Raw genomic sequence first — 54,479 nt, forward strand, 5'->3', positions numbered from 1 at the left:
CTCAGCGTGACCCAAGAACAGGCGTTCGGTAGCCCCACCGTTTTCTTCCATGTCTCTGAATCGATTTCTGCGGCTCGGTGGAGCGGCGGTGTCGTGTCCAGCGTGCCATTGGCATAGAGCACGAGACTAGAGTACACGAAGAGTCGGACAAGCAACCCGATTGACCATTCAGTTCTCGTCAAGAACGATCGGATGGGATCCCATCGCGGAAGGTTCGTCGCAAACTGATTGACGATGAGAATAAATTCATAGATGAGCAAGATGACTCCAACCACCGGTAGAAGGAGAAACAGCATGGAGCCTTGGAGTCGATACTGATAGTGCATCCAAATGCCAAGGCCGCAGGCGGCAGCGCCCATGCCATATTGCACGGTAAGGCGTCCCCACATGTTTCGGAACAACTGGATCAACCAGCTTAGCCAGCTCATGAGACGTCGTGTCCAAGGCCCTTCCTGACATAGGGATAGAGATGCTGAGCCCCCTTGTTATCTGGATCTCGTTTTAAGACCTGCTCTAGACATGTGGCCGCCTGGCGATATTGTCCTGTGTAGACGTATTGCTGGCACAGATAGGTTTTAAGGGTCAGATCGTTATCCCCCAATCTGATCGCGGTTTCATATTCGACGATTGATTCCTGCACACGTTTCTGGTTTGCGTACACATTTCCAAGACCCCGATGGGCATAGGATCGGGCCGGATCAATGGCGAGCGCCATTCGATAGGTCTGAGCCGCTTCATCGTAACGTTCTAGCGTTTCCAGGCTCATGCCGATCGCCTCGTAGAAGGCAGGATTTCTGGGTTGAAGAGTGAGTAACTGGCGGTAATAGCCGATCGCCTCCTCGGCACGACCAAGGTTGAAGTGGAGTTTGGCCGCTTGGGCCAGCAGCTCCTGGTTCTGCGGCGATTCGCTCAGACCTGCCTTGACGTACTCAAGAGCCTGGGGATAATCCCCAAACCGCTCAGTGAGAAACGCGATCAAATTTGCCCGGTGCAACTGGTCCTTGGGACTCGCCTCAACGGCTCCCTTCCACATCTGGTACTCATTGAGAAGATCGCTGCCTCGATGACGATAAATATTGGCCGCCCATCTAAAGGCTTCGGCATTGAGGGAATTCAGGTCGATCGCCTGCAGAAAGAAACTCAAGGCACGGTCATAATCGCCGCGTTTATCCTCGAGCACGCCCAGCGTGACATATGCATCGTCGGGGCGTCCACCTAACTCAATGGCCCGATACGCGGCCTTCGCGGCGAGAGGTGCATTCGAAGGATCATAGATTCGAAGGTTCCGGTAATAGTGTGCTAGGAGACACCACCGAAGTCCGTCTGGTGTGCCTTCTTGAAGCTCGTCGACAGCCTCCAGTGTCCAGAGAAAAGTTGTCAGGCGGGCCTCTACTCGGTTGCTCCGCAAAAGGCGATTCAAGGTATCGATGGCCTGATTAGGAGCCTGGGCGTAAGTATGCGCGACTGCTGTTAACAGCAGTGCGTCGGCATGGGTTTCGTCATGCTCGAGGATCTGGTCGAAATGAAGCAAGGCTGCGTGGAAGTCGCGTTGCGCTAATGCCACTTCACCACGTGTTAACAACGCCAATAAGTCATCATGCTGAGTCGCGAGTTGCTGATCCGCTGCGAGAGCGGCTGTGGCCACGTCGCCCTGCAGCAAAGCCCTGTACGCGTGGTCGCCGGTGTCCCATTGTCTCCATCCTCCATCGCGCAAGTGGGCACGGTAGGCCGTAGCAGCCTTCGCATAGTGACCAGTAAGGTAGTATGCGAGGCCTTGAGCACCATGAAAGGATGCTTGAAACAACCGTCCATCCATTTCCTCAATTCGTTCCCGGGCATACAAGAAGAGGATAGCAACAATGATCCCGAGCACCACCCGCCGGTAGGAGATCACCATGAGAAGCAATTCTTCCCAAGTTGGGAGAGACCACCACCGGTTTTCCGAAGGCACAGACGTTGCTATTTGACTCATCGCATTCCTCTCACTCGCATTGCAACGCTCGTTCTCAATCGAGGGCTGCACAGTTAGGTTGGCAAGTGTCGCGCTCGCATTACTCCAGGATGGTCAAGTTCGATCACTGCTGCCTTACTGATTCCGGTCAACCATGCCATTACAGAACGTTCTACTTACTGCTCCAAGATATGTCCTAAGCATTCCGTCACAAATATAGCAGACCCATGAACCCCTGGCATTTTGGCCTCCACTGGCCTATGAGAAGCTTATTTGACATGCCTGCGGAACGTTGCGACTAACAGAAACGGCAGATTGTGCGAGAGATGGAGGGGTGGTCTTGGTCCCCTTCTGGACAGCAAATGACATGGGGTCGGGCAAATGAAAGGAATGGGGTCGGGATGAGCTGGCCCGGGTTTGACGGACACCTTTGATCGGGGACAGCATGTCCAGAAGAGGCGGGTGGGGCGACTCCCGCTGTTTAACCAGCCGTCAGACGTGCCGCCTTCGAGAAGATTGACTCAAGCCGCCGCGGCGATGCAGGTCCGGATCGCCGCCTACTGTCTGATGCCCAATCACTGGCATCTGGTTGTGGCCCCGCCGCGATGGCGAACTCTCCGAGGTGCTGCGCTGGATCACGGTCACCCATACGCAACGCTGGCATGCGCATCACAAGACCTCTGGGACCGGCCGGTCTACCAAGGGCGCTTCAAGTCGTTTCCGGTGCAGACGGATGAGCATTTTCTCACGGTGGCTTCGCCGGGAATACAGATCCAGGATCGCGTGGGGACGAAGGTGAAATCGGTCGCCCAGACGCGATCCTTGGCGGCGACCGCAAAGTGCTGGTTCAAGCGATTCGGAATCGGGGCGAGATCTGGCTGGTGACGGGTCTGCACCGTCCGGATAATCAACAAAGGGGTCTGACCCCTTAAAGTCCGCTCAATTCCTCCATCGCTCCGAAAGGCTATCCTAGAAGCCGCATAGCATAGAAGTTCCATCCCCTAGCACGACGGCGTGTCCGGGCGGCGGTGTTCGAAGTCCATGACGCCTTTGCGGCCGTCGAGCTCGATGGCGCAGCAGTCTTCGAGTAATTTTCTGAGTTGCTTGCGTCCCCGCTGCACGCGCGACTTCATGCCGGGCACCGACAGCCCCAACCGCTCCGCCGCCTGCTGATTGGTGAGGCCTTCCAACTCCACCAGGCTGATCGCCTGGCGGTACTCCTCCGACAGCCGCTCGATCATTGGGCGGAGGCAGCCGGACAGTTCTGTCTTGGCCGTTGAATCCATATCGGCCGTGGGCTCCGGGGCTTCCACTTCCAACTCGTCCGCCAAGCCGACGGGCAATTCGCGCTGCCGGCCCGGCGAACGATAGTAATCGACGATGACGTGGCGCGTGATTTGGAACACCCAGGAGATCAGCCGTTCCGGCTCCTTGAGCTGATCGAGGTGCCGATGCACGCGCACGAAGACTTCTTGCAGAATGTCGTCCGTCTCCGCCTCGTTCCCCACCCGCTTGGCGATGAAGCCTCGCAGGCCTTCGTGGACCTGCTGCCAGATGTCCTCTACGCGCTCGTCCATCATTCCTCTCGCCGGATCGCTACGTTACGCCCGGCCATGTCTCGATGCAATGTCCGGCTGTGCCGGGATCGGTGCGGCCGGACGAGTTGAGCCTCACGCGCCGGCCTGGCACGTCTTGGCGCCCCGTCCATCGGCCTCCGGTACGCAGCAGCCGGTCTTCGTCAGCGGCCCGTCGACGGCCAGCTGCTCGTGGACCGTGAAGATCTCCCACGCATTGCCGTCCGGATCGGAGAACCAGACCTTGTCCTGGCGGGCAAAGCAGCAGGCGACGTTTTCTTCGACGTGATCCAGGATCCCCGCCGTTTGGAGGCGCGTCTTCCAGGCGGCCACCTCGGCGGCGGATTCCACCTCGATCCCGAGATGGTCGACCGTACTGACGCGGCCGGTCGAGGAGACGAGCGAGAAATTGAGCGGGGGGCTGGTCAAGTCGAACTTGGCGTAGTCCTTCGTTTGCTTCTGCGGTGCGACCCCGAAGATCTTCCGATAGAACTCCACCGAAGCGGGCACGTCGCGCACGTCGAGGGAAAGATGTGGTCTCATGGCGGTCTCCTTTCAAGCAGCTATGAGGGCATTATTGCCTTCACCCCCATAGACGGGGAATGCCGGAAAAGGATGCAGCCGGCCCCTCCCCTTGACGATTCTCCACCGATCCGGCATACCACCCGGCGAAACGCCTTCCAGCTTTGTGACGCGGGAGTGACTGTCATGACACCACTGCATATCGGCTTTGTCGGCGTGGGGCGCATGGGCGCCAATATGGCGCGGCGGTTGAAGGAGCAGGGGTATGCCCTCACCGCGTTCTATGACAGCCATCACCCGGCTGCGCTCTCGCTCGCTTCTGAATTACAGGCACAGGCGGCTCACACGCCAGCCGAGGTGGCGAAAGCGTCAGGCATCGTCATCACGGTCGTCTCGGACGATGCCGCCATGCGGAGCATCTTCGCGGAAAACGACGGTACGAGTCTGTTGGCCCATGCGCAGGACCGGCTGTTCATCAACTGCGCGACGCTCTCGCCCGAGATTCATGTGGATATCGAGCGGCTGGTGGCGGCGCGCGGAGGCGCGAGCCTGGAGGCCTGCATGGCGAGCAGCATCGCGCAGGCGCGGCAAGGGACGCTCTATCTGATGTGCGGCGGAAAGCCGGAGGTCTTCGAAAAGGCCAAGCCTCTCCTCGGCGCACTCGGTAAGACTGTTCGTTATATCGGCCCGGCCGGCGAAGCGGCCAAAGTGAAAGCGCTCGTCAATATGGTGATGAACAGCAACACCGCTGCGCTGGCGGAAGGCTTGGGACTCGGCGATGCTCTCGGTCTTGATCTGACCATGCTGCGCGAAGTCTTCAGCCAGACCGGCGCGGCTTCGCGCGTGCTGGAAACGGACGGCGAAGACATGCAGCAGCGGGCGCACGATTGTTACTTTTCCGCCGCCCACGCCGCCAAGGATTCCGCCATCGCCTTGGATCTCGCCGCCCACGCGGGCCTACATCTCCCCGTGGCCCAAGCCACTCTCACCCAATATCGCCGGCTTGTCGAGCTGGGAAAGGGCGAGCTGGACAAATCAGCCGTGGCCGAACTGACGTTTAAGGAGCGATCGGCCTGACTTCTGCACCTGGATCGCCCGCCTGGTGTTTGGTTTGCCGCACGGCACCGCGATCGGCAGACCGGGTGCGAGCCTTGTGACATGGCTACTTCGTGACGCAGCTTCTCCATCAGCCCACCGTGCCAGCGGGCCGTGGAATCGGCAGATGGGGCGCATGTTGAACGCCGCGCCATTCCGCATCCTTCAACAGCCCGCGGCCGTGGAAACGTTCGTGCATCGCATAGCAAAAGGGGCAGTTGAAGTCGCCGTAGGCCAGGAGCGGCTGCACGACTTGATCGTTGTCATGTCGCTAGCTTACCGATATTGTGCGGTCCTCGTCACCTGAGGGGTTCGTTTCGAGGGCGTCGAAACCAGCCACAACGTGACCGAACGGACAGCGCGCGCCAGTGCCTGTCCAAGCCCATTGCAGTCCTCCGCTTCGATTTCTGCCCACTGTGACGGATTGCTGCCACGGCCGCCCGCGCGCCGTGATCTCTGCTACACTCCAACCACATTGGCCGAGAAGCCTCTAGAAACGGGAGGTGTCGTATGATCTCCGCCATCCACACCGCGCTGTCGGGATTGAGCGCCTTCGCCAAACAGATCGAAGTCAGCGCGCATAACATTGCGAACGTCAATACGGACGGCTTCAAGAAATCCACGACCGAATTCGTCGAAGTCGAAATCGGCGGCGTGCTGCCGGTCGTCCAGAAGGACGCATCGGCCGGTCCGGCGGTGTTGAAAGACACCGGCTATGGGCCGGCGCAAGTGGAGCTGTCGAACGTGGATCTCGGCGAAGAGGCTGTCACCCAGATCATCGCCCAGCGCGGCTTCGAGGCGAATCTGCGCACGCTGAAGACGGCGGACGACATGCTGGGGAGCATCCTGGATACGAGGAAATGACGTCCCGCTGACCGCACATAGCATTGCGCGCAGGCGGTATGGTATCTCCCTGGCATGGCCCGGCCGCGCGTCCTCCTCCTGATTCCTCCTCTTACGCAACTGAATACCCCCTACCCTTCCACCGCCTACCTTACCGGCTTTCTCCGGTCACGAGGCGTCTCCTGCGAGCAGGCCGATATCGGTATCGAGATGGTGTTGCGCCTCTTCAGTCGTCCGGGACTCCGGACCCTGTTCGACGAAGTCGGCCGGCATGAAGAGCGCCTTCCGGTTGAAGCCCGCAGGATGCTGAACGCGCGGCAGGCTTACCTCGAGACCATCGACATGGTGATCGAGTTTCTGCAGGGCCGGAAACCCTCCCTGGCGGCAACGTTGGCACAGCGGGGAACATTGCCCCGCGGACCGCGGTTCAGCGGACGGACGCCGTTCCGGCGACCGGTATCGGCGGAAGATCGGGCCAAGCAGCTGGCGACCTTCTATCTGGAAGACCTCGCCGATCTGGTGCAGGCGGTCGTGTCCCCGCACTTCGCGCTCAGCCGTTACGCCGAGCATATCGCGCGGTCCGCGTCGTCCTTCGACGCTCTTGAGAAGGCGTTGGCCGAGCCGCTCTCCCTCCCAGATCGGCTGATGCTCGAGTCGCTATGGGAACACGTCGACCGGGTGAAACCGCAGTTGGTGGGGCTCTCGGTTCCTTTTCCCGGGAACCTGTACGGAGCCTTTCGGATCGCGCAGGCGATCAAGCGTCATCGAGCCGATATCGCCGTCGCGCTGGGCGGCGGCTACGCCAACACCGAGCTGCGGCGCGTCAATGACCCCCGCGTCTTCGAGTATGTCGACTTCATCACGCTGGACGACGGCGAGCGGCCGCTGCTGTCGTTGATCGAGCACCTGCAGGGGGAGCGCGCACGCGACAGGTTGTGCCGGACGTTCTACCGCGAGGATGGTCGCGCCCGCTTTGCGGACGATCCGACGGTGCGCAATTTTTCGATGGACGAGGTCGGTTGCCCCACCTACAGCGGCCTGGCGCTCCACCGCTACCTGACGATTCTCGACAGCACCAATCCCATGCATCGGCTCTGGAGCGAAGGCCACTGGAACAAACTCACCGTCGCGCACGGATGCTATTGGAAGCAATGCACCTTCTGCGACGTCGGCCTCGATTACATCGGCCGGTATGAGCTCACGCCGACCGATCGGCTGATCGGACAGATCCGGCAATTGATCGCCGAAACGGGCCGCCGGGATTTTCATTTCGTCGATGAAGCGGCGCCGCCCGCTGGTCTGAAGGCGCTGGCATTGGGATTGTTGGAGCGCGGCATTCGGATCCGCTGGTGGGGCAACATCCGTTTCGAAGAAGCCTTTACGCCGGACCTCTGCCGGCTGTTGGCCGCGTCGGGCTGCATCGCCGTCACTGCCGGACTTGAGGCGGCATCGGACCGCCTGTTGGAGAAGATGAAGAAAGGGATCACGGTCGATCAGACCGTCCTGGTCGCGGCCGCGTTTCGTGAGGCGGGTATCCTGATCCATGCTTATTTGATGTATGGGTTTCCGTCTGAGACGCTTCAGGAAACCGTGGACTCCTTGGAGCGTGTCCGCCAGCTCTTCGCCGCCGACCTCGTCCAGTCGGCGTTCTGGCATCGATTCACCGCGACGGCCCATAGTCCGATCGGCCTCCATCCGAACGCGAACGGCATCCGCATTCTCGGGCCGCGGTTCGGAGGATTCGCGGAGAACGATTTGCGCCATCGCGACGAAGCGGGCGACACGCCGGATTGGCTCGGCGAAGGCTTGCGCCGCTCGATGTTGAATTTTCTGGAAGGCCGAGGTCTTACGCTGGATGTCCGCGAGTGGTTCGAGCAGCACGTCCCCCGCCCGCGCGTTTCGCCCGCCTGGGTACAGACGCTACTGGAGCGGCGGCTCATCCGTGACGATCCGACCGTGGAGCGGCGGCTGGTGTGGTTAGGGGAAGCGCCTCTGAACCGAGAGATTTATCCAAAGCTTCCGCGCGAGGGGACTAATTGGCTTCAGGATCTCATTCGACAGGCGACTCCCACGGAGAGTCGAGCCGGCCACTATCCCCGCGTTCGCGATGTACTGGCCGGGTTTCCGGGCGGCGCAAGCCGGTTCAATTCCTTCCTCAACACTCCAGCCTGGAGACGACTTCGCCGTGCCGGCCTTCTGCTCGTGTAGATCGGCGTCCCACGAAAGCAAAGGCGGGAGCCCGTCATCCGGACTCCCGCCTCATCGGTTGCCGATCGCCGACTACTTGTTCGGCTGAGGCGTGTACCGCAAGTACGGCTTGATGGTCTTGAAGCCCTTGGGAAAGAGCGTCTTCGCTTCCGCATCATTGACGGCCGGCGTAATGATGCAATCTTCGCCGTCCTTCCAGTTGGCCGGAGTCGCGACCTTATACTTTGACGTGAGCTGCAACGAATCCACCACTCGCAGTAATTCATCGAAATTCCGACCGCATGATGCCGGATAGGTCAAGGTCAGCTTGATCTTCTTATCCGGCCCGATGACGAAGACCGACCGCACCGTCATGTTGTCGAGTGCGTTTGGGTGAATCATGTCGTAGAGATTCGCCACTTTCTTATCCGGATCGGCGATGATGGGATAGTTCATCGTCGTCTTCTGCGTTTCATTGATGTCGCTGATCCAGCCCTTGTGGGAATCCAGCGGATCCACGCTGACTGCGATGACCTTGACGCCCCGCTTCTGGAATTCCGGAGTGATCTTCGCCACGGTGCCCAACTCGGTCGTGCAGACCGGCGTGAAGTCCTTGGGGTGCGAAAACAGGATGCCCCAACTGTTGCCCAGCCACTCATGGAAATTGATCGTCCCTTCCGTGGTCTCCGCCGTAAAGTTCGGCGCTTCGTCTCCCAATCGTAGTGCCATGACGCCCTCCTTCTATCCGTTATGAATGATTGTCATCGAAGCACTGACTGCCGCTACGATACTGTGCCGCCCGCCGCCGGTGCAAGGGGTGCAGGGGCTCAAGATCCGGCCCTGTCCGACCGACAAGAGGGACGGAACCATAGCTCTCGGAGGCCGCCATGGACAGTACGCCGCGACCCAAGCTCCACATCTCCAACGATCCCATGTATCTCCTGCTGCGCGAAGGCTGCATCAAGGAGTTCAACGCCAAGAGAGCGGCCGGCGACAAGTGCGACCTGCGGGGCTGCGACCTGCGAGGGCTCGATCTGCGGGGGCTGGAAGCGGACGGCCTGGATTTCAGCGACTGTTATTTCCGCCAGAGCGACCTGCGCGGGGTCGACCTGAGCCGCGCCCTTCTCGACGGCGCCAGCATCAACGCCTGCAAGATCTCCGGGGTGCTGTTTCCCGCCGAACTGACGGCCTCCGAAATCGAGCTGTCGCTCCTGCACGGCACGCGGATGCGCTACAGCAAGAAATAGCCTCTTTCCTCCGCCGCGCACGTAGCGGTGCCTGCCTGGACTCCATCACAAGGTTGCGGTATAAGTGGCAGAGCCTCGTCGGGGCGTAGCGCAGCCCGGTAGCGCGCCTGCTTTGGGAGCAGGATGTCGGAGGTTCAAATCCTCTCGCCCCGACCAAACCAAGCTTACTCGTGCCGCGGACTCTTCATCGCCTTATTGTCATCATTGTCCGCGGGTAAAATCTCCAGTGTCGTCTTTTCTGGAGGATGCCGTGCACGCGGATAAACACACCGACTTTCTGCGCCCGTAGCTCAGTTGGATAGAGCATCAGCCTTCTAAGCTGAGGGTCGCTGGTTCGATTCCAGCCGGGCGCACCACTGGAACTTGCTCTCAGCCTGCCATCCTTCCTCGCTGCCTGTATCCGATTCCCGCTTGCATTCCATCTCAGCCTGGCTGGTATTTAGGGGTTTCCCTAAGACATTCACATAGACACGTTGTCTGACCCAGGACACCTTGTCCGTCCTTCCATCACAGGCGCACGGTGGATCCCCTAAAAAAATGCGCCTTTCCCCGTCTTTCTTCTTCATCCGGCCACCGGCGGAGACGGTCCGTCGTTTGCAGCCACCCAGCACAACGCTTCTCCGGGAGGTCATGGCCGATGGCGCGCAAGAAACGCGAAGACGTGCGTGACGCCGATCAGGTGATCCGCGACTACTATGAGGGCGGCACCGAGGACTCAAGCCGGGACGACGGAACCGAGCCCGTGTCGTCCATCGAAAACCCGCAGGGCCCCTACACCGCCCGTTCGCCCGTCTTATCCGGTGGTGATATGGATGCCGCATGGGAGCAGGCCGACGTTGGAACCGAGACGGTCGGCGGATCCAATCCCACGCCGGATCAGGATATTGTCGATGAAGTCGGCAAGGCCGTGGGCATTGAATATCAGGATAACGAACCGCTGAAGTTCGGCGACAAGATGGCCGAACGCGACGAGCGGCGTTGGGAGCTCAACCCGGCTTCGTCGGAAGATTACCAGACCCGCACAGACCGCGCGGAAGGCGAGGCGCCCCCGCAACCGGAACCAAGCCCGCGCCGCAACACGCGGAGCGGGTCGTCGAAGTCCGCGGCCGCCCGGGCATCGCGTGCGCGCCAGGCCGGGACGCGCCGACGCGCCCGCTGATCGGGACAGAAGCCGGCGCGCCGACGGACGCGGCCGGCGGATGCCGCGCCGGCAGACGTCTTACTCCTCCGGGCATCACGACGAAAGGACGATCCACAGTGCTTCATCCCACTGGCGAGACACGTTTGGGCCGGGCCGGGAGCATCGCCGTGCTGAGAGCCTTGCAGCTGGGCGATCTTCTCTGCACCGTCCCCGCGTGGCGCGCTTTGCGCACGGCTTACCCGGAAGCGCGCATCGCCTTGATCGGTCTTCCGTGGGCGCGGGAGTTCGTCGCGCGTTTCCATCGGTATCTCGACGAATTCATCGAATTCCCCGGCTTCCCCGGCTTGCCCGAGCGGGAACCGGCGATCGACCGCATCCCCGCGTTCTTCACGGCGATGCAGAACCGGCGGTTCGACTGTCTCCTTCAAATGCAGGGCAGCGGCCGCTACGCCAACGAGATCGTGACGTTGTGCGGAGGCGCGCGGAGCGCCGGGTATTACGCCCCGCCCGACTTTTGTCCCGACCCCACTCGGTTCATGGCCTATCCGGAAGGGCTGCCCGAAGTGACGCGCCACCTACGGCTCATGGCGTTCCTGGGCATTCCCGCCGAGGACGATGCACTGGAGTTCCCGCTCACCGCCGAGGACGAAGCCGAGCTGCGGCGCCTGGACGAAGCGACCGTGTTGGCCGCGACGCCCTACGCATGTCTCCATCCGGGCGGGCGCCGGCCGTCGAATCGGTGGGCCCCGGAGAATTTCGCCCGCGTCGCCGATCGGCTGGCAGCTGAGGGACTCACGGTCGTGTTGACTGGCACGGCCTCCGAGCAGGCTCTCGCCGAGGCCGTGATGCAGGGGATGCAGAGCCGGCCGGTGAATCTCGTCGGGCGCACCACGCTCGGCTCCTTGGGTGTGGTAATGAGCCGAGCGCGGCTCCTGATTTCCAACGATACCGGTGTCTCCCACATGGCGGCGGCGCTGCGCGTGCCGAGCGTGATCGTCTGCATCAACTCGGACCCGATCCGCTGGAGTCCGCTCGATCACCGGCTGCACCGCGTCTTGATCGGACGCCACACTGCGCCGCAGTCCGCGGTCGCGGAGGCGGGCAAGCTTTTGCGGCCGGGGTGCGCACCGGAGGCCATGGATCGGAACGCCTCGCACAGGGTATCCGCTCCGCAGTCGAGGTGGCGCAACACCGGCCGCCGCCGGTTGCGCGTGCTGACCTGGCATGTGCACGGCAACTATCTCTACTACCTGAGCCAAACGCCGCACGAGTTCGTGTTGCCCGTCGGCCGCACGGGACCCGGCTATGCCGGGTGCGCGCCCGGCTTTCCCTGGCCGCCGAACGTCAGCGACATCGCGCTCGACGATCTGCCCGGCGCCGACCTCGACTGCATCCTGTTTCAATCGCAGAGCCAGTACCTGGTGGATCAATACGAGCTGCTCACGCCGGCGCAGCGGGCGCTGCCCAAGATCTACCTCGAGCACGATCCGCCGCAGGACCATCCGACCGATACGTGCCATCCGGTGGACGATCCCGAGATGTTGCTCGTGCACGTCACTCACTTCAACCGCCTCATGTGGAACAGCCGCCGGACGCCGACCCGCGTCATCGAACACGGCGTGCTGGTGCCCAGCGGTCTGACCTATACCGGCGAGATCGCGAAAGGGCTGGTCGTCGTCAACCACCTGCACCGCCGCGGGCGGCGCCTCGGCGCCGATCTGTTCGACTATGTCCGCGCCCGGGTGCCGCTCGATCTGGTCGGCATGGATTCCGCCGCGGCCGGCGGGCTGGGCGACATCGGGCACGCCGAGCTCCCGGCGCTCATGTGCCGGTACCGCTTTGTGTTCCATCCCATCCGTTACACCAGCCTGGGCCTGGCCCTGTGCGAAGCCATGTCGCTGGGAGTGCCGCCCGTCGCGCTGGCGACCACGGAAGCGCCGACTGTGATCGAACAGGACGTCTCGGGGTACATCGACACGGATGTGGACGTCCTGATCCGCCGGATGCGGCACTTGCTGGACAACCCGGAGGACGCGCGCCGCCTCGGCGCCGGCGCCCGACGGGCCGCACAGGCCCGCTTCGGCATCGACCGGTTCACGCAGGGATGGGACCGGACGCTGACCGAGTTTGTGGCGAGCCGGAGCAGGCGAACCGCGGCGTCCGTCGGATGGGACGCCGCCCCGACGGAGGCGCGGTCATGAACCGGCAGATCGCGCTGATCAGCGAACACGCGTCCCCCTTGAGCGTGCTCGGCGGGGTGGATTGCGGCGGGCAAAACCTGTACGTCGGCCAGGTCGCGAAGGCGCTGGCCGCGCTCGGCTACGACGTCGACGTATTCACAAGGCGCGACAGCGACGTGCTGCCGGAGACGGCCGAGTGGGTCGACGGCGTCCGCATCGTGCATGTGCCGGCGGGGCCGCCGCGCTTCGTGCGCAAAGAAGAGTTGCTGCCCCACATGACGGAATTTACCGACTACATGGTCCGCTTTTGCCGCTGCCAGCGCAACGCGTACGACATGGTCCATGCCAACTTCTGGATGTCGGGACTGGTCGCCGCCGAGGTGAAGCGCCGGCTGGGGATTCCGTTCGTCATCACGTTCCATGCGTTGGGCCGGGTGCGCCGCCAGCACCAGCGGCAGGCGGACGAATTTCCCGACGAGCGGTTCGCGGTCGAGGATCGGATCATCGCCGAAGCGGATCATCTGGTCGCCGAGGCCCCGCAGGACGAAGAGGATCTGATCCGCCTGTACAACGCCGATCCCGCCAAAATCACCGTCGTGCCCTGCGGGTTCGATCCGGCCGAGCTCTGGCCGATTAGCAAGCCCATCGCCCGCATTTCGCTCGGACTGCGCCCCGACGAACGCGTGATCCTGCACGTGGGCCGCATGGTGCCGCGCAAAGGCATCGACACGGCCATTCGCGGGTTCGCCGGCCTCGTGCGCCGGCATCGCACGCCGGCGCGCTTGCTGATCGTGGGGGGCGAATCCGACGACCCCGATCCCGCCGTCACGCCAGAAATCGGGCGGCTGCGCCGGATCGCCGTCGACGAAGGCGTGGCCGACCACATCGCCTTCGTCGGCCGCCGAGGGCGCGATCAGCTCAAATACTATTACAGCGCCGCCGATATTTTCGTCACCACACCCTGGTACGAGCCCTTCGGAATCACCCCCCTCGAGGCGATGGCTTGCGGCACGCCGGTGATCGGCTCCAACGTGGGCGGCATCAAGTTCACCGTCCGCGACAGCGAAACCGGCTACCTTGTGCCTCCCAACGATCCCGACGCGCTGGCCGACAAGCTCGCGCATCTCTATTCCCATCCGAAACTGCTCGGCGTCTTCGGACGCCAAGCCGTCCAACGGGTGAACGATCTGTTTACGTGGAACAAGGTGGCCACAGGGCTGGCGGCGCTCTATGAGCAAGTGTTGAGCGCCCACCAGCCGGAGCGCGGGGCCGAGCTGGACCACCTGGCGCTCATCGACCGCACGTTCGACGACGCCGCGGAGGCGTTGCACGAAGCCAAGCGCCGCCTCCGGACGCCGCTCTTGGAAGCGGCCCGTCTGCTGAGCGATTGCTTCGCCGCCGGAGGCAAGGTGCTGACCTGCGGCGTCGGCGACGGCCGGCCGGGCGCCGAATATCTGGCCTGGTCCCTCGGACGGTCGGCGCGGACCGCCGAGTGTCCGGGCCTCCCCGCCCTCTACGTCAGCGCCGAGGAGGACTTCTCGGCCTCGGGATCGGACACGGACGGCGGGTTGGCCAGGCGCATTCACCTCTTCGGACAACCGGGCGACGTGCTCATGGCCGTGAGCGCCGACGAACCCTGCGCCCTGTTGGCTTCCGCCCTCGCGACGGCGCATGAGCGCGGACTCAGGTCCATCGTCCTGCTCGCGCGCAATGGCGCCAAGGGCGCCCGCGGCGCGGACGTCGTCCTGCATGTGCCGAGCGACCAGCGACCGGCGGTCGAGCACCTCCACATCTTCCTGATGCATGCCCTGAGTGCGATCGTGGAGCGCCGCCTCGAGGCGCCCAGCAACCGGTTGTTGCGCGTGTCCGGTACGCGCGGCATCTGGGAATTACCACGGCGCAGCAAGCCACGCGGCACCCGACGGATGGTGGTGACCCGCAGCGCCAGAAAGTAGGTCTCTATGCAGCAGCCACTCAACGGTTCAGTCGCGTTCGTCACCGGTGGAGCGCAGGGTCTGGGCGAAGCCATCTGCCGCTCGCTGGGAGAAGCCGGGGCCCGCATCGTGGTGGCGGATCTTCAGGCGGAGCGCGCCGAGGCGATGGCGGAGAAACTGCGCCATGAAGGCGTCGAGGCGGTGGCCGTCGCCGTCGACGTAACCGACGCCGGACAGGCCGACGCGGCGTTACGCCGGGCGGCCGAGCGGTTCGGCCGCGTCGACATCCTGGTCAACAACGCCGCGGTCGACCGCACCGTGCCGATCGAAGAATTGACACCCGAGCAATGGAACCGGATCATCGCCACCAATCTCACCGGCCCGTTTGTGCTGTCCAGGCTGGCGCTGCCGGCGATGAAGCAGCGGCGCTCCGGCCATATCGTGAATATCGTATCCACCGCCTCGAAACGCGCCTGGGCCAACGCCTCCGCGTACCATGCAAGCAAATGGGGCTTGCTGGGGTTCAGCCACGCGCTGCACGTGGAAGCGCGGCCGTTCGGAGTGAAAGTGCTCGCGGTCGTCAGCGGCGGGATGCGGACCCCGTTCCTGCTGGACCGTTTTCCCGACCTCGATCCGGGCCTGTTGCAGGACCCGCGGAACGTCGCCGACACGATCCGCTGTCTTCTGCAGTTGCCGGCCGAGACGGTGGTGCCGGAGGTGATGGTCATTCCGATGCGAGAGACAAGCTGGCCCTGAAAGCATCCCCTCACCTCTCCTCTCCCCCGCGACGGGGGAGAGGGAAGGGAGAGGGGGCCGACCAGATAGACCAGATAGACCAAAGAAACTAGATAGACCGTTCATCCATGCCTGTTAACACTGACAAACGTCCTGCCGTGTTTTTGGACAAGGACGGGACGCTGATCGAAAACGTGCCGGTCGTGGGAGACACCGTGACGGTGCATGTGCTGCCCGGTGTCGTGGATGGGCTGCGGTTGCTCCATCAGGCCGGTTATCTCCTCGTGGTGGTGACCAACCAGGGCGGCGTGGCTCAGGGGCTCTTTACCGAGGAATACGTCAAGCACATGGAACAAGGCCTTCGCCTGGCGCTGTCGGCGCGGCAGATTCCTCTCGCAGGATTCTATTATTGCCCGCACCATCCGGAGGGGATCGTGCCGTCCTATGCCGTGCAGTGTCTGTGCCGCAAACCGAAACCGGGGCTTCTCCTCCGCGCCGCGTCGGATCTGGGGATCGATCTGGACCGATCCTGGATGATCGGCGACATCTTGCATGACGTCGAAGCGGGACGATGGGCCGGATGCCGCACGGTGCTGCTCGACCACGGAAACGAAACGGAATGGGAGATGAACGAAACGCGCTGGCCCGATTACCTGGCGGACGGGATGGTGCACGCCGCCGCGCTGATCGTGAATGCGCCCTCCTCGGCTTCCTCCCGGCTCTCGACCTCACAGGAGGCGGACGATGACTGAAGGCTGGTCCGCAGCCCGGGAGGTGCTGTGCGTCCGCCTGGACCAGCTGGGCGACGTGTTGATGACCGGCCCGGCGATGCGGGCGCTGAAGGAATCGGCGGCCGCGCGCCGGATCACCCTGCTGACCTCGCCGTCGGGCGCCGAAGCGGGGCGGTTGCTGCCCGAGGTCGACGAGGTGCTCGTCTACGAAGCGCCCTGGATGAAAGCCAGTCTCCCCCGCGAACGAAGCGCCAAGGAGACGGCGCTCATCCGCTCGTTACGCGCCAGGCGGTTCGACGCCGCCGCCATTTTCACGGTCTATAGCCAGAGCCCGCTGCCGGCTTCGCTGCTCTGTTACCTGGCCGAGATCCCTCTGCGCCTCGCCCATTGCCGCGAGAATCCCTATCATCTCTTGACGCACTGGGTGAAGGAGACGGAGCCCGAGTTGGGTGTCCGCCACGAAGTGCAGCGGCAACTGGATCTGGCCGCGTCCGTCGGAGCCGAGACCGCCGAACGGCGCTTGTCCGTCAGCGTGCCGGAGGAGTGTGTCCACAGTATCGACGGGCTTCTGTCCGATCTCACGATAGGGGATGGCCCCTGGGTCGTGGTCCACCCGGGCGCCACCGCCGAGTCGCGCCGCTATCCGGCCGAGGGTTTCGCGGCCCTCTGCCGAAGCCTGGCGAGGGAAAGCGGCTGGCGAATCGTCTTGACGGGAACCGAGCCGGAGCGGGAACTGATCGGCTGGATTCAGTCGTCGATCGGCGCACCCTGCCATTCACTGGCCGGCGAGCTATCGCTCGGCGAGTTCGCCGCCCTGCTGTCGCGCGCGCCGCTGCTCATCTCGAACAATACGGGAGCCGTGCATCTCGCGGCGGCCGTCGGCACGCCCGTGGTCGATCTCTACGCCCTCACGAATCCGCAGCACCACCCGTGGATGGTTCCGCAGCGCGTGCTGTTCCACGACGTGCCGTGCAAGTTTTGCCATAAGAGCCTCTGCCCGGAAGGCCATCATCACTGTCTGCGACTGGTGACGCCGGAACAAGTCGTGCGCGCGGCGCGGGAGCTGATGGGCGAGACGGCGGGCACAGCCGCCACGAAGGAGTTGCCCCTTGTATACCCTGGGCATTAACGCCGCCTTCCACGATCCGGCGGCCTGTCTGGTCAAAGACGGCGTGGTCCTCGCGGCCGCCGAAGAGGAGCGCTTTACCCGCATCAAGCACGGCAAACGGCCGATCCCGTTCAGCGCGTACGAGCTGCCCTTTCACGCGATCGACTACTGCCTGAAAGCCGGCGGCATCGAGCTGCGCCAGGTCGATCATGTCGCTTATTCGTTCGATCCCTTCATCACGCTCGGCGGCCGACGCGACGCGACGGTGACGCTGCCGTTGGAGCCCAGCGCGCAGCCGCCCTCCGGCGAGTGGGAGTCGCCGTGGGAGCCGCTGTTTCTCTCCTACATCGTGAACGCCCCGCGCCATCTGGCCGACGGTGTGCCGCATCACCTGCGCGCGCGGTTTCGCGGCGCGACGCCGGAGGGACCGTACCGGTGGCACTTCGTGCCGCACCACCTCGCCCACGCGGCCAGCGCCTTTCTCCCCTCGCCGTTTTCCCGCGCCGCCGTGATGACGTTGGACGGCCGCGGCGAACGGGCCACGACGAGCTATTGGTCCGGCGCGGGCCATCGTGTGGCGCCGCTCGGCACGGTGGACATGCCGCACTCGCTGGGTCTCCTGTACGAACAGCTGACGCGCCACTTGGGTTTCTTGCATTCTTCCGACGAATACAAGGTCATGGCGTTGGCCTCCTATGGAAAGCCCGTCTACCTCGACGAGTTTCACGACGTGGTGCGGTATGAGGGCGAGGGCCGGTATCGAATCCAGCCGGTGGAGTGGGAGGAGCGCTTCGGCGCGCCCCGTGTGCCCGGCGGGCCGATCGAGCAGCGCCATTACGACCTCGCGCGCTCCCTGCAAGTGGTGCTCGAATATACCGTGCTCCGGCTCGCGCAGTGGCTGCACGAGACGACGAAGCTGCCGGATCTCTGCCTCGCCGGCGGCGTGGCGCTGAACTGTGTGATGAACGCCCGCCTGCGGGACCTGAGCCCGTTCGCCAACATGTGGGTGCAGCCCGCCGCCGGCGACGCGGGCACCGCCCTGGGTGCCGCCCTCTGGATCGACGGACGGATGCGCGATTTTCCCGAGGCGCGCAGCTACGTGATGGAGGATGTGCTGCTGGGCCCCTCGTATGACGACGAGACCATCGATGCCTTTTTGCGCCGCGCCAAACTGCGGTACCGGCGCCTGAGCGACGTGGCGGAGGAGACGGCCGCGCTCTTGGCGGACGGCCTGATCGTGGGCTGGTTCCAAGACCGGATGGAATGGGGCCCGCGCGCGCTCGGCGCCCGGTCGATCCTGGCGTCGCCGCTCACGCCCGACATGCAGGAGCGCATGAACGGGTTGAAGGACCGCGAGGATTTCCGGCCGGTGGCGCCGGTCGTGCCGGAGGAGTCGGCGGGCGACTGGTTTGTGAAGGGCGGCCGGTCGCCGTTCATGCTGTTCGTGTTCGACGTGCTCCCGGACCGGGCGCACCGGATTCCCGCCGTCCGCCATGTGGACGGCACCGCGCGCGTGCAGACCGTCACCCGGGATCGGCAACCGCGTTACTACGACCTCTTGCGCGCGTTTGAACGCCGCACCGGCGTCCCGGTGCTCATCAACACGTCGTTCAACACGCGCAGCGAGCCGATCGTCTGTACGCCGCGCGACGCCGTCGAGGCGTTTTACACGGCGCCGCTGGATGCGCTGGTGATCGGGTCTTTTTTGCTGGAAAAGGGACGTTGAAAATGTACCCCACCGGGGAAGAGCCGGCCTGGCCGGCGATAAATACGAAGCACCCGTCCGACATTCTCGTATCGGTCGTCGTGCCGACGTACCGGCGGCCCGAACTCCTGCGCCGCTGCCTCACCGAGCTGTGCGCGCAGACGTTGGACCGGACGCGGTACGAACTCGTGGTCGTGGATGATGGCCTGGACGACGCGACCAGGCGGGAGGTGCTCGGATGGGCCGAGGCGGGGACACGACCGATCATCCGTTATCTGACGAGCCCCGCGCCGCGATCCGGTCCGGCCGTCGCGCGCAACATCGGGTGGCGGGCCGCCCGCGGCGGGATCATCGCCTTCACCGACGACGATTGCCGTCCGCTGCCCGAGTGGTTGGAAGCCGGCTGCGCCGCGTTCGCCGATTCCGCCGTTTCGGGTGCCTGGGGCCGGATTGTAGTGCCGATTCCCGATGAGCCGACCGATTACGAACGGAACACCGCGGGCCTGGAGGACGCGCCCTGCGCCACGGCCAACTGCTTCTACCGGAAGACGGCGCTGCACGCCGTCGGCGGATTCGACGAGCGGTTCACGGCGGCCTGGCAAGAGGACAGCGATCTGCAATTCGCCTTGCTCGAAGCGCGGCACCAGCTCGTCGAAGTTCCCGACGCCGTGGTCGTGCATCCGGTGCGTCCCGCCTCGTGGGGCATCAGCATCCGGCAGCAGCGCAACAACCTGTTCAACGCGTTGCTCTTCAAGAAACACCCGGCGCTCTACCGCCTTTGGATTCAAGCGTCGCCGCCTTGGCACTACTATGCGAACGCCGCCGCCTTGCTGGGCGCCGCGGCCGGATGGACGGTGGAATCGCTCTGGCTGCTCGGGCCGTCGCTGATGGTCTGGACGGCGAGCGTCGGGCAGTTCTGCGCGAAGCGTTTGAAGAGCACGTCCCGCCGGGCGGCGCATGTGGCGGAGATGGTCGTCACGTCGGCGTTGATTCCGCCGGTGGCGGTCTATTGGCGCTTGCGGGGAGCGATTAAATACCGTGTCGCCTTCTTGTAAACAACCGGCACGAAGCCAGGGGCCGGAGGCCAACGGCGAGGAGGACGCGACTCTTAAAGCCTCTCACCTCGTGCCCCTCGCCCCCGCTAGGCTCCATGTCGGGTGCGGACGCTGCGCCGCGGCCGGATGGATCAATGTCGATCTGCACGAGGGTCCGGGCGTGGACGTGGCCTGCGATATCCGGCGGGGCATGCCGCTTCCGTCGGAAGCGTTTGATTGCCTCGTGGCCATCCACGTGCTGCAAGATATGGCCTATCCCGATCTGCTGCCGGCGCTGGTCGAGCTGCACCGTGTCTTAAGAACCGGCGGCGTCCTGCGCCTCGGGCTTCCGGATTTGGACAAGGCTCTGCTCGCCTACTTCACCGGCGACCACCGTTATTTCTACGTGCCGGACCGCGATGCGGAAGACATCGGCGCCAAGCTGATCACCCAGATTGTCTGGTACGGCTCCGTGCGCACGCCGATGACGTATGGCTTCATTGCGGAGATGCTGGCGCGCGCGGGATTCCACGATGTGCGCCGCTGTTCGTTCAGCCAGACGATGAGCCCCTATGCCGAGATCGTCTCACTCGACAACCGCGAACGGGAGAGCCTGTTCGTGGAGGCCGTCCGGTGAAAAGAGTGATGAGTGATCAGTGAAGAACGATGGGTGTCGGCTCATCACTCGTCACTCATCACTGATCACTTCTCTATGCTGCCTGCCCCGTTGAGCAACCTCTTGGTTCTGTCGCCGCATTGCGACGATGCCGTGCTGGCTTGCGGGGAAATGCTGGAGGCGCATCCCGGCTCGGTGGTCGCGACCGTGTTTGCCGGATGCCCGCCGGCCGGCGCCCCATTGACTGAATGGGACCGCGCCGCCGGCTTCCAGGCAGGCGACGATGTGATGGGTGCGCGACGGGCGGAGGATCTGGCCGCCTTGTCTCTCCTGGGCGCAACGCCGCAGTGGCTCGACTTCCTCGACGATCAATACCCTTCATCCCATGCCGACGCGGACGTGCGACGGGCGTTGGACGGATTGATCCGGGCTCGGCAACCAGCCGCGCTGGTCGTTCCGCTGGGCCTTTTCCATCGTGACCATCGCACGGTCCATGAGGCGGCGATGGAGGTGGCCCTTGACCACCGGGACCGGACGTGGGTCCTCTACGAGGACGTGAATTACCGCCGTATTCCGGGACTGACGGCACAACGACTGCACAGCTTGGAGGCCAAGGGGGCGGCGATCACGCCAGTCTCGTTCCCCGTTCGTTCTCCGTCGCCGCGCAAGATGCAGGCGGTGCAGTGCTACCGCTCTCAACTACGCGCGCTGCTCAGCCACGGACGTCCCGGCTATGCCGACGCCTTCGCCGCCGAACGTTATTGGCGGGTGGCGTGGAACCGCTGAAGGAAACCGTGAGCCCCTATCCATTCACAGACGCGACACCGCCGGATCCTCGCCCGGACCGTAGAGATACGCCCCTCATCGCGGTTCCCCGCAGTCCGCTCATCACCCATCACCCACCTCTGCATCAAGCCGGAGAACGCCCCGACGCGCGAGTCACCGCGGTGGTCTTGACGTACAACCGACGGGCGGAAGTACTGCGGACACTCGACCGGCTGTCGTCGCTTCCCGAACGCCCGCCGCTGATCGTCGTCGATAATGGTTCCACCGATGGTACGCCTTCCGCCGTCGCCTCGGAATTCCCGCAGGCCTGCACGATCCGCTTCGACCGGAACCTCGGCGCCGCGGCGCGGAATGCCGGCATTGCGGCAGCCTCGACTCCCTACGTCGCCCTCTGCGACGACGATACCTGGTGGCATCCCGGGTCGCTCGCGCGAGCCGGCGCTCTGCTGGACGGCGCGCCGCGTCTTGCGGTCCTGACCGGGACCGTGCTCGTGGGCTCCCGCGAGCAGATCGATCCGACGAGCCGGTCTATGGCGCAGAGCCCCTTACCGCCACGGGATGATGTGCCCGGCCTGCCGATCCTGGGGTTCCTAGCCGGCGCCTCGGTCGTTCGCCGCACGGCGTTTCTTCAGGTGGGCGGCTTCGAGCCGCGCTTTTTCATCGGCGGGGAAGAAACGCTCGTCGCCTGGGACTTGGCCGCAACCGGATGGGAAATGGCCTATCGAAGCGACCTTGTCGTCCACCATTGCCCCTCCACCCTGCGCGAGCCCGGAGGGCGCCGGAGCTGCCTCCTTCGTAATGCGGTGTGGAGCGCCTGGCTCAGGCTGACTGTTCCATCAGCCGTGCGCCGGACGCTGCGGCTCATGGGGCGCGAGTCCGACATGAGTTCCCGATCGTGGGCCTTGCGGGAAGCGCTGGCCGGGCTGCCCTGGATATTGCGCAGGCGCCACGTGATTCCGCCCACGGTCGAAGCTGAGTTGCAGCGACTGGGCTTGGCCTGAGCCTAGTCGAAGGACGTACAAGTTGCGCGGAGGAAGACAAGATGTCCCGAAACGGATCGTGATGATGTACGCCGGCCGGAAATCCATCCGCGAAAGTTATATTTCGTAACGGCGTGGGCTCGATCGTGGTCAATGTCCGATCGGTCCGCTCTTTGCACAAAAAACCCATATCGAACCACCGCTGGAGGAGCACCATGCATCAAAACAACCGAACCATGACCGAGCAATACAAGATGTGCATTTCGGCCTGCCAGAGCTGTGCGGGCATCTGCAACACCTGCAGCGACGACATGATCGGGATGGAGCCGCACGGAGACCGGGAACTGATGGCCCGGTGCATCCGCTTGTGCCGGGAATGCGCCGACATCTGTTCCCTGTCGGTCAATTGGATGAACCGCCTCTCGCCGCTGGCGGAATCTCTGTGCCGCCTGTGCGCGGACGTCTGCGATGCCTGCGCCGAAGCCTGCGAGCAGCATGCGCCCCATCATGAGCTGTGCGGACCCTGTGCGGAAGAATGCCGGCGTTGCGCGTCCATCTGCCGGGAAATGGCGGGTGCTGCGGCGTAAGGAAGAAGGGAGGAATCACGATGGCCGATGTCGCGATCAAACAGGGAGACAAGGAAAGCGGATCGCAAGGACACGGATCCGCGTCGAGCCGATGATGCGGCAAGGACGGCTGGTCCAGAGTCTCTGTGTGCTGTCGTTGCTCGGGTCCGCCATGTTCTCTGCGGACGTGACGGACCCACGGCCTGGCCAAGGCACCGGACCGACCGATCCCACGCCGAAGCCGACCAATCCCCGTCCGAACCCACCGAATCCCAACCCACCATCGGGCCCGATTCCTCCGCCCGCGCCCACTCCTCCGCCGCCGGGGATGCCGCCGTCGTGAGGAGCGGCGGGGAACTGGGGAGTCCCGCAGTGGCAGGCCTCCGTCCCGCATGGTTGGATGAATTCGAGACGCGTTGGCGCAAGCGGGCTGTAGGACAACGGTCCGAATCGGGGGGCTGTTCGGCGGCAGTTGAGCCGCCTGTATCGGAGAGGAGGCCGCCATGGGACGCACGACCTGGTTGTGGCTGACCGCACTGGTGCTCCTGCTCGGCGCACCGGCCGCCGACGCCGGCGCGCCGGCGGAAGGGACCGGAGCACAGTCGCAAGTTGTGACGGGCACCTTGACCAAGCTCGATTGGGCCAGCGGCAAGGGGCTGGTCACGACGGACTTGGGGAAACCCGTTTTCTTCGAAGTGACGAAACCGCATCTCTTTGAGAATTTGTCCGTCGGCGCGCGGGTGACGGTGGAAATCGACGGTTACGGTCGCGTGAACAAGATCACCGATGCGTCCGTCGTCGAGTTTCTTCCACCATCGGGAGAAACCGACATGGGATCGGTTCAGCCGGTCGGTCTGCCAGTCGTCGGTTTGGCGAAGTCAGTCGACCACGGCGCGGGCCGGCGCGGTTGACGCCGGCCTGCGTCCCTTCTTCCCCGCGGGAAAAGAGGATTGCCCTCCTCACGATCGTCGGATCCGCTTTCGGAACAGATGTCCGGCATGAGACACAATGTCCGGCGTAGCACCGGCCTATGTCGCCGCCTTTCGGGGCGATTCTCTCGGGCGATCAGGCAATGCCGACCAAAAATCAAACCCCACGGGCCGAATACCAGGCTTTTGGCAGAGCGGTTTCATTCAGTTCCCTCCCGGCCGGCTATCGGTCTATGTCTTGCAGCCTGTGTCGCACACACACTGACGTCCTACACCAGAGGAGGATCGCAATGTCCCACACGCGTATGTTGCCGAGCATCATCATCGCCGGCGCAGGCCTCGCGCTCGCCGGTGCAATCGGCGCCCAGCCGGCGTCCGCCCAGCGCGGCGTGACGGTTCTCGTCGCCGGCAGCGGCGGAGGACCGTCGGGATCGTCGGGAACAGGCCAAGGGTCCGGTGGAATGAGCGGTCAAAGCGGCGGCTCCCAGCCACAGGGATCCCTCGGATCGGGCGGCGGCGGGATGGCCGGCGGATCGGGCTCTACAACGCCGCCGCACCAGAGCGGCGGGACGAGCTCCGGAAGCATGGCACAGGCTCCCGGTGGAACCGGGTCCGGCATGCCGGGCGGCGGTCCCGGAGGGTCGGGCACCGGGTCCGGAGGGTCGAGTGGAGGCCGCTGAGACGACGGTATTGAAGAGGCCATGATTCAGACGAACAAGTGAGGGGCCATGCCGGAGAAGAAGCAGACCAAGCCGCCGCAACAGCAGGAACGGCAACCGGGAATCGAATCGGACATGACGCCGCGGCCCAAAGCCGCGGCGCGGCCCTATCGCGGCAGCTCCAAGCTGCAGGACAAGGTGGCGATCATCACCGGGGGGGACAGCGGCATCGGACGAGCCGTCGCCGTCTTGTTTGCCAAGGAAGGTGCCGACATCGCGCTGGTCTATCTCAACGAACATAAAGACGCGCAAGAAACCAAACGGATGGTGGAACAGGAAGGCCGCCGATGCCTGGCGCTGGCCGGAGACGTCGGGGACGAGCCGTTCTGCCGCGCGTCGGTGGAGCGGACCGTCCGGGAACTCGGCCGTCTCGACGTGTTGGTCAACAACGCGGCTGAGCAGCATCCCCAGGAAACGATCGAGAAGATCACCGCCGATCAGTTGGAACGGACGTTCCGCACGAACATGTTCTCGTACTTTTTTATGACCAAGGCGGCCCTCCCCCATTTGGGCGAAGGGGCCGCCATCATCAACAGCACGTCGGTCACCGCGTACAAAGGCAGCCCGCATCTGCTGGATTACTCGTCGACCAAAGGCGCCATCGTCTCCTTTACGCGGTCGCTCTCCCAGTCGTTGGCCGGCAAGCAAATCCGGGTGAACGCGGTCGCGCCGGGACCGATCTGGACGCCGCTGATCCCTTCCACGTTTCCCGAGGAGAAAGTCACATCGTTCGGCGCCGACGTCCCGCTCGGGCGGCCGGGAGAGCCGGAGGAAGTGGCGCCCAGTTACGTGTTTCTGGCGTCGGACGACGCCTCGTACATGACCGGCCAGGTGTTGCATCCGAACGGCGGCACCGTCGTCAACGGGTGACGCCGCCGGGCGTCGCATTTCGGCCGATATTCTGAAGGAGGACAGGCATGCCTAGACAATCGTCACACAAAGCATCCGGCGGCGGCTCCCGGAAAAAGAGCTCGGCCCCGAAGGAGCAGGATGCCGTCGAGATCCTGAAGGCCGATCACGAGAAGGTGATGGCGTTGTTCAAACAGTATCAATCGGCCTCCGGCGGGGATCAGGTGTCTCTCGCCAAACAGATTTTCAACGAGCTCGACATCCATACCGCCATCGAAGAGGAGCTCTTCTACCCGGCTCTCCGCGAGCAAGCCGATCTCAAGGAGATCGCCGAGCTGGAGGCGGACGACAGCGAGGCGCTGGACGCCGAAGACCTCTCCGAGGAGGAAGATGAAGACGAAGAGACCGCAGCCGGAGCGGTCGAGCTCGACCAGGACACCGAAGAAGAAGGCGAAGACATCATTACGCTGGCGTACGAGGATCACAAAGCCATGAAGGAGCTGATCCAGGAATTGCGCAGGCTGGAACCCTCCAGCGATCAATACCGCGATCGGCTCATGGAGCTGCGCGAGGCGGTGATCGACCACGTCGGCGAGGAAGAAGACGTGCTGTTCCCCGAGGCGAAGCTGAAACTGGACACGAAGAAACTCGGCGCTGAAATCGTCAAGCGGCGGAGCGATCTGGCCTCCTCAATGGCGGCGTGACCGGCAGAGGGAATATGCCGCCCAAACGGAAAGGCGCGACCGGCATCACGAACGCCCCTCTGGAGCGTGAGCAGCGGGAACAGGAGCGCGTGCCGCCGCGGGGGGAATCCGTGATTGGAAAAGGGCGGAATCGCAAACCCAAGTCTCCGGGGACCCGCCGGAAAACCGCCGGCCGGTGAGACGAACGGGGCGCATCGCCGCCGAGTGGTGCAGCCAAGGAGCATGATCATGCGATCTCAGCCCGCGGATAAACGGGCCGGTGCACCCGAGGTCGAATCGGGCCGACGCTTGAGCGCGAGAAATCAATTTTCCGGGCGGGTATCCGAGGTGAAACACGGGACCGTCATGGCGGAAGTCACGGTGGACGTCCAGGGGCTCGACATCGTGGCGGCGATCACCGCTGCCTCGGCCCGTAACCTGAGCCTGCAAGTGGATGATTCCGTGCTGGTCGCGATCAAGGCGACCGAAGTGATGATTCTCAAATAGGCGCGGCAAAGACGGTATGAGCCGGACGGCCGACGATCAGCGTACGGAAGGATTGCGCCGCATGCTCCTGGAGCGGCGGCAGGCGGTGCAGCAGGAGATCGACCGGTCGCTGGCCGCCTATCGGGAGGGACAAAGCCGGCTGCGCGACGAATCGGTTCCCGACAGCGAAGACATGTCCCTCCGAAGCAGCACCGCCGACCAGCGCATCTCCCTCCTGGAGTCGCGCAACCGGGTCAGGGACCAGATCGATGAAGCGCTGCGCCGCCTGGACGAGGGCCTCTACGGAATCTGTGAAAACTGCGGGACTCCGATCGGCGAAGCCCGGCTGCAAGCCCTGCCCTTCGCGCGCCGCTGCGTCGCCTGCCAGGAGCAGGCCGAGCTGCTGGAACAGATCGAGCGGAGGGAAGTGCGGAAAGAAATCTGACCGCGGATGAGGATGGTCGAGCCCGCGTGCCTGCCCGCAGCCTCCTCTCCGCGAGGGGCGCTGCATCATGGCATCCGGACTCAAACGCATCGGCGATCTGGACATCGACCAGGACCTCGCGTTTCAACGATGGACATGGGCGGTGCAACGCATCGCCTGGGCGACCATGGGACTCCTCGTCGTCGCCGCCGGGCTTGGTCTCTTCGGCCACGGCCCGTTGAGCCGCACCGTTGCTCAGGACCCCTCCATCCCGCTCACCTTGGAGTACGAGCGTTTCGGCCGTTATCAGAGCCCGCTCACTCTTCGCGTGCGCCTCGACCGGGAAGCCGCGCGGGACGACCGTGCGTCCTTGTGGGTGTCGCACGACTTCCTGACTCAGGTCCAGCTGCAGAACATCACGCCTGAACCGGACACGCAACTCTTGTCACCGACCGGTGTGACCTACGAATTCCGCTTCGGCGCGGCCGGTTCGGGCGGACAGGTGACGCTCGATGTCGAACCCCAAGTCATCGGCGCCTTGAGGGGGCGAGTCGGACTGACCGCTTCTCAAGCTCTGCCGTTTACCCAGTGGATCTACCCTTAGCCGGGCTTCCTTTCGAGAGAGGAGGATTCGTATGGACGTCGTCTTACGGGCGCTGGCGGTATATGTGTTCTTGATGATCGTGTTCCGGATGGCGGGCCGCCGAACCTTGACGGAGATGACCAGTTTCGACCTTATTCTCCTCCTGATCTTGAGCGAAGCGACGCAAAACGCCATGATCGGCAACAGCTACTCGGTGACCAATGCGTGTCTGGTGATCGTCACCCTCGTCGGCCTCGACATCCTGTTCTCGCAGCTGAAACATCGATCCTCGCTGATCGAGCGGTGGCTCGACGGCGTACCGATGATCATCGTGGAAAACGGTCTGCCGCTGAAAGAGCTGATGGACAAAGCCCGCGTCGATGAGGACGACATCATGATGGCCGCCCGGACTTCGCATGGGCTCGAACGGATGGAGCAGATCAAGTACGCGGTGCTGGAAAGCAGCGGAGGGATCTCGATTATTCCGAAGTGACGCGGGGCCGTTCGCAGAACTGCGATCAGAGACCCCGCAAAATCTCTTTCATCTTTCGGAAGGCCGCCGCCCGATGGCTGATCGCGTTCTTTTCCGCCGGTGACAGTTCCGCCAGCGTGCGGCCGAGGGCCGGCACGAAGAAGACCGGATCGTATCCGAAGCCCTCTCCGCCCCGGGGCTGCTCCGTGATCACCCCATCCAGCGCGCCCTGCGTCACCCGCACCGTGCCGTCGGGGCCGGCGAGCGCCGCCACGGTGAGGAAACGCGCCGTCCGTTGCTTCCGGGGAACGCCGCTCAATTCCTGAAGGAGCTTGCGGCAATTGTCGGCGTAGGTCGCCTGTTCGCCGGCATACCGCGCCGCATACACGCCGGGCCGGCCGTCCAAGGCATCCACTTCAAGCCCCGTGTCGTCCGCCACGGCGGGCAAGCCGGTGGCGCGGGCGATCTCCGTCGCCTTCTTGATGGCGTTGGCTTCGCAGGTCGTCCCGTCTTCGACCACTTCGGGAGCGTGAGGAAAATCGGCGAGGGTCCGAATGCGGATAGGAAGATCGCCCAGCAGTGCGGCGAGTTCTTCTCCTTTGTGCCGGTTTCGGGTGGCGAGCACGAGGTCCGTCAACGGCAGCCTCAGTCCAGGGCGCCGATCAGCTCTTTTTGAATGGCCGTCAATCGCTGGATCGCCTGCCAGCCGAGCGCGAGAAATTCGTCCATATCCTGCTTAGCGAAGGGCGTGCGCTCGGCGGTGCCCTGCACCTCGACGTAGCGGCCGCGCCCCGTCATCACCACATTCATGTCCACTTCGGCCATCGAGTCTTCGGTATAGGCCAGGTCCACCATGACCTCGCCGCCCACCTTCCCCACGCTGACGGCCGCCAGATAATCCGTGAGCGGCAGCTTCTTGATGAGTTCCTTCTTCTTGAGCACGGCGAAAGCGTCCGCCAAGGCGATAAACGCGCCGGTGATCGAGGCCGTTCGCGTGCCGCCGTCCGCCTGGATCACGTCGCAGTCGATCCAGATCGACCGCTCCCCCATTTGCGTCATGTCGGTGACGGCCCGCAGCGCGCGCCCCACCAGGCGCTGGATTTCCAGGGTCCGCCCCCCCTGTTTGCCCTTCACGGCTTCCCGCGGGGACCGTTCGTGCGTCGAACGGGGCAGCATGGAATACTCGGCGGTGACCCATCCGGTCCCTTTCCCCTTCAGAAACGGCGGGACCTTCTCCTCGACCGAGGCCGTGCAAATCACCTTGGTGTCCCCCATCTCGATGAGCACCGCCCCTTCGGCATGCTTGATGAAATTCCGCGTGACCTTGACCGGGCGCACCTGGTCTCTCCGCCGCCCGTCGAACCGCACCAGTCCCGAGATTCCGCTCATCCGTTCGTCCCTTCTGCTGAGGTCAGACGGGGATTATAGTGAAGCACCGGCGAAAGCGCAAACGAACCGCCGGCGACGGGTGTACAAAACAGCGCCTGCGCCCGGACGAAATCTGTACAGCCGTTCATCAGCGCGGAGCCGCGTCGCTCACACGACTCGTCACCACTCCGCCCGCATGAAATGCAGGAAAGCCTCGCTGGGAGACGCGACTCGTGGCATGATCGCCTTCTGTGATTCACCGGCTTCCGGAACCGCCATCAGCCGGTTTTGAGACGCGGGATGGCATAGAAGGTGCACCGGCAGTCGCTGTTGTTTTGGTTCTTAAGCAGACAACGGCGGCGACCGATAAGACTCTAAGGGCCCCAACCTTCCCGTTCAGAGAACTACCCGACGCGCATGCAGACACTTCTGGATCGCAACGCCCACCAGGCCCTGCTCGATAACCGCAGCATTTTGGTCGTCGACGACGAGGAGCCGATCCGTCGCCTCTTGGGCTACTTGCTCCAATCGCACGGCTACACCGTGGCCCTCGCCGCCGATGCCCGGGAAGCCCGGCAGAAACTCGACGAACAACCCTATGCCCTCCTGCTGTGCGATGTGAACATGCCCGGCGAATCCGGCATGGACCTCGTGCGCAACATTTTGGGAGAGCGCCCGGACACGGCGGCCATCATGGTGACCGGTCTGGACAGCTCCGTGCTGGCCAACGCGGCGCTCGACATGGGCGCCTTCGGCTACATCGTCAAGCCGTTCGAATCCAACGAAGTCTTGATCGACGTCGCCAACGCCCTCCGGCGCCGCCGCCTGGAGATGGAGAATCGCCGCCACCGGGAAAATCTCGAAGATATCGTGCGCACCAGGACGATGGCGCTGCAGCAGGCGCTGGAATGGTTGGAGCGGAGCGAAAAAGAGCTGCGCCTCTCGCGCGAGGAGACGATCCAGCGACTGGCGATCGCCGCCGAGTTCCGCGACAGCTCCACCGCACAGCACATCCAGCGCATGAGCCACTATTGCGAGTTGCTGGCCCGGAAGGCGGGCCTGTCGCCCGAACGCTGCGACATCATCCGCACCGCCAGCCCGATGCACGACATCGGCAAGATCGGCACCCCCGACCACGTGCTGCTGAAGCCCGGCAAGTTCACGCAGGAAGAATTCGGGGTCATCGCGCAGCACGCGGAAATCGGCTACCGCATCCTGAGCGGATCGGACGCCGAGTTGCTGAACGTGGCCGCTGTCATCGCCTATACGCACCATGAACGGTTCGACGGCACGGGTTATCCGCGGGGGTTGAAGGGCGAAACCATTCCGATCGAGGGCCGCATCGCCTCCATCGCCGACGCCTTCGACGCGCTGACCACCCAGCGGGTCTACAAGCCGGCCTTCGAACTAAGCCACGCCATCGAGCTGATGGTGAAGCACCGCGGCCAGCACTTCGACCCGGAACTGCTCGACACCTTCGTCGCCTCCGTCGACGACATCACCCGTATCCACGCGCAGTACGCCGACAAGCCCTACCGAAAAATTTAGCAGGCTGTTAGAAAAGTCCGCTATTTCACCGTCGGCCTTTTTGAACAGCCTGTGCACTGAGATATTTCCGTACCGACTCGTTAAAACTTGCCGTTTCGTTGACCGTCCGCCGCCGCGCCGATATACTTTTTCCCAACCTACCGGTAGAGCCCCGCTGCAGACATCGGCTCCTCGATCACCGGCTACCCGAAGAAAGGGCTGTTCGTCATGGCGAAGAAACTTCCTGCGATCCGCAAGCGCGCCGCCAGCCGCAACTGGATCGCCTATCTCTGTGAGGCGCTCGTCACGTCCGGCGTCATGCCGACGTGGGAAGCCGCCACCTATCTGACTGAAAACCTCTTCGGCGAAAAGCCGAACCCGCGGCTGCTCGGCCCCGCCAATCCCTACGAAGTCACCGCGCAGTTGCTGCACCGGCTCTATCAGCCGATCGTGGAAGCCGCCTCCCGCGAGGTGCATCTCCCGTCGCCGTCCATGCTGCACATCTTCACCGACATCAGCCTGACCGGCAACTCGGCCGTGCTCGTCGTCTTCTTCCCCGGACAGGATAAATCCCAGCAACTGCTCATGCTGGACGCGGCGAAAGCCTGGGATCTCGTCTTCCCGGACGCGGAATCGTTCAATATCTGGGCGGAAGAACGCTATCGCCGGGTGGTGAACGCCCTGCGCGGCGCGATCGTGGACCTCCACGACGATCTGCTGACCTCCGCGGTGTAGCCGACCGCGCCCTATCGATCAGCTTCGTAATTGAGATTCGGCGAGAGCCAGCGCTCGACCGTGCGCAGGTCCATCCCCTTGCGGCGGGCGTAGTCTTCGACCTGATCCTTGCCGATCTTGCCGACGGCAAAGTATTTCGCGTCCGGATGGGCGAAGTAGAAGCCGCTCACGGCGGCGGCGGGCAGCATGGCGAAGCTTTCTGTCAGAGTGATGCCGGCGGTCGCTTCGACCGACAAGAGATCGAACAGCACCCGCTTTTCGGTATGGTCCGGGCAGGCCGGATAGCCGGGCGCCGGCCTGATGCCGCGGTATCGTTCGCGGATCAGGTCCTCGTTCGATAGCTGCTCGCTCTTGCCGTAGCCCCACTCTTCTCTGACCCGCTTATGGAGGAACTCCGCAAAAGCCTCAGCCAAGCGGTCGGCCAGCGCTTTGGCCATGATCGAATTATAGTCGTCATGGTCTCGGTCGAAGCGTGTGCAGAGCTCGTCCAACCCGACGCCCGCCGTGACGGCAAAGGCACCGATATGATCCGACCTGCCCGAATCTTTCGGAGCGACATAGTCCGCCAGGGCCAGATTCGGTTGTCCCGCCGGCTTTTCCGACTGCTGCCGCAGGGTGTGAATGGTCGTCACCACGGCGGCCCGGGAAGCATCCCGATAGAGCTCGATGTCATCTCCGGCGCTCGCTGCGGGAAACAATCCGTAGACACCCCGGGCTCTGAGCAGTTTCTTCCGGACGATCTCATCGAGCAACCGTCGGGCGTCGTCGAACAGTTCCTTCGCCTTGGCTCCGACGGTGGCATCGTCGAAGATCGCCGGGTAACGCCCCCTGAGCTCCCAGGTATGAAAGAAGGGGGACCAATCGATATAGGGCACCAGCTCGCCCAGCGGCTGGTCGGCGACGACCCGCACGCCGAGAAACGACGGCGGGGGCATCTCGAGGGTCGCCCAATCCGACGTGAACCGATTGGCCCGCGCCTGTGAGATCGGCAACAACGGCTTCGCGCCCCGATCCTGATGCGCCTGCCGCAACCGTTCGTAGTCGTCGCGTACCTGGTTCACAAAACCCGGCTTCTGAGCCTGACTCACCAGATTTCCCACCACGCCCACGGCGCGCGAGGCATCCAGCACGTGCACCACTCCCGCCTCATAGGACGGCGCGATCTTCACCGCCGTGTGGGCCTTGCTCGTGGTGGCGCCGCCGATCAGCAGCGGCACATCAAAGCCTTCGCGCGTCATCTCCTTGGCGACATGGACCATTTCGTCGAGCGACGGGGTGATCAAGCCGCTCAGGCCGATGATGTCCGCCTTCTGTTCTCTTGCGGCGGCGAGGATCTTTTCACACGGCACCATCACGCCGAGGTCGATCACGTCGTAGTTGTTGCAGCCTAACACCACACCGACGATATTCTTGCCGATGTCGTGCACGTCGCCCTTGACGGTCGCGAGCAAGATCTTGCCTTGCGAGTGGAAATTACCCAGCCGTTTCTTTTCTTCCTCCATGAACGGCATCAAATAGGCCACGGCCTTCTTCATCACGCGGGCGCTCTTCACCACTTGCGGGAGGAACATCTTCCCGGCCCCGAAGAGATCGCCGACGACGTTCATACCCGCCATGAGCGGCCCCTCGATCACCGCCAAGGGCTTGGGATACTTCCGTCGCGCCTCCTCCGTATCCTGATCGATGTAATCCGTGATGCCCTTGACCAGCGCGTGGGACAGACGTTCTTCGACGGTTCCTTTGCGCCACTCGTCGTCCTTGGCCGCCGCCTTCCCCTTTTGCTTCACCGTTTCCGCAAAAGCGACCAGGCGTTCTGTCGCATCGGGTCTCCTGTTGAGCAGCACATCCTCGACAAGCTCAAGCAAGTCTTTAGGAATTTGCTCATATACCGCCAGTTGCCCGGCATTCACAATCCCCATGTCGAGCCCGGCTTGGATGGCGTGGTAGAGAAACGCCGCGTGCATCGCCTCGCGCACCACATTGTTCCCGCGGAACGAGAAGGAGATGTTGCTGATGCCGCCGCTGACTTTCGCCAGCGGCAAATGCCGCTTGATCCAGCGGGTCGCCTCGATAAAGTTGACGGCGTAGTGGTTGTGGTCCTCGATCCCCGTGGCGACCGTCAGGATGTTCGGATCGAAGATGATGTCCTGCGGCGGAACGCCGACCTGCTCCGTCAGAATCTTGTACGATCGCGCGCAGATCTCCTGTTTCCGCTCCAGCGTATCCGCCTGGCCTTTTTCATCGAACGCCATGACGACCACGGCGGCTCCGTACCAGCGGATCAGCCGCGCCTGCTCGACGAACTTCGTTTCGCCTTCCTTGAGGCTGATGCTGTTGACGACGGCCTTGCCCTGAATGTTCTTGAGACCGGCCTCCAGCACCTCCCACTTGGAGCTGTCGACCATGATCGGCACTTTGCAGATGTCCGGTTCCGAGGCAATGAGGCGGAGGAACTTCTCCATCGCCGCCTTGGAGTCCAACATCCCCTCGTCCATGTTGATGTCGATGATCTGCGCGCCGCCTTCCACTTGTTGGCGGGCGACCGACAGGGCCGCCTCGTAGTCGCCGGCCAAAATCAGCTTGGCGAAGGCGGGCGAACCGGTTACGTTGGTCCGTTCGCCGATGTTGATGAAATTCGAATCGGGGCGGATGGTCAAGGCTTCCAGGCCGCTCAGGCGGGTGTAGGGTTCGACCGTCGGAATCGCTCTCGGAGTGAGCCCGCGCACCGCTTCGGCGATCAGCTTGATATGAGCCGGCGTCGTGCCGCAGCAGCCGCCGACGATGTTGAGCCACCCGTTCTGCGCCCATTCCCGCAATTGCGGCGCCAGGCTGTCCGGAGTCTCCGGAAAGCCGGTCGGCAGCAGCGGATTGGGCAGACCGGCGTTGGGATGCGCGCTCACGTAGACCGGCGCGATCGCAGACAGCTCTTCGATCAGCGGCCGCATTTCCTTCGGTCCCAGTGCGCAGTTCATCCCCACACTGAGCAGCGGCACATGCGAAATGGAATTCCAGAAAGCTTCAACCGTTTGGCCGGTCACGCCGCGGTTGCTGCCGGCTTGAATGAACGTCACCGAGGCCATGACGGGCACGCGCCGGGCTCCGGCGGCGAACAGTTGTTGGATCGCGAAAAAGGCCGCCTTCGCATTGAGCGTATCGAAGATGGTTTCGACCAGGAGGAGGTCCGCCCCTCCGTCCAGCAGGCCGCGGACCTGTTCGCCGTAGGCCTGCACCAGCTCATCATAGGTGGTGCCCCGGGCGGCCGGATTGTTCACGTCCGTCGAGATCGAGGATGTCTTCGTCGTGGGCCCGATGGCCCCGGCGACGAAGCAGCGCCGGCCCGGCTGCGCCGCCTGCACCCGTTCGACGGCCCGCCGGGCGCATTCGGCTCCGGCCTTGGACAGCTCGTAGCCCAAGGCCTGCATGCCGTAGTCCGCCAGCGAGATCGCCTGAGAGTTGAACGTATTGGTTTCAATGATATCCGCACCGGCTTCGAGATACTGCCAGTGGATGTCCTCGATGACGGCAGGTTGGGTGACGTTCAACAGATCGTTGTGGCCCTTGAGGTCTTTCTTCCAATCCTTGAACCGCTCGCCGCGAAACGAGGCTTCGTCCAGCTTGCGCTGCTGGATCATCGTCCCCATCGCGCCGTCGAGGATCAGGATGCGCTCGCGCAGCAATCGATCGATTTCAAACGTCCGGCTCATCTGCATGGTGACCTGTAACGAACTGGGGTTCTCCCTCACTCACTGTGTGCGATCATACTGGAAGCCGTTCCGGAGCGGCAAGCGCGCACCGTTTCCTTGACATGGCTTCGAGGGCCTGGATACGATGCGAAAAAGAGAAGGAGGGCTGATGCGGCTTCCGAGGACCTCCCGATTCATTCTCTTGATCCTGTCCGTGTCCGTCTGCACCGCTTTGATTGCGCTTCGTCCCGCTCATGCAGCTCCCTATTTCGAAGACGGATTCCTAGGCCTCACGCAGCAAGAGCTTCACGAGAAACTCGGCATGCCGCAGGCCGTGTGTGACCGCAAGTCGGCGCTGCGGGTGTTCACCTATTATCCCATCAGCGATTGGTTGAACTATTTCAGCAAGCTCGTCTCGCCGGAGAACGGCGAAGACGTCTACATCTTCAAGCGAGACGGCGTGGAGGTCCGCTATTCGTTTGGTTATGCGGTGGACCCGAACGATCAGAGCGAGACGCGACCCCTGTTCGTCAAGCTGGTCGATATCGAATTTTCGCCGCCGGTGCCGCTCTCGCAGATCCCGTCCTTGGTGCCGGAGTTCCGGCCGCCGACGGAGGCGGCCAGTCCCGTGTTTCGCTCGAACATCTGGCTGTTGCTGTTCAAAGGGAATCCGTCTCCGGCCGCGCGCTTCATCATCAAAGAAAAGGGCAAGGAGCAGTTGGATTGGTCGCTGGCCTACCAGCTGTTCTCGCTGCAAGGGCTGCCGGATCGGCTCACCACGAAAGCGACGATCGATCGGCTGGAAATCGGCGCCCAAAGCCTCCAACTCGTCAGACAACGGCAACGCCACACCCATGAAGCGATCCTGAACCCCTACTCGCCGGAGTTCGCACAGCAGGCCGCCGCGCCTGTGGCGCCGCCGAAGCCGATTCCGGTCCCCAAATATGCGGAGTAGCCCTTCGACAAGCTCGGGACGAGCGGTGTGATAAGAACTCAAGGACTGCCGGCCGAGCAGGCGGAGAGGATCTTACCGGGGCACTTGCTGGAGTCGATCCTGTTGGGCCTGCCCCGCGGCCGTCGCTTTCTGCTTCAGGACGTCCATCGGACCGCCGTCGCTCACGTACATGAGGACCGGCGTACCGATGCCGATTACGATCAACAGGCAAAACCCCAACATGCGCACCAGCTGGCTCTTGCTGAGGTACATCATCAGCAGCAACACGACCGCCGCGCCACCGGCGTAGGTCAGGATCCGCGCCTGGCCGTCGTTCAGCCCTTCGAGGCGCAGCGTGAAGGACGGCTTCGTGAACCCGAAGCGATTCACTTGATCGTTGACCGTTTGCTGGACCGATTCCATCACACCGGGCGGCTTGGGACCGGGCTGCTCGTGAGTCTTGACCCGCGCGCGATACTTCTCCGGAATCGTTTCGGGACTGTCGGTGTAAACCGGATTGCCGCGGTCGTCGACATAGGAATAGATGGTCACCGCCTGCGCGGTGCTGAGAGGCAAGAAGAGGGCGGAAACGAGACAGGCGGTGCGCGAAGATCTGAGTAGGCACATCGCGACACCCGTACAGGAGACGCCGTTCATGGACCCAGTATAGCGTGTGGTTCGATGGCGGCGAATGTATTCTTCATTTCCCCCCTCTTCCTTGACTCGCCGGGAGGCCGCTGTTAGCATGCGCGCGCCATGGGAGCCGTCATGAGTACCGAACCGGTGCCGATCGGCGATCACGCAGCCGAAGAACCGTCTTTCATCCGCCGCCGGCCCGTCCGAATCATCATCTACAGCGGACTGGCCGTCTTTTTTCTCTTGATGGTCGTGTGGCCGCTCATTACTCAGCTGCGCGATCCGGATTTTCAGAAGCACATCGAACAGCATCGGGTCATGGTCGGCATGTCGAAACAACAAGTTTTGCAGGCCTGGGGCGGCCCGCAAACGATCAATACATCCTTCACCAAGGACGGATTGCGGCGGGAAGAATGGATCTTCGAGGACTGGGAAAGCGCCGCGGTCGTCAAGCACCGTTATCTGTACTTCGAAGAGGGGGTACTGATCGGCGGATGGTACGAAGGTCCGGGCGAGCGCCGCGTCGCCGAGATGCCTCCAGACAAGCCGCACCCCAAGCTGTCCCGCTAGGATTACACCGCTTCGCGGATAGACAGGCGCAGCCAGCGGAGCAGCGTATCGGCCCGCGCCAGCTCCGACTCCTCGACCAGCACGCGCGAGCCGAGAAACGGCACGCCGGGATAGAGGCTGCTGACGTGCTCGCCATGGACGACATAGGCGATGCCGTTGCCTTCCAGCAGGCTTTTGATCATCGCGAGCTCGCCGACATTTTGTGCGTTCATCAGATGAACCAGCATGGTGCGTCGCTCAGGATCAGAATCACTCGCGTTCTTGCACTCCGGCGCAGTCCATCTTAGACTCGCTGGCGGTCGGTCTACGGAGTTTCGGTGATGCGCGCGCGGCGTTCCTGGCCGGGACCTCCGGAGATCGTCAGCACCCGTTTCCATTCGCGCACCTGGTACACCGCCCAGGCGTTCGGCTGGCCTTTGTAGAAGGCGGTGGGATCCTCGCCCGTCGCATTCAGGAAGATCGGCTCCGTAAAGCCCTCTTCCAGGACATAATCCAAGAGGGACTCCGTCGTGAAGCCCTTGCCCCGGAGGGCCACGTCGGCCAGCAGCGTCAGGATTTCGTCGGGATTCTGAACCGTGATCGCATTCATCGTCTGTGTGCGATTGTAACGACGGCTCTTTCAGGAAGGCAAGACAGATGGCGCCTCGCATGACGAAAGCTCGTTTCCTGGAGTCGCTCCTGTCCGTCATGGACGGCAAACACCATTGGGCCTGGGAGCACTTTGCCACGGGCCGGTTGACCAAGAAGCAATTGAAGATCCATTTTCAGCAGGAATATCACGTCTACGTCCGGGACTTCCCGGTCTTCCTCGCCCGCATCCACGGCAAGAATCCCCCGCCCGCCGCGCGGCGTATGCTGGCCGAGAACATCTACGAAGAAGATACGGGCGGACTGTCGCTCGGCAAATCGCATCCGGAATTGTTTCTGACGATGATGGAGGGGTTGGGATTCAGCGCGCGTGAGTTCGAGCGCATCCGGCCGCTTCCCGCCAGCCGGGCCTACCGTGCCTGGCTCGACCGGATGTCGAGCCATCGCGAGTGGGTCATGGGAGCCGCGACCCTGACCATTTTCGTCGAAGGCAGCGTGAAGGACCGAAAAGAACTACTTGAACCGTCCAAGCCGAAAGGCGCAGAAGATATAGAAGCAGTGATTCACGCCCATCCGCTTGTCCGCTACCATGGCTGTCCGCCGGAGGCCATGGATCTGATTCGCGCGCATCAATTGGTGGAGGCCGGACATCGTCATGATGCCTATGACATGGTGGTCAACTATACGCCTCCGGCGCTCCAACGGTCCGTCCTGGCCAATCTCACAAAGAGCCTCTCGCTCTGGTTCGCCTATCGTGACGCGGTGGCGAAGGCCTGCGGGATCACGAAGGCGTAGCGCGACGGTCTATCCGGTCTGTCTGGTCTATTTGGTCCTTCTCGTCAGCAATCAGCCCTTCGACTCGGCTCAGGGCCGTGAGCCTGTCGAACGGCCATCAGTCAGCTCCCAGATCCACGGCGATATGGCGCTCGTGCCGGCCGGCGAGTTCACGATGGGAACGCCTGAGGGAACGGACGGGTTGCCGGATGAACGTCCCGAGCGCCGGGTGTATCTGGGCACCTTCCTGATCGATCGATTCGAAGTCACGAATCGGTCGTACGCCGCCTTTGTCGAAGCCACCGGTCATCGCACGCCGACCAATACCAAGCCGTCCGTTACGCTGTGGAACAACGGAGGTCCGCTCCCGGGCATCGAAGACCATCCGGTGGTCAATGTCAGCTGGACCGATGCGGACGCCTTTTGCCGCTGGGCCGGCAAACGGCTTCCGACGGAAGCCGAATGGGAGAAAGCGGCGCGGGGAACCGACGGCCGCCGCTATCCCTGGGGGGCGGAGTGGGACATCGCCAAAGCGAACAGCGCCAGCTACTGGGCCGGGCGCACCGTGGAATTTCAGAGCAGCGCCGACTGGGACGCGTTTTGGCTGAAAGGAGACGGCGCGCGCCTTTCGAGAGAAAAGGGTGTGAACGGCGAAGTGCTGACGCTGCCGGTCGGCAGCTTTCCGAACGGCGCGAGCCCCTACGGCCTGCTCGACATGGCAGGGAACGCCGCCGAATGGGTCGCCGATTGGTACGATCCCAACTACTACAAATCAGCGCCGTTGTCGGACCCGCCGGGCCCGTCCAGAGGCGCGATCAAAGCCATGCGCGGCGGATCCTGGCTCAAGCCGGCGGTCAGCCTGCGAACGACGGATCGGGACTGGGGCGTCATGGACAGCAGGCCCAGCGGCACAGGATTTCGTTGCGCCAAAGATGCGCACTGATCCTTCGACAAGCTTCCTTCGACACGTTCAGGACAGGCCCTTCGTCGGACAGAGAACAGGTTCTTTGCTCACGCGAACAGACCCACCGGCGTGTGAGTGTAGCCGGGGAATACGGCTGCCAGGTCGCCGGCGCCTACGCCGAAATGTTTGCTGAGCACGTCGGCATACAGATCTCTGAACTCCACCGTCGCCCTGAGGTACCGCCCGCTGTCCAGATTGGCGTCGGCCAACGAGCCCGGCCATCCCGCCGCGCCGTGGTACAAGCCGCCCTTCATTGACCCGCCGATCAGGAACCAGGTCGACGCTTTCCCGTGATCCGTGCCTCCGCTGGCGTTCTGGCGCACCGTCCGGCCGAACTCCGTGCATGTCAGCAGCACCACGTTGCTCATCAGCGGCCCCAGATCGTCGACGAAGGCGCGGATCCCGCCGGCAAAGTCCGCCAGGCGGCCGGCCTGCCGGTTGGCCGCGGTCCCGCCGCCGCCCTGATCGTCGTGTGTGTCCCACCCACCGATATCCACGGTCGCCACTTCAAGCCCGAGCCCGGAGCGGATGATATGGGCCAAGTCCCACATTTCGCGCCCGAAGGTCGTAGCGGGATAGGTCGCGCCGTTCTGCGGCGCGGCCGGACCGATGCCTTCGATCGCCGCGACGCGGGCCAGCATGTCGGGGCCCAAAGCATGGAGGCTGTTCCGCGCCGGGTTGGTGGACGTCGACGCGGGGTCTTGTGCGTAGATGGCCCGGAAGTTCGAGTCCAACGTCGCACGGGATTGACCCAGCCGCGTGAAGCTCACCGAGGCGAGATCGGTCAGGGACGGCACCAAGACGGAGCCTCGGAGCGACTTGGCGACATCGTCGCCGATCGACGCCGCCCGCATGGCGGCCGCGCCGGCGGCGGGCACGGCCGCGAGATAGCGGTTGAGCCATCCGTCGCGGAGCTGGAAGAACCCGTGCTCGATGGTGTCCTGATCGGTGAAATGCGATTGTGTGCTGCCGGCGAATCCCACCGCCGTCACGATCGCCAGCCGGCCGCCGGTGAACAACGAATGCAGCGGCAGGATCGAGGGATGCATGGCGAAGCCGGTGCCCGGTAAATCGAGACCCGCGCCGTCCCCCGATCCCGGCGGAGGAATCCCGATCCCGCCTCCGGTCGAGCGCGGGCGGGCGGCGTAGTACTGCGGGTCGGTGTAGGGAACGATCGTGTTCAAGCCGTCATTGCCGCCCCGCTGAAAGATCACGACGAGGGTCTTGCCGGCATTCGTCGCGGCGTACGACCGTCCCGGCAGCAGCACCTCCAGAGGAAACATATTGGCGGCCAAGGCGGTCGCCGCCATGCCCGCGGCACGTTTAAGCAGGCTTCGCCGCGACATATGTTGGAACGTGGATGAGCAGCAGTGGCAGTGGTCCATCACAACAGCTCCTCGCGTGATTCAGGCCTACTGGTACAGGTAACGGGGATTCGCTAGCATGGTCCCCAACGTTCGATCCAGGGGCGTTTCGACGCTGGGGTTGTCGAGGTTGAAGGCCCCGGCGCTACGGAGCGTCGACAGGTAGATCTGATATTCGGAGGCGGTGACCTGCCGATCCATCGTGAGATTCAAGAGGAAGCAAGCACGTCCTCCTCCGTCTTCAGTCCCATCTGTTTCAGCCACATCCTGGTGAGGCCTCCCGTCGTATCGCTGCCGTAGCGCACGGTCGAGCCGAACCCCGGGATGGTGGCTTCATAGGCCAAGGCCACTTCATGGAACAGCACGTGCGTATTGAGCCAGTGGTCCGACTTTTCCTTGTAGCCGGTCGGCGGCGGCATCTCGAAGAGCCCTTGGCCGATGCGGGTCAGCCGGCTCCGGAACGGGTCGCGCGCAGACCACACGCCCAGATTGCGGTACAGGCCGACGACGAATTCCAACGGAGTTTTGGTCAAGGCCCGATAGTTCCGCACATCACGAAAGTCCGCCGACGTGAAGATCGCGATGAGGACTTTCCTGATGTCCCCGCCCGAATCGCTGAACACGGACGCCACCTCCGCAAGCAGAGACGGCGACGGCGTTTCACTCACAAAATATTCGCACAGTTTCTTCGCCAGGTGCTTGCCGGTCGCGGGATGAGCGGCGGCGATCTGGAGGACACGCTCCCCTTCGCCGGGTCCGGTCCCGTCGAATGGGATCGTCTGCCCGAGGACCGACTTGGCGCCGGGACTGTGCCGGCTCGGCACAAAGCGGAATCCCGGCGCCGGACCCTGCGGTGTATCCCAGCCGGTGAAGGTCTTGGCGGCCTCCACGATATCGGCCTGCGTATAGCCGGCCGGCTTGCCTTGCTCGTCGACACCCAACGTGTGCAGCTCCAATACCTCGCGCGCGTAGTTTTCGTTCGGGCTCTCTTTCACGTTCACGTCCGTGTTGAGGTAGACCATCATCGCGGGACTTTTCGCGCTCGCGAGCAGCAGGTCGATGAAACGATCGTAGGCCCTCGCGCGCAACGCCTCGTTTTCGTATAGCTCATACTGGCCGGCGAAATGGGACCGGTAGTCCGTGTTGAAGTGGTTGTCCCAAAAGTAGACCATTTTTTCGAACAGCTGCCGCCGGCTGTGCATCTTTCGGATCAGATCGTAATCCTGCAATTGGGTGAGAGTGGGAACCAGCAGGCTCGGATCGTCCTCATGCGGCCGCCAGTTCGCCTTATCCTGCGCCAGCAACTGGTCCGCCGTGCCGTCGAGAATGGGAATCGCCGGAGGCAGCGGCGCGGTGGAATGGAGGGTGGTGGGCCAGGGCCGCGCGGGGTCCAAACCCAATTGCTCTTTCAGGTGGCGATCCGCCCAGTCAATGGCCTGGGCGGCGTTCATGTGCGAGATCGCATTGAGTTGATTCGGCGTGCCGCCGAAGGTCGCGCGGCTCAAGACATGATAGGCAAACCAATTCGCCGGAGGAGCCGGAAGCCCTGCCGCCGGCTGGGCCAACGGAGGAGCCGGAGGAGCCGCGACTTCGACAGGGCCCGCCGCCGGCGTCGTGATGATGCGGGCGATGCCGGGAATCTCTTTCAACAAGCGCTGGAGATTGCGCGGCATCGGGAGAGGAGCCGGAGCGCTGCCCATGATCGACCCGCCCGCCGTAGCAGGTCCGGCCGGGGCGGCGAGAGAACCGGCCGGAACCGCCGGAGGAGCGCCGGAAAGCAGTGGAGCGGCGAACGCCGCTGACGACACCGCCGGCGCCGGCGCGCCGGCCGCATCGAGCGCGGGCATCGACGCCACCGCATGACTGGGATTCTCGACCGGCCGCTGATCGCTCATCGGCTCGGGAAACGGGGCCATTCGCCGTCCGTCCGATTTGCCGCCGCGCTGGGTGGATTTTTTCCGCGGGACTGTTTTTGTCGCAACCTTTCCTCCCTCCGGCTTCTGCTCCACCACCCCGCTCGTCCCGGCGATGCCGTCTATCGGCCGCAGCAGCGAGTGCCGTGTTTTCACGCCGGCGCCGGTGTCCGGCGCCTGATGGGCCGACGAGAGAAGCGGCGCCAACAACGACCCGGCAACGAGGCACCAGGCTCCCCACTGGGCGGCCGGCTTTGAGGTTCGGTGACTCTCGATGAGGGGCACATGCATACAAACCTCCTGCATCTCGACGCGAAAACGCTCTTGAGCAAGAGCAGTACCCCTGCCGATCGGGTTCGGTTCGCCGGTGCAATGTATGGAGAAATCGCGACTCTTGGCGGGGCTCGGACGATCTCGGTGACTGAGGCGACCTACAGGTCCGCGGTCTCGGCGCAGCGGCGGGTGTGCAGATTGGAACCGAACTGTAGGATGGCGTCCACGCTACCGGGCGTGATGCAGATAGAGAATCTGCTCGATGCGGACGACCGGCATGATGAGACCCAAGCCCTCCTGATCATGCGAGAAGTCGTACACGACGGATTCATCCGGAACGAGCACGCCGGCCATGACGACGTCGATTTCCACCGCCTCCCCCTGCTCCATCCGCTTTTGCAACAGCTGCAACTGATCAGCCGGAGGAACGGCGATCAGATCGCCCGGGAGGTCGTCATATTTGAAGCGGACCAAACCCCAATTGGTTGTGATGAATGTCGGCCCCAGCGCAACATGGAATCCCCCCGATTCAGCGTCATACCCGGACAACTCTCCGCTCCAAAGGAACGCGATCCGGCGGCGCAGCAGTTCGTGACCTGCCCGCGCTTCGTCGCGCTCCCGGTTCAGGCGGAACAACCGTTCGTCATGATCGGGATCGTGATGCCCATGGCCATAGACGCGCGCCCAATCCGGCGGCGCGCCTTCCAATCTCTCAAGGAACCGCTCGACGGACGCCGCATCGATCAACAATTCGGTACCGGCTGCCAAGTACGGTTGTACCTCCGCCGGACGAAGTGAACGCAACGGACTTAAGCCCGGCTGTTCGTGGGCGAAGAGCGGCTGACTTGCGGCAAGGAGCAACCCGGCGGTGAGGGTCACCGTGAAGGCGGGATTCAGCGGATCAGTCCGATCCGGCCTGTGCCATTTTCTGTTCAAAGGAGAGCCGCAGGGATCGTCCTGCCTCATGAGATGGATCCAGCACCCCGGCGCGGATCAAGACATCGAGTCGCGGGCCCGGATCGAGACGCGCCAGCGCCGCAGGAGTGAGCGGCGTGGTCTCGATGACTTTCCGATAGGTCTGCAGCCAGGATTCCGTCACGGCCCGCAGGCCGGCATCGGTCGGCTTCATCTTCCCCAACGTCACCTGCTGCAACAGTTTGATGAGGGGGTCCGATTGCGAGATCGCGGCGATCGCCCGTTGGAGGGCCGCGTCGTGGACATCCGACATCGGCGTTCAGTTCATCGAGCAGGCGCCGGGACCCCGAGGATCGCCGCAGCTGCCGCAAGGACCGCCCCCGGACGGCGCCCAGCCGCCCGTCGCGCCGACGCCGAAGGCGGAAAATTGCTTGTCCAATTTGGTGGTGCGGCACTTCGGACAGGCCGCTTCGGTCGATCCCTGCACCAGCAGCTCGAAGCGGTGATTGCATTCACGACAGACATATTCGAAGATAGGCATGACCGCTCTCCTTGTGTGAGCGGTATTATAAAGTCGCCCTATCGGGAGCGCAACGACAGGAGCCTCATGTACCAGGAAGAAAAGACGTTCACGCTCAAATTTTCCCTCGAAGCGTCCTTTCCGGACGACTACGAAGGCGAGGACGACCAGCAGGCCTGGGTGCGCGAATGGGAGGCGCTGATCAAGCCGGAGTTGTTGAAGCAGGTGTTCGAAACGCTGCGCCGGCAGCCGGGCTGGACGTCGCATGTGCGCAATCGCGGGGCCTCTCCGGCGGATGAAATCGAGGTTGTGCTGGCGCGGGACTTTTCTCAGCTCCGGCCGTTTTCACTCCCATGACGGCGCCCAGAGACATCGGCCTCTATGTCCACGTGCCGTTCTGCCGGCAACGCTGCCACTTCTGCGCTTTTTATCTGGAGGTCGCCCGGCCCGAGCGCATCGATGCCTTTTGCCGGGCGCTGGCACGGGAGATCCACCTCTACAGAGAGGCCGATCCGCTTGCGGGCCGAAACCTCATCAGCATCTATTTCGGCGGCGGGACCCCGACCGCCATGCCCGCCCTGAAGTTGATCGCGCTGCTCGATCTCGTTCGCGCCGCTTGGCCAGTCGGTCCATCGGCTGAAATTACGGTTGAAGCGCATCCCGCCACGGTGACGCGGGATGATCTGCATATGTTGGCGGATGCCAGCGTCACGCGCGTCAGCTTCGGCGCCGAATCGATGCAGCAGGACGAGTTCGGGAAGATCGGCCGACCGGGCACCGTACGGGAAACCGAGGCCGCTGTGGCGGACGCCAAGGCGGCCGGGATCGCCAATATCAATCTGGATCTCATGTATGGATTGCCGGGCCAAACGGTGGACTCATGGGCGAAGACGTTGGACGCGGCGCGCTCGCTCGACCCGGCGCACCTGTCCTGTTACGCGCTGACGATCGAAGAGGGAACCAGGCTCGCTCACGACATTGGCCGGGATCTCGTGGCCGCGCCGGACGAGTCGCAGCAGGTGGAAATGGAGGCCGCCGCGGAAGAGATGTTGACGGCGGCCGGATTCCGCCGCTATGAAATTTCCAACTATGCCAAACCCGGATGGGAATGTCGGCACAATCTCTTGTATTGGACGGGCCAGGATTACCTGGGACTCGGCCCGAGCGCCCAATCGTATGTGAACGGCGTGCGGTTCGGCGACATCGCGGATCTCACCGCGTACGTCGAGTGCCTGCGGAACGGCCGACTGCCCGTAGCCGAGCGAACGGAACTGTCCCCTGCGCAGCAGCAACGCGACGCGCTGGTGTTCGGCCTCCGTCTGATCGAGGGAGTCCCGCAGGAACGGGTTGATACAGCGCTCGCAACCCCGCAGTCACAAGCTGCGCTGGCCGGCCTCGTCGCCAGCGGGCTCATGGAGTCGGAGGCAGGCCGGCTGAAGCTGACGCGGTTGGGACAGCGTTACGCAGATACGGTGGCGGGAGACCTGTTTTGATGCTAGTAACTGATCGCAACCTACGGATGCTCAAACAGCTATCCAACGAGACCGCAGGTGCGGAACAACCGGAGACGTACCCTCTGGGGCGCAGGGTGCGACGAATAAGGAGCGCCGCGGTTTGTGCGCGCCGCCGAGTTAGTGAGGCGGCTGGGTCCCCGTTGAGGATTGTTTCGAGCCGAGAACGAAGTTGGGAGCCTGTTTCAGCATCCGGCTCAGTGACGAACAACTAAGACGTGCAATGCCGCGTCCGCGAGAATGCCGCCCCAGGCGAGCGCGTTGAGGCGCACCAACGAGTGATTGCCGCGCTTCCAGAAGTGGACCAGCGCCAGCACCAGACACACTTGCGTGAGCAGCGAAAACGGCCGGTGCAGATGCGCGGAGACGACGCCCCGCTCACTCGCGATGGCCGAGGCCGCCGCCAGGAAGTAGCAGGCGAATGCGCCGACCTGGAGCCAGCGGCCTTTCCCCTCTTCTCCCTTGCGGATCACAAACACCATGGCCCATGTGAGACAGACGATGACAAGGAGGAGCAGCAAGGGAAACAGCGGCCACCAAACTTTGGCGTCGAGCATGGCTCGAACTGTAGCAGTCCGCCCCGACCCGGTCAATTCACGGCTGCCCGGACATTGACAAGTCGATCGCAACGGGAGGAGACTATCCGGCGAGCAGCGAGGCGAACCATGCCAGTCAACATGGATCCATCCAAAAAGCGCAGAAAACACCAGGCGCCGCCACTGGCTTCCCCGAGCGAAGAGCCGTCGCGGCAATCCCATGAATTCGGCGAAGAAACCGCGGCCGATCGTGAAAAAGATATGGCCGACGCCGAATGGAAGAATCTCTGGGACGCGACCGAAGTGATCGACATGGACAAGATCTGAACGGCGTTCATCCTGAGCTTGTCCAAGGGGAGAGCTGGACGGTCGTTCCGCTATGCGGGTAAAAAATAGAACGCCACCGCCAGCATCGCGTAGACGCCGAGCAACATGACGCCTTCCATCCAGTGCGACTCCCCGTCCATCGAAACGAAGCCGAGAATCAGCACCGACATCGTCACCGCCGCCACTTCGAACGGCGTAAAGATCAGATCCAGTGGATGGCCGCCGATCGCGTAGCTGGCGAACACGAGCACCGGCGCGACGAAGAGCGCGATCTGCATGCTGGACCCCACCGCGATGCCGAGCGCCAGGTCCATCTTGTTCTTCATCGCCATCAGCACCGCGGAGGAATGTTCGGCCGCGTTGCCGACCAGGGCCACGAGAATGACGCCGACAAACACCTGGGTCAGCCCCAACTGATGCGCCGCCGGCTCGATGGCCCCGACCAGCACCTCGCTCATCACGCCGATCAGAATCGCGACGGCCGTGAGCACGCCCAGCGAGAGCCGATAGCTCCACGGCCGTCCACCCAGATCGCCGGCATCGTGCGACCCGCCGGCAAAGACATGCCGGTGGGTCTTGAGCGAAAAGGCGAGGCTGAGGCAGTAGATGACGAACAGGACAACGGAGATGAGCAGGCTGAGCTCGTGCTCGATCCTCACGCCGCGGTCGGCGGCGGTGAAATGAAACAGCGCGGGAATAATGAGGCCGACGGCGGCCAGCACGAGCAGGCTCGAGCCCAGGCCGGCGGCCGTCTGGTTGAACCGTTGCCGCTCGTACTTCATGCCGCCCGCGATCATGGACGCGCCGAGGACGAGCAGCACGTTGCCGATGATCGATCCGGTAAGCGACGCTTTCACGACGTCGTGCAGCCCTTCGCGCAGCGCCACGAGGGCGATGATCAATTCGGCCGCGTTGCCCAGCGACGCATTTAACAGGCTGCCGATGCCGGCACCGACGTGGCACGTGAGATGTTCCGTGGCGCGTCCCAGGAGGCCGGCGAGCGGAATGATCGCCAGCGCGCTCGCCCCAAACACCAGGAGCGCGTCGGCCTTCAGCACATCGAGGGCCACCGCGACGGGGATGAAAATCAGCAGGAGGTCCAGCCGGGATGCAAACACGTGTCGCACACCCGGACGGTAGCACGGCGGACCGGCTTTGTCGATGAAACTCCGTCGCCCGCGGCGCCGCTTCCCAATCCGTTCGACTATGGGTTTGCCCTGCTGAAAACATCGGGCGCGCTGGTGTATACAGTACGACTTGCCTGGGAAACACGGAGCACGATGCTTTGCATGCGGAGAATGAGAAGCCCGAGAGACGCGGGTAGCCGCTCCCTGCCGCGCTCTTCATGACTATGCCCACACCGGCCACTCCCCAAACGATTCCCGACATCACGGAAGACGTCCAGACCGGATCCGGCGACGGATTCGAAGCGCGCGTGATCGTCTACAACTGCGACTGCCACACCTATCAACAGGTCATCGACTTGTTCTGCCGCTTCATCCCCGGCATGACGTCGTCGAAAGCCTTCGAGCTGGCCTATCGCATCGATCACGAGGGCGAAGCCATGGTGTTTGCCGGCGCGTCGGAACAGGCGGAGGAGATCGCGGCGAAACTGGCCGGCGGCGGACTGCGGGTGTCCGTGCAATAGCCGCGTGCCATCGGCCGGCGCGTTACTTGTGCCTGGCTTTGGGCTTGGAAGATTTGGCGCCGGCGGATTTCGCCGGCTTGGCGGCGCGAGCGGGTTCTTTCGCCGTTTTGCCCGCACCTTTGGAAGAGGACTTGCCGCCCTTGCCCGGCTTGACCGGGACTATGTAGGTTGAGGACTTGTTGACCTTGGCCAGTTGATCGCCGCTGAGCACACGAACCTGGTACAGCTCAAAAAGTTTGCTGATCGCCTTGGCGTCGCCTTTCCGCGCCGCATTGAGCAGCCGGCGGCGTTGGTTCATTTCCTCTTCTTCAGTGTGGGAAGCAGCTCGTCGTTCCATGCCCGTCCTTTCTGAACCGGCTCAATGCTGAGCGCAGCGGCGTCGGCCGCCTGCCCGCGGCGCCAAAAAAATCGGCGAAGTATATCAGAATCAAGGGGAATTTTGGAACACTGATGTTGCCGGGACAGGACGGCCACCTCAAATCCTCCGTTGCGCCTCCAGGGCGTAGGGTGCCGCCGCCGGGGAATTCACCATTGAGCGGGCTTTCGAGTGCCGGGTATAATCCCCGCACAATCACTCCAACTCTGAAGAGGAGATGCACCGTGGAACATCATAAACAGGAACAGCCCACCGTTGCCGATGATCCGAAAGCCCGCGAACTCCTGCGCAAGGCCTTCGAGCAGACGGCCCGGTGGCAAAAAGATTTCAAAGGCTTTACGGCCGATTTGACCGTGAACATCAACGGCAAGGAAACAAGCGGACCCGTGATGGTGAAAGGGCCGCGGGAAGTTACGGTGCAGCTCGGCGACGCGGACGTCCAGAAATGGGCCCAGGAACAACTGGGCATGATCGCCGTCCATCGCGGTCCCCGAAGCTTCGAGCAGTCGGACGGCCAATACGTGCTCACGATGGAGGAGGACGGGCACCCCTTCGGCACCAAACTGATCATTCACGGCTCCAATTCGTTCTACCGCATCAAGGACAACCGCATAACGCAGATCAACCGCAGGATGGCCCATCCCGGCAGGGCGCCGTTCGCCTTCACGATCAACGTCGAAGACAGCGCCGTGACGCAGGACGGGAAAAATCTCACCACGCGCTACACGGTTTATTACTATTCGCCCACGGACGGGAAATTGAACAACGTCGAAAGTTTCACGGACACGCACGTGCGCGTCGGCGCCTCCGACCTGCCCGCCACGCGCCGCATCATCGCGTTCGAAAACGGCGATGTGGTCGTGAAAAACCTGACGTTTAAGAACCACAAGCTGCTCTGATTCTTCCTCTTCCTTTCCCACCCTCTCCCGTCGGGGGAGAGGGGCAGGGTGAGGGGGATATCCCATGGATCTCCGCACCGCATTTCCCAGAAGCATGAAAGAGAAGCTCTCGGGCTACGTCCATCTGGCGCGCATGATCGACAAGTGCCGCGCCGTGCTCGCCGGCACCGAAGGCGAATACATCTATCCCTGTCCCATGGACGAGCGGTTGTTGGACTTTGCCGGAATAACCAGCGAGCAGTTCACGGCCGCCGTGAAGGCTAATCCCACCGACGAAGGCGTCGTCGCCTGGTTCCGCCAAGCGGCGAAGCCTCACTCCCCTGCCGAGCTGGAGCAATGGAACCGTGCCCTGCTGCGCCGCGGGCCGAGCTCTCCCGAAAGCGCCGAGCGATTCAAAAAGTATCGCGACGCCATTGATCCGTCCCGCTCCGATATTACCGCATGGTCGGATCTGCAAGATTTGGAAGAAGGCCGACCGGTTCCCCGAAGAGAACCGGTGGCATGATTGTCCGGCTAATCCAACGGCGGCACCACCCCGGCAAACTTTAGAAGATCGGTCATGCGGAAGTCCCCCGGCGTCGCCGACGGCAGCGTGGGCCGCCAATTCGGCTCCGCAGCGAGAAAGGAGCTCTGATCGGCCTTCAGCAAACCGATGAAGACTTCGCCCACGATCCGCCCGCCGACCGGGCCCAGACGGGTCCCCCCTTCCAGCAGTTCCGCTTCTTTCAGAATGTAGAACCACAGCGGCGTGCTGCGCTCCAGGCCGAAGGGCTGAGCGTCCGCTAGCTGTTCCGCACTCAGGACTGGCTCCCCCATGACGCGCGCGATCGCCTGCCCGGACGGCAGGCCGAAATTCACGTGGCGCATCAGATTGCGCGATGCCAGCGACTGGACGCCGTCCGGCGGCAAGCCCGGCGCGATACCTCGCGATCCCGGCAACTCCATCAGCACACTGGACAACTTACCGTCGATTTTCTTGTTCGACCGCACGTTGCCATCGCCGAAGTCGAAGAACGTCTGCCAATCGACGAAGCGCCGCGATGCCCGTTTGCCGCCTCGCAGGTCGTTGGGGTCGGGATCGTTCGGATCCGCCGTGTCGTCAAACGTGAAGAGAAAGACCGGCTGCGCGCCGTCCGTCCCGAAGTTGATCCGATAACTGGGCCGCACTTGCGAATGTCCGAATCGATAGGCCGCCGCCGAGAACTCGATCGGGATCATCGGGTTGCCGCGGCTGTTCCGGAGCGTCTGCGCGGTCGGCGGGGCGTGGAGATTGTAAAATTGCTCTCCCCGCCGCAGGATGTCGTCCACCCGCTCCCGCCCGATCGTCGCGGGAAGGAACTCGTGCAGCACGATCCACTGGTAGTGCCAGCGCACCAGCCGTTGCGCTGCCTCGAAGACTTGCGTTGGATTCTGGCCGGCGAAGGACGGCTGGGCCGACAGATGGTCAGTCACCGCGTTGTGGAAGCGTAACATGGCGACGTGCAGCTGGCTGATGACGACGTTTTCGTCGTTGCGGCTGTCCCCGATGATGGCTTGCAAACTAGCGTCGCGAGGCAGATCGAACCGCGGCGCGCCCTTGCGCGACACCGCTTCGGAGCCGGGAATCGGGTCCACGCGCATCTTGATGACACCCGAACTCGCCTCGTAGAGGCGCGGGGACTCCTGCGGTCCGTTGCCATAGACGCTGTCGAGGTCAAACGCGGCCGTGCGGAAATTGGTCGTCTGCCGAGGCTCCGTTTTTTGGAGCAGGGCCGATTTCAAATCGAACGTCAGATCGTGATCGATGAACTGACCCAGGAATGTCATGCCGGCCGTCATGTTCGGATTGTCGGGATTCTGCGGACTGTGCTGGGACGGATTCAGGATCGATTGGATGGGATCCGTCAACAAATCCTTCGCGTCGATGGCTCCGCCCTTTTGCCCGAACTTTTTGACCTGCTCGCGAACGTCGTCGGTCGGCGGAGCGAACGGGGGCAGTCCGGGAAATAAGCGGACGAACACGTCCTCAGGCCGAGATGGCCTCTCAGGTTGCGTGACTTCGACGGTTTGCGCCTGCGCATCCGTGATCCAGGGCGTAAACGGGTGGAGGCTCCACAGAACCGTCATGAGGCACAGCTTCACAGCGACATCTATCGGACGCAGCATAAGACCTCCTTGTCCAGGGTGCTGCTCAAAATGGAGTTAATGAGTGATGAATCAGAAGAGCGGGGCCGGGCCCGCTTTGTTGAGCGGAATGAACACCGGCCGCCGTTCGATGAAGGGCGGAAGCCGATGGAAAAAGCGGTACGCTGGGAAGAGCACTGGGTCCCCTTCAAAAATTTCGGGGACTGTATAGAAATGCTCGGGGGTTGGAACCTCGGAATTGCCCTAGTGTAAGGGCTGAACGACCCTTGGCAGGTGTAGTCTCAGCGCCACCCCTCCCCGCTGGTGCCGCCGCCGAAGCCGCCCAGGTTGCCGCCGAACCCGCCTTGGCCCGTGCCCCAATACTCGCCTTTCTGAATGCGGCGATAGGGATGGCGCAGATCGGGCCGGCTGATCCACCAGAAGAAGGACAGCGCCCCGATGCTGGTGAAGAGCGTGATCCAGAAACCCACGCCTTTGAAGTGATGCTTCGCGAGTGAGCCGACGCGGATTTCCTGCGCGGGCGCGGCCAACGCGACCGCGGTGCGGTACAGGCCCTCGCCGTAATGGCCCAACGCAATGGCGGGATGGAGGTAGGCGCCGCCGACCTCGCTCATGATGGCCGGCGTGATGACCGGCAACATCTGGCGCCCCAACGTCATGGCCGCCTGCCGCTCCTGCACCGCGACGAGTACCATGACGCCGTGTTCCTGTTGGGCGGACCCGATGCCCCATTTCTCGTAGAGCGCCGTCGCAAACTCATTGGCCGATCTGAAGGGCTTGATCGTCGGCACCGTGACCACGACCATCTCGACGCCGGTCTTGCGCTCCAAGTCCTGGCACACGGACCGAATGCGGGCCTTCCAGTCCTCATCCAATACCCCGGCATGATCGCTCACATAGCCCATCGGACCGGGAAGTTGCGGCCGGTCTGTCGGACGCTCGTAGAGCGAGGCCTGTCCGACGCCCGCCCCTGCGACAACCAGCGCCGGCAGCAATCCCATCATAGGCCATATAAGCCATTCGGCGAACCGCCTCCTGTTCATGCGTCCCGCCCGACCCGGGTTTCCACCCACACGACGAGACGGCCCAGGTTTTCCAAATAGCGATCCATCAGCCGGGGAACCTCCTTGTGTCCAGGAGAAATCTGTCCGCGCTTCAGCAACAAGGCGTCGCGCAGCCCGGACAGATCAAAGTCGCAGGCGCTTTCGATATCTTTCAGCAGTGCGTCCCCGTGGGAGAGGACCGGCCGGCCCAGGAGCCGCTGCACGCCTCTGAGCACCGGCAGCAACGCGGTGACGGACAACGGTAAAAGAATCGTCGTGGCTTCTTCCGTGCCGCCGCCCTCCACGAACCGCTGGCGCATCCGCAGGACAATGCCACGCAGGCCCTGAAGCACTTCGCAGCCGAGGTGCCGGGTGTCGACTTTGAACCCCACAAAAGGGTCCTGCCCCCACAGCACACGGTGGCCTTCATGAATGTCGAGGTATTCCAGCGGGAAGACCCGCGCCGCCGACTGCAAATCGTCCTTCGTGAGAAAGAGCGGCACGACGATCTGTTCCTTGCTCCACCGTTTATGAATGGGCGCGTATTGCTTGAGCAGCGCCACGTCGTAGGACGAGAGGAACACCAGAATGTTGAGATTGGACCGCCCCGCCAAAAACTCTCCGCGGATGGCGCTCCCATAGAGCAGCACGCCTTCCAACCGGTCGCCGTAGACCTTCACCACGTCTTTGACGTAGGCCCGTAAGAGCTGCTGTGTCTCGTCCGGAAGCCCGTCGATGGTCCACTCCACGGTCGGCATCTCCTATCCCACCCCTCCGGCAGCCACGTCCTGGGCCGCCGGGTCCGGGAGAAACCCCGCGGCCATCATGCGGTCCAGCAGAGTGAACGGCGGGGTGCCGCGCAGGCCGGCCGTCGTGGAGAGCACGCGGTACCGCAAGCGGGCATTGCGGTCCAACGTACGGAACACGCGGTCACGGAGATAGGCCAGGAGCGGGTTGCCGGTATTCCAAAACAGGACCTGCTCGTCGGCGAGCTGTTGCAGCATCGTCACCTGAGGCCGCCGCGCCGATTCATAGCGTTTCAGCTTCGCGGCCGAATAGTCCCCGTCGGCCAAACATTCCGGCAACAGCTCCGCGAGCATCATCGCATCCACCATGGCCTGCATGCGCCCTTGCGAGGCATGCGGATTCATCGCGTGGGCGGCGTCGCCGA

63 protein-coding genes and 2 tRNA genes (2 of these 65 only partly in view) are annotated in these 54,479 nt (G+C 63.3%); 40 read left to right on the forward strand and 25 right to left on the reverse strand.

Going from position 1 to position 54,479, the window contains the following annotated elements; all coding sequences use genetic code 11:
- The 4 genes from NITMOv2_RS10725 to NITMOv2_RS10745 all read right to left on the reverse strand — a co-directional run.
- Positions 1-428 carry the 5' end (the start) of a tetratricopeptide repeat protein gene (locus NITMOv2_RS10725; RefSeq protein WP_053379862.1) on the reverse strand. Its footprint begins 694 nt before the window's first position, so the window shows 428 of its 1,122 coding nt (coding positions 1-428); its start codon is at positions 426-428; the stop codon falls past the left edge of the window.
- Positions 425-1,897 carry a tetratricopeptide repeat protein gene (locus tag NITMOv2_RS10730; RefSeq protein WP_053379863.1) on the reverse strand — a complete coding sequence of 491 codons (1,473 nt, stop codon included), beginning with the start codon at positions 1,895-1,897 and terminating at the stop codon, positions 425-427. Before NITMOv2_RS10730 ends, NITMOv2_RS10725 begins: the two co-directional genes overlap by 4 nt.
- 1,055 nt (positions 1,898-2,952) lie before the next feature.
- The gene (sigZ, locus tag NITMOv2_RS10740) at positions 2,953-3,531 is read right to left on the reverse strand and encodes an RNA polymerase sigma factor SigZ (RefSeq protein WP_083447934.1); all 579 of its coding nucleotides are present in this window, start codon (positions 3,529-3,531) and stop codon (positions 2,953-2,955) included.
- Positions 3,532-3,621: 90 nt separating this feature from the next.
- Positions 3,622-4,068 carry an ArsI/CadI family heavy metal resistance metalloenzyme gene (locus NITMOv2_RS10745; RefSeq protein WP_053379866.1) on the reverse strand — a complete coding sequence of 149 codons (447 nt, stop codon included), beginning with the start codon at positions 4,066-4,068 and terminating at the stop codon, positions 3,622-3,624.
- 165 nt (positions 4,069-4,233) lie between these two features.
- Between NITMOv2_RS10745 and NITMOv2_RS10750 the strand changes: the two genes are divergently transcribed.
- Positions 4,234-5,124: an NAD(P)-dependent oxidoreductase gene (locus NITMOv2_RS10750; protein ID WP_083447935.1), complete on the forward strand. Its 891-nt coding sequence runs from the start codon at positions 4,234-4,236 to the stop codon at positions 5,122-5,124.
- Between the two features lie 109 nt (positions 5,125-5,233).
- Here the strand turns inward: NITMOv2_RS10750 and NITMOv2_RS23880 are convergent, their stop codons facing one another.
- Positions 5,234-5,392 (reverse strand): hypothetical protein, encoded by a 159-nt coding sequence (locus tag NITMOv2_RS23880; protein WP_187299430.1) that lies wholly within the window; start codon positions 5,390-5,392, stop codon positions 5,234-5,236.
- 260 nt (positions 5,393-5,652) lie between these two features.
- On the opposite strand from NITMOv2_RS23880, the gene NITMOv2_RS10760 reads away from it, so the two are divergent.
- Both NITMOv2_RS10760 and NITMOv2_RS10765 read left to right on the forward strand, forming a co-directional pair.
- Positions 5,653-6,006, forward strand: a complete 354-nt coding sequence (locus NITMOv2_RS10760; protein ID WP_053379868.1) for a flagellar basal body rod protein FlgC — start codon at positions 5,653-5,655, stop codon at positions 6,004-6,006.
- Between the two features lie 54 nt (positions 6,007-6,060).
- A complete protein-coding gene (locus NITMOv2_RS10765; protein WP_053379869.1) occupies positions 6,061-8,193 on the forward strand; it encodes a B12-binding domain-containing radical SAM protein in 2,133 nt (710 codons plus the stop codon).
- A 72-nt stretch (positions 8,194-8,265) separates the two neighbouring features.
- On the opposite strand, the gene NITMOv2_RS10770 is transcribed toward NITMOv2_RS10765, so the two are convergent.
- Positions 8,266-8,901, reverse strand: a complete 636-nt coding sequence (locus NITMOv2_RS10770) for a peroxiredoxin (protein WP_053379870.1) — start codon at positions 8,899-8,901, stop codon at positions 8,266-8,268.
- 158 nt (positions 8,902-9,059) lie between these two features.
- On the opposite strand from NITMOv2_RS10770, the gene NITMOv2_RS10775 reads away from it, so the two are divergent.
- The 25 genes from NITMOv2_RS10775 (at position 9,060) to NITMOv2_RS10885 (ending at position 28,101) form a co-directional block, all read left to right on the forward strand.
- Positions 9,060-9,419: a pentapeptide repeat-containing protein gene (locus NITMOv2_RS10775; RefSeq protein WP_053379871.1), complete on the forward strand. Its 360-nt coding sequence runs from the start codon at positions 9,060-9,062 to the stop codon at positions 9,417-9,419.
- Positions 9,420-9,498: 79 nt separating this feature from the next.
- Positions 9,499-9,575 (forward strand) — tRNA-Pro (locus tag NITMOv2_RS10780).
- Between the two features lie 123 nt (positions 9,576-9,698).
- A tRNA-Arg gene (locus tag NITMOv2_RS10785) sits at positions 9,699-9,775 on the forward strand.
- 281 nt (positions 9,776-10,056) lie between these two features.
- Positions 10,057-10,578: a DUF6335 family protein gene (locus NITMOv2_RS10790; protein WP_053379872.1), complete on the forward strand. Its 522-nt coding sequence runs from the start codon at positions 10,057-10,059 to the stop codon at positions 10,576-10,578.
- A 98-nt stretch (positions 10,579-10,676) separates the two neighbouring features.
- Entirely contained in the window at positions 10,677-12,761 is a 2,085-nt protein-coding gene (locus tag NITMOv2_RS23465) for a glycosyltransferase family 9 protein (protein WP_145976275.1), read from the forward strand.
- A complete protein-coding gene (locus NITMOv2_RS10800; protein WP_083448358.1) occupies positions 12,758-14,695 on the forward strand; it encodes a glycosyltransferase in 1,938 nt (645 codons plus the stop codon). Before NITMOv2_RS23465 ends, NITMOv2_RS10800 begins: the two co-directional genes overlap by 4 nt.
- Positions 14,696-14,701: 6 nt before the next feature.
- Positions 14,702-15,430: an SDR family oxidoreductase gene (locus NITMOv2_RS10805; protein ID WP_053379873.1), complete on the forward strand. Its 729-nt coding sequence runs from the start codon at positions 14,702-14,704 to the stop codon at positions 15,428-15,430.
- Between the two features lie 107 nt (positions 15,431-15,537).
- A complete protein-coding gene (locus tag NITMOv2_RS10810) occupies positions 15,538-16,161 on the forward strand; it encodes a D-glycero-alpha-D-manno-heptose-1,7-bisphosphate 7-phosphatase (RefSeq protein ID WP_053379874.1) in 624 nt (207 codons plus the stop codon).
- Positions 16,154-17,269: a glycosyltransferase family 9 protein gene (locus NITMOv2_RS10815; protein WP_053379875.1), complete on the forward strand. Its 1,116-nt coding sequence runs from the start codon at positions 16,154-16,156 to the stop codon at positions 17,267-17,269. Before NITMOv2_RS10810 ends, NITMOv2_RS10815 begins: the two co-directional genes overlap by 8 nt.
- Entirely contained in the window at positions 17,250-18,974 is a 1,725-nt protein-coding gene (locus NITMOv2_RS10820) for a carbamoyltransferase family protein (protein WP_053379876.1), read from the forward strand. The genes NITMOv2_RS10815 and NITMOv2_RS10820 overlap by 20 nt, the downstream gene beginning before the upstream one ends.
- 2 nt (positions 18,975-18,976) lie before the next feature.
- Positions 18,977-20,008: a glycosyltransferase family 2 protein gene (locus tag NITMOv2_RS10825; protein ID WP_083447936.1), complete on the forward strand. Its 1,032-nt coding sequence runs from the start codon at positions 18,977-18,979 to the stop codon at positions 20,006-20,008.
- The gene (locus NITMOv2_RS10830; protein WP_145976276.1) at positions 19,992-20,624 is read left to right on the forward strand and encodes a class I SAM-dependent methyltransferase; all 633 of its coding nucleotides are present in this window, start codon (positions 19,992-19,994) and stop codon (positions 20,622-20,624) included. The genes NITMOv2_RS10825 and NITMOv2_RS10830 overlap by 17 nt, the downstream gene beginning before the upstream one ends.
- 75 nt (positions 20,625-20,699) lie before the next feature.
- A complete protein-coding gene (locus tag NITMOv2_RS10835; RefSeq protein WP_053379878.1) occupies positions 20,700-21,389 on the forward strand; it encodes a PIG-L deacetylase family protein in 690 nt (229 codons plus the stop codon).
- Positions 21,390-21,490: 101 nt separating this feature from the next.
- Complete coding sequence (locus NITMOv2_RS10840; protein WP_145976501.1) at positions 21,491-22,390, forward strand: glycosyltransferase family 2 protein; 900 nt, start codon at positions 21,491-21,493, stop codon at positions 22,388-22,390.
- A gap of 194 nt (positions 22,391-22,584) precedes the next feature.
- The gene (locus tag NITMOv2_RS10845) at positions 22,585-22,956 is read left to right on the forward strand and encodes a four-helix bundle copper-binding protein (RefSeq protein ID WP_202967353.1); all 372 of its coding nucleotides are present in this window, start codon (positions 22,585-22,587) and stop codon (positions 22,954-22,956) included.
- Between the two features lie 91 nt (positions 22,957-23,047).
- Positions 23,048-23,278 (forward strand): hypothetical protein, encoded by a 231-nt coding sequence (locus NITMOv2_RS24460; protein WP_145976277.1) that lies wholly within the window; start codon positions 23,048-23,050, stop codon positions 23,276-23,278.
- Between the two features lie 160 nt (positions 23,279-23,438).
- Entirely contained in the window at positions 23,439-23,846 is a 408-nt protein-coding gene (locus NITMOv2_RS10850) for a hypothetical protein (RefSeq protein ID WP_053379879.1), read from the forward strand.
- Positions 23,847-24,154: 308 nt separating this feature from the next.
- Positions 24,155-24,544 (forward strand): hypothetical protein, encoded by a 390-nt coding sequence (locus NITMOv2_RS23885; RefSeq protein WP_187299431.1) that lies wholly within the window; start codon positions 24,155-24,157, stop codon positions 24,542-24,544.
- Positions 24,545-24,592: 48 nt separating this feature from the next.
- A complete protein-coding gene (locus tag NITMOv2_RS10860; protein ID WP_053379881.1) occupies positions 24,593-25,453 on the forward strand; it encodes an SDR family oxidoreductase in 861 nt (286 codons plus the stop codon).
- Between the two features lie 47 nt (positions 25,454-25,500).
- A complete protein-coding gene (locus NITMOv2_RS10865; protein ID WP_053379882.1) occupies positions 25,501-26,136 on the forward strand; it encodes a hemerythrin domain-containing protein in 636 nt (211 codons plus the stop codon).
- 14 nt (positions 26,137-26,150) lie between these two features.
- The gene (locus NITMOv2_RS23890) at positions 26,151-26,315 is read left to right on the forward strand and encodes a hypothetical protein (protein WP_187299432.1); all 165 of its coding nucleotides are present in this window, start codon (positions 26,151-26,153) and stop codon (positions 26,313-26,315) included.
- Between the two features lie 49 nt (positions 26,316-26,364).
- Positions 26,365-26,622: a TOBE domain-containing protein gene (locus tag NITMOv2_RS10870; protein WP_053382063.1), complete on the forward strand. Its 258-nt coding sequence runs from the start codon at positions 26,365-26,367 to the stop codon at positions 26,620-26,622.
- Between the two features lie 16 nt (positions 26,623-26,638).
- Positions 26,639-27,046 carry a TraR/DksA family transcriptional regulator gene (locus NITMOv2_RS10875; RefSeq protein ID WP_053379883.1) on the forward strand — a complete coding sequence of 136 codons (408 nt, stop codon included), beginning with the start codon at positions 26,639-26,641 and terminating at the stop codon, positions 27,044-27,046.
- Between the two features lie 67 nt (positions 27,047-27,113).
- The gene (locus NITMOv2_RS10880) at positions 27,114-27,629 is read left to right on the forward strand and encodes a hypothetical protein (protein WP_053379884.1); all 516 of its coding nucleotides are present in this window, start codon (positions 27,114-27,116) and stop codon (positions 27,627-27,629) included.
- Between the two features lie 31 nt (positions 27,630-27,660).
- The gene (locus NITMOv2_RS10885; RefSeq protein WP_053379885.1) at positions 27,661-28,101 is read left to right on the forward strand and encodes a DUF421 domain-containing protein; all 441 of its coding nucleotides are present in this window, start codon (positions 27,661-27,663) and stop codon (positions 28,099-28,101) included.
- 25 nt (positions 28,102-28,126) lie between these two features.
- Here the strand turns inward: NITMOv2_RS10885 and NITMOv2_RS10890 are convergent, their stop codons facing one another.
- Complete coding sequence (locus NITMOv2_RS10890; protein WP_053379886.1) at positions 28,127-28,717, reverse strand: XTP/dITP diphosphatase; 591 nt, start codon at positions 28,715-28,717, stop codon at positions 28,127-28,129.
- A gap of 8 nt (positions 28,718-28,725) precedes the next feature.
- Positions 28,726-29,448 (reverse strand): ribonuclease PH, encoded by a 723-nt coding sequence (gene rph / locus NITMOv2_RS10895; RefSeq protein WP_187299448.1) that lies wholly within the window; start codon positions 29,446-29,448, stop codon positions 28,726-28,728.
- 417 nt (positions 29,449-29,865) lie between these two features.
- Here rph and NITMOv2_RS10900 point away from each other — a divergent pair, with 417 nt between their 5' ends.
- Positions 29,866-30,996, forward strand: a complete 1,131-nt coding sequence (locus NITMOv2_RS10900) for an HD domain-containing phosphohydrolase (protein WP_053379887.1) — start codon at positions 29,866-29,868, stop codon at positions 30,994-30,996.
- A 207-nt stretch (positions 30,997-31,203) separates the two neighbouring features.
- Positions 31,204-31,710: a hypothetical protein gene (locus NITMOv2_RS10905; RefSeq protein WP_053379888.1), complete on the forward strand. Its 507-nt coding sequence runs from the start codon at positions 31,204-31,206 to the stop codon at positions 31,708-31,710.
- Between the two features lie 11 nt (positions 31,711-31,721).
- Here the strand turns inward: NITMOv2_RS10905 and metH are convergent, their stop codons facing one another.
- Positions 31,722-35,414 carry a methionine synthase gene (metH, locus tag NITMOv2_RS10910; protein ID WP_083448359.1) on the reverse strand — a complete coding sequence of 1,231 codons (3,693 nt, stop codon included), beginning with the start codon at positions 35,412-35,414 and terminating at the stop codon, positions 31,722-31,724.
- Between the two features lie 148 nt (positions 35,415-35,562).
- On the opposite strand from metH, the gene NITMOv2_RS10915 reads away from it, so the two are divergent.
- Positions 35,563-36,348, forward strand: coding sequence for a hypothetical protein (locus NITMOv2_RS10915; RefSeq protein ID WP_053379890.1), 786 nt, complete (start codon positions 35,563-35,565; stop codon positions 36,346-36,348).
- A gap of 72 nt (positions 36,349-36,420) precedes the next feature.
- Here the strand turns inward: NITMOv2_RS10915 and NITMOv2_RS23895 are convergent, their stop codons facing one another.
- Positions 36,421-36,954 carry a DUF4124 domain-containing protein gene (locus tag NITMOv2_RS23895; RefSeq protein WP_053379891.1) on the reverse strand — a complete coding sequence of 178 codons (534 nt, stop codon included), beginning with the start codon at positions 36,952-36,954 and terminating at the stop codon, positions 36,421-36,423.
- A 141-nt stretch (positions 36,955-37,095) separates the two neighbouring features.
- On the opposite strand from NITMOv2_RS23895, the gene NITMOv2_RS23900 reads away from it, so the two are divergent.
- Positions 37,096-37,533 carry a hypothetical protein gene (locus NITMOv2_RS23900; protein ID WP_187299433.1) on the forward strand — a complete coding sequence of 146 codons (438 nt, stop codon included), beginning with the start codon at positions 37,096-37,098 and terminating at the stop codon, positions 37,531-37,533.
- 2 nt (positions 37,534-37,535) lie between these two features.
- Here NITMOv2_RS23900 and NITMOv2_RS23905 read toward each other — a convergent pair whose 3' ends face one another.
- Positions 37,536-37,745, reverse strand: coding sequence for a putative signal transducing protein (locus NITMOv2_RS23905; protein ID WP_238590511.1), 210 nt, complete (start codon positions 37,743-37,745; stop codon positions 37,536-37,538).
- 92 nt (positions 37,746-37,837) lie between these two features.
- Positions 37,838-38,122 (reverse strand): hypothetical protein, encoded by a 285-nt coding sequence (locus NITMOv2_RS10935; protein WP_053379894.1) that lies wholly within the window; start codon positions 38,120-38,122, stop codon positions 37,838-37,840.
- A 59-nt stretch (positions 38,123-38,181) separates the two neighbouring features.
- On the opposite strand from NITMOv2_RS10935, the gene NITMOv2_RS10940 reads away from it, so the two are divergent.
- Positions 38,182-38,916, forward strand: a complete 735-nt coding sequence (locus tag NITMOv2_RS10940; RefSeq protein ID WP_053382065.1) for an iron-containing redox enzyme family protein — start codon at positions 38,182-38,184, stop codon at positions 38,914-38,916.
- 124 nt (positions 38,917-39,040) lie between these two features.
- Positions 39,041-39,838: a formylglycine-generating enzyme family protein gene (locus NITMOv2_RS10945; RefSeq protein ID WP_053379895.1), complete on the forward strand. Its 798-nt coding sequence runs from the start codon at positions 39,041-39,043 to the stop codon at positions 39,836-39,838.
- Positions 39,839-39,906: 68 nt separating this feature from the next.
- Here the strand turns inward: NITMOv2_RS10945 and NITMOv2_RS10950 are convergent, their stop codons facing one another.
- The 6 genes from NITMOv2_RS10950 to NITMOv2_RS10970 form a co-directional block, all read right to left on the reverse strand.
- Positions 39,907-41,169 carry a DUF1501 domain-containing protein gene (locus tag NITMOv2_RS10950; protein ID WP_187299434.1) on the reverse strand — a complete coding sequence of 421 codons (1,263 nt, stop codon included), beginning with the start codon at positions 41,167-41,169 and terminating at the stop codon, positions 39,907-39,909.
- A gap of 102 nt (positions 41,170-41,271) precedes the next feature.
- Entirely contained in the window at positions 41,272-41,436 is a 165-nt protein-coding gene (locus NITMOv2_RS23910) for a hypothetical protein (protein ID WP_187299435.1), read from the reverse strand.
- Positions 41,433-43,427, reverse strand: a complete 1,995-nt coding sequence (locus tag NITMOv2_RS10955; RefSeq protein WP_053379897.1) for a DUF1800 domain-containing protein — start codon at positions 43,425-43,427, stop codon at positions 41,433-41,435. Before NITMOv2_RS10955 ends, NITMOv2_RS23910 begins: the two co-directional genes overlap by 4 nt.
- A gap of 210 nt (positions 43,428-43,637) precedes the next feature.
- On the reverse strand, positions 43,638-44,177 hold the full coding sequence (locus NITMOv2_RS10960; protein ID WP_053379898.1) for a hypothetical protein: 540 nt from the start codon (positions 44,175-44,177) through the stop codon (positions 43,638-43,640).
- Positions 44,178-44,310: 133 nt separating this feature from the next.
- A complete protein-coding gene (locus NITMOv2_RS10965; RefSeq protein ID WP_053379899.1) occupies positions 44,311-44,637 on the reverse strand; it encodes a hypothetical protein in 327 nt (108 codons plus the stop codon).
- A gap of 6 nt (positions 44,638-44,643) precedes the next feature.
- Positions 44,644-44,865 (reverse strand): FmdB family zinc ribbon protein, encoded by a 222-nt coding sequence (locus NITMOv2_RS10970; RefSeq protein ID WP_053379900.1) that lies wholly within the window; start codon positions 44,863-44,865, stop codon positions 44,644-44,646.
- Positions 44,866-44,931: 66 nt separating this feature from the next.
- On the opposite strand from NITMOv2_RS10970, the gene NITMOv2_RS10975 reads away from it, so the two are divergent.
- Positions 44,932-45,201 (forward strand): hypothetical protein, encoded by a 270-nt coding sequence (locus tag NITMOv2_RS10975; RefSeq protein WP_053379901.1) that lies wholly within the window; start codon positions 44,932-44,934, stop codon positions 45,199-45,201.
- Positions 45,198-46,337 carry a radical SAM family heme chaperone HemW gene (hemW, locus tag NITMOv2_RS10980; protein WP_053379902.1) on the forward strand — a complete coding sequence of 380 codons (1,140 nt, stop codon included), beginning with the start codon at positions 45,198-45,200 and terminating at the stop codon, positions 46,335-46,337. The genes NITMOv2_RS10975 and hemW overlap by 4 nt, the downstream gene beginning before the upstream one ends.
- A 215-nt stretch (positions 46,338-46,552) precedes the next feature.
- On the opposite strand, the gene NITMOv2_RS10985 is transcribed toward hemW, so the two are convergent.
- The gene (locus tag NITMOv2_RS10985; RefSeq protein WP_053379903.1) at positions 46,553-46,912 is read right to left on the reverse strand and encodes a hypothetical protein; all 360 of its coding nucleotides are present in this window, start codon (positions 46,910-46,912) and stop codon (positions 46,553-46,555) included.
- Positions 46,913-47,020: 108 nt separating this feature from the next.
- On the opposite strand from NITMOv2_RS10985, the gene NITMOv2_RS10990 reads away from it, so the two are divergent.
- Positions 47,021-47,218 carry a hypothetical protein gene (locus tag NITMOv2_RS10990; protein WP_053379904.1) on the forward strand — a complete coding sequence of 66 codons (198 nt, stop codon included), beginning with the start codon at positions 47,021-47,023 and terminating at the stop codon, positions 47,216-47,218.
- Between the two features lie 50 nt (positions 47,219-47,268).
- Here the strand turns inward: NITMOv2_RS10990 and cax are convergent, their stop codons facing one another.
- Entirely contained in the window at positions 47,269-48,336 is a 1,068-nt protein-coding gene (gene cax / locus NITMOv2_RS10995; protein WP_202967354.1) for a calcium/proton exchanger, read from the reverse strand.
- Positions 48,337-48,563: 227 nt separating this feature from the next.
- Here cax and NITMOv2_RS11000 point away from each other — a divergent pair, with 227 nt between their 5' ends.
- Complete coding sequence (locus NITMOv2_RS11000; protein WP_238590512.1) at positions 48,564-48,866, forward strand: ATP-dependent Clp protease adaptor ClpS; 303 nt, start codon at positions 48,564-48,566, stop codon at positions 48,864-48,866.
- A gap of 22 nt (positions 48,867-48,888) precedes the next feature.
- On the opposite strand, the gene NITMOv2_RS11005 is transcribed toward NITMOv2_RS11000, so the two are convergent.
- Positions 48,889-49,203 carry a hypothetical protein gene (locus tag NITMOv2_RS11005; RefSeq protein ID WP_145976279.1) on the reverse strand — a complete coding sequence of 105 codons (315 nt, stop codon included), beginning with the start codon at positions 49,201-49,203 and terminating at the stop codon, positions 48,889-48,891.
- A 263-nt stretch (positions 49,204-49,466) separates the two neighbouring features.
- On the opposite strand from NITMOv2_RS11005, the gene NITMOv2_RS11010 reads away from it, so the two are divergent.
- Together NITMOv2_RS11010 and NITMOv2_RS11015 are read left to right on the forward strand one after the other, a co-directional pair.
- Positions 49,467-50,141, forward strand: coding sequence for a DUF3386 family protein (locus NITMOv2_RS11010; protein WP_053379908.1), 675 nt, complete (start codon positions 49,467-49,469; stop codon positions 50,139-50,141).
- A 64-nt stretch (positions 50,142-50,205) separates the two neighbouring features.
- Positions 50,206-50,646 (forward strand): DUF5069 domain-containing protein, encoded by a 441-nt coding sequence (locus NITMOv2_RS11015; RefSeq protein ID WP_053379909.1) that lies wholly within the window; start codon positions 50,206-50,208, stop codon positions 50,644-50,646.
- A gap of 8 nt (positions 50,647-50,654) precedes the next feature.
- Here the strand turns inward: NITMOv2_RS11015 and NITMOv2_RS11020 are convergent, their stop codons facing one another.
- From NITMOv2_RS11020 to NITMOv2_RS11035, 4 genes are all read right to left on the reverse strand, one after another.
- A complete protein-coding gene (locus tag NITMOv2_RS11020; protein WP_145976280.1) occupies positions 50,655-52,286 on the reverse strand; it encodes a peroxidase family protein in 1,632 nt (543 codons plus the stop codon).
- Between the two features lie 260 nt (positions 52,287-52,546).
- Positions 52,547-53,269, reverse strand: a complete 723-nt coding sequence (locus NITMOv2_RS11025) for a TPM domain-containing protein (RefSeq protein ID WP_053379910.1) — start codon at positions 53,267-53,269, stop codon at positions 52,547-52,549.
- Positions 53,270-53,304: 35 nt separating this feature from the next.
- Positions 53,305-54,066, reverse strand: a complete 762-nt coding sequence (locus NITMOv2_RS11030) for a hypothetical protein (RefSeq protein WP_053379911.1) — start codon at positions 54,064-54,066, stop codon at positions 53,305-53,307.
- Positions 54,067-54,069: 3 nt separating this feature from the next.
- On the reverse strand, positions 54,070-54,479 hold the final stretch of the coding sequence (locus tag NITMOv2_RS11035; RefSeq protein ID WP_053379912.1) for an FAD-dependent oxidoreductase. Its footprint extends 862 nt past the window's final position; 410 of the gene's 1,272 nt are visible here — the last part of the coding sequence; the start codon falls outside the window, past its right edge; it ends in the stop codon at positions 54,070-54,072.

Source organism: Nitrospira moscoviensis (assembly GCF_001273775.1).
Lineage (GTDB): Bacteria > Nitrospirota > Nitrospiria > Nitrospirales > Nitrospiraceae > Nitrospira_D > Nitrospira_D moscoviensis.

Bases quoted from the DNA above. Each gene is read 5' to 3' on its own strand.
- NITMOv2_RS24460 (WP_145976277.1), top strand. From the start codon at position 23,048: ATGATGCGGCAAGGACGGCTGGTCCAGAGTCTCTGTGTGCTGTCGTTG.
- NITMOv2_RS10805 (WP_053379873.1), top strand. From the start codon at position 14,702: ATGCAGCAGCCACTCAACGGTTCAGTCGCGTTCGTCACCGGTGGAGCG.
- NITMOv2_RS23900 (WP_187299433.1), top strand. From the start codon at position 37,096: ATGAGTACCGAACCGGTGCCGATCGGCGATCACGCAGCCGAAGAACCG.
- NITMOv2_RS10745 (WP_053379866.1), bottom strand. From the start codon at position 4,068: ATGAGACCACATCTTTCCCTCGACGTGCGCGACGTGCCCGCTTCGGTG.
- NITMOv2_RS10885 (WP_053379885.1), top strand. From the start codon at position 27,661: ATGGACGTCGTCTTACGGGCGCTGGCGGTATATGTGTTCTTGATGATC.
- NITMOv2_RS10790 (WP_053379872.1), top strand. From the start codon at position 10,057: ATGGCGCGCAAGAAACGCGAAGACGTGCGTGACGCCGATCAGGTGATC.
- NITMOv2_RS23895 (WP_053379891.1), bottom strand. From the start codon at position 36,954: ATGTGCCTACTCAGATCTTCGCGCACCGCCTGTCTCGTTTCCGCCCTC.
- NITMOv2_RS10750 (WP_083447935.1), top strand. From the start codon at position 4,234: ATGACACCACTGCATATCGGCTTTGTCGGCGTGGGGCGCATGGGCGCC.
- NITMOv2_RS10765 (WP_053379869.1), top strand. From the start codon at position 6,061: ATGGCCCGGCCGCGCGTCCTCCTCCTGATTCCTCCTCTTACGCAACTG.
- NITMOv2_RS10845 (WP_202967353.1), top strand. From the start codon at position 22,585: ATGCATCAAAACAACCGAACCATGACCGAGCAATACAAGATGTGCATT.
- NITMOv2_RS23890 (WP_187299432.1), top strand. From the start codon at position 26,151: ATGCCGCCCAAACGGAAAGGCGCGACCGGCATCACGAACGCCCCTCTG.
- NITMOv2_RS10965 (WP_053379899.1), bottom strand. From the start codon at position 44,637: ATGTCGGATGTCCACGACGCGGCCCTCCAACGGGCGATCGCCGCGATC.
- NITMOv2_RS11015 (WP_053379909.1), top strand. From the start codon at position 50,206: ATGGATCTCCGCACCGCATTTCCCAGAAGCATGAAAGAGAAGCTCTCG.
- NITMOv2_RS10775 (WP_053379871.1), top strand. From the start codon at position 9,060: ATGGACAGTACGCCGCGACCCAAGCTCCACATCTCCAACGATCCCATG.
- NITMOv2_RS11025 (WP_053379910.1), bottom strand. From the start codon at position 53,269: ATGATGGGATTGCTGCCGGCGCTGGTTGTCGCAGGGGCGGGCGTCGGA.
- NITMOv2_RS23885 (WP_187299431.1), top strand. From the start codon at position 24,155: ATGTCCCACACGCGTATGTTGCCGAGCATCATCATCGCCGGCGCAGGC.
- NITMOv2_RS10945 (WP_053379895.1), top strand. From the start codon at position 39,041: ATGGCGCTCGTGCCGGCCGGCGAGTTCACGATGGGAACGCCTGAGGGA.
- NITMOv2_RS10975 (WP_053379901.1), top strand. From the start codon at position 44,932: ATGTACCAGGAAGAAAAGACGTTCACGCTCAAATTTTCCCTCGAAGCG.
- NITMOv2_RS11005 (WP_145976279.1), bottom strand. From the start codon at position 49,203: ATGGAACGACGAGCTGCTTCCCACACTGAAGAAGAGGAAATGAACCAA.
- NITMOv2_RS11000 (WP_238590512.1), top strand. From the start codon at position 48,564: ATGACTATGCCCACACCGGCCACTCCCCAAACGATTCCCGACATCACG.
- metH (WP_083448359.1), bottom strand. From the start codon at position 35,414: ATGAGCCGGACGTTTGAAATCGATCGATTGCTGCGCGAGCGCATCCTG.
- NITMOv2_RS10860 (WP_053379881.1), top strand. From the start codon at position 24,593: ATGCCGGAGAAGAAGCAGACCAAGCCGCCGCAACAGCAGGAACGGCAA.
- NITMOv2_RS10915 (WP_053379890.1), top strand. From the start codon at position 35,563: ATGCGGCTTCCGAGGACCTCCCGATTCATTCTCTTGATCCTGTCCGTG.
- NITMOv2_RS23905 (WP_238590511.1), bottom strand. From the start codon at position 37,745: ATGAACGCACAAAATGTCGGCGAGCTCGCGATGATCAAAAGCCTGCTG.
- NITMOv2_RS10850 (WP_053379879.1), top strand. From the start codon at position 23,439: ATGGGACGCACGACCTGGTTGTGGCTGACCGCACTGGTGCTCCTGCTC.
- NITMOv2_RS10865 (WP_053379882.1), top strand. From the start codon at position 25,501: ATGCCTAGACAATCGTCACACAAAGCATCCGGCGGCGGCTCCCGGAAA.
- hemW (WP_053379902.1), top strand. From the start codon at position 45,198: ATGACGGCGCCCAGAGACATCGGCCTCTATGTCCACGTGCCGTTCTGC.
- NITMOv2_RS10955 (WP_053379897.1), bottom strand. From the start codon at position 43,427: ATGCATGTGCCCCTCATCGAGAGTCACCGAACCTCAAAGCCGGCCGCC.
- NITMOv2_RS10950 (WP_187299434.1), bottom strand. From the start codon at position 41,169: ATGGCGGCGACCGCCTTGGCCGCCAATATGTTTCCTCTGGAGGTGCTG.
- NITMOv2_RS10905 (WP_053379888.1), top strand. From the start codon at position 31,204: ATGGCGAAGAAACTTCCTGCGATCCGCAAGCGCGCCGCCAGCCGCAAC.
- NITMOv2_RS10730 (WP_053379863.1), bottom strand. From the start codon at position 1,897: ATGGTGATCTCCTACCGGCGGGTGGTGCTCGGGATCATTGTTGCTATC.
- NITMOv2_RS10990 (WP_053379904.1), top strand. From the start codon at position 47,021: ATGCCAGTCAACATGGATCCATCCAAAAAGCGCAGAAAACACCAGGCG.
- NITMOv2_RS10880 (WP_053379884.1), top strand. From the start codon at position 27,114: ATGGCATCCGGACTCAAACGCATCGGCGATCTGGACATCGACCAGGAC.
- NITMOv2_RS10815 (WP_053379875.1), top strand. From the start codon at position 16,154: ATGACTGAAGGCTGGTCCGCAGCCCGGGAGGTGCTGTGCGTCCGCCTG.
- NITMOv2_RS10770 (WP_053379870.1), bottom strand. From the start codon at position 8,901: ATGGCACTACGATTGGGAGACGAAGCGCCGAACTTTACGGCGGAGACC.
- NITMOv2_RS10940 (WP_053382065.1), top strand. From the start codon at position 38,182: ATGACGAAAGCTCGTTTCCTGGAGTCGCTCCTGTCCGTCATGGACGGC.
- NITMOv2_RS10825 (WP_083447936.1), top strand. From the start codon at position 18,977: ATGTACCCCACCGGGGAAGAGCCGGCCTGGCCGGCGATAAATACGAAG.
- NITMOv2_RS10875 (WP_053379883.1), top strand. From the start codon at position 26,639: ATGAGCCGGACGGCCGACGATCAGCGTACGGAAGGATTGCGCCGCATG.
- sigZ (WP_083447934.1), bottom strand. From the start codon at position 3,531: ATGATGGACGAGCGCGTAGAGGACATCTGGCAGCAGGTCCACGAAGGC.
- NITMOv2_RS10870 (WP_053382063.1), top strand. From the start codon at position 26,365: ATGCGATCTCAGCCCGCGGATAAACGGGCCGGTGCACCCGAGGTCGAA.
- NITMOv2_RS10835 (WP_053379878.1), top strand. From the start codon at position 20,700: ATGCTGCCTGCCCCGTTGAGCAACCTCTTGGTTCTGTCGCCGCATTGC.
- NITMOv2_RS10810 (WP_053379874.1), top strand. From the start codon at position 15,538: ATGCCTGTTAACACTGACAAACGTCCTGCCGTGTTTTTGGACAAGGAC.
- NITMOv2_RS10970 (WP_053379900.1), bottom strand. From the start codon at position 44,865: ATGCCTATCTTCGAATATGTCTGTCGTGAATGCAATCACCGCTTCGAG.
- NITMOv2_RS11020 (WP_145976280.1), bottom strand. From the start codon at position 52,286: ATGCTGCGTCCGATAGATGTCGCTGTGAAGCTGTGCCTCATGACGGTT.
- NITMOv2_RS10800 (WP_083448358.1), top strand. From the start codon at position 12,758: ATGAACCGGCAGATCGCGCTGATCAGCGAACACGCGTCCCCCTTGAGC.
- NITMOv2_RS10935 (WP_053379894.1), bottom strand. From the start codon at position 38,122: ATGAATGCGATCACGGTTCAGAATCCCGACGAAATCCTGACGCTGCTG.
- NITMOv2_RS10900 (WP_053379887.1), top strand. From the start codon at position 29,866: ATGCAGACACTTCTGGATCGCAACGCCCACCAGGCCCTGCTCGATAAC.
- NITMOv2_RS10985 (WP_053379903.1), bottom strand. From the start codon at position 46,912: ATGCTCGACGCCAAAGTTTGGTGGCCGCTGTTTCCCTTGCTGCTCCTC.
- NITMOv2_RS11030 (WP_053379911.1), bottom strand. From the start codon at position 54,066: ATGCCGACCGTGGAGTGGACCATCGACGGGCTTCCGGACGAGACACAG.
- NITMOv2_RS10760 (WP_053379868.1), top strand. From the start codon at position 5,653: ATGATCTCCGCCATCCACACCGCGCTGTCGGGATTGAGCGCCTTCGCC.